The sequence below is a fragment of the Cryobacterium flavum genome (assembly GCF_900103805.1).
GTDB classification, from domain to species: Bacteria; Actinomycetota; Actinomycetes; order Actinomycetales; family Microbacteriaceae; genus Cryobacterium; species Cryobacterium flavum.
Map to the genome: position 1 here is coordinate 1 of NZ_FNIB01000013.1, position 56,650 is coordinate 56,650.

At 62.4% G+C, this 56,650-nt stretch carries 53 protein-coding genes, 3 tRNA genes and 4 pseudogenes (1 of these 60 cut by a window edge); 34 read left to right on the forward strand and 26 right to left on the reverse strand.

What is annotated here, in order from left to right; genetic code table 11:
* Positions 1–23 precede the first annotated feature (23 nt).
* Positions 24–1,229 carry an IS110 family RNA-guided transposase gene (locus tag BLS91_RS15845; RefSeq protein ID WP_092341732.1) on the reverse strand — a complete coding sequence of 402 codons (1,206 nt, stop codon included), beginning with the start codon at positions 1,227–1,229 and terminating at the stop codon, positions 24–26.
* Between the two features lie 145 nt (positions 1,230–1,374).
* Here BLS91_RS15845 and BLS91_RS15850 point away from each other — a divergent pair, with 145 nt between their 5' ends.
* The gene (locus BLS91_RS15850; protein ID WP_476728483.1) at positions 1,375–1,944 is read left to right on the forward strand and encodes an IS30 family transposase; all 570 of its coding nucleotides are present in this window, start codon (positions 1,375–1,377) and stop codon (positions 1,942–1,944) included.
* Positions 1,945–2,155: 211 nt separating this feature from the next.
* Positions 2,156–2,380: pseudogene (locus BLS91_RS15855) on the forward strand (recombinase family protein); the annotation flags it as partial.
* A gap of 6 nt (positions 2,381–2,386) precedes the next feature.
* Here the strand turns inward: BLS91_RS15855 and BLS91_RS15860 are convergent.
* The 8 genes from BLS91_RS15860 to BLS91_RS15895 form a co-directional block, all read right to left on the reverse strand.
* Entirely contained in the window at positions 2,387–3,775 is a 1,389-nt protein-coding gene (locus tag BLS91_RS15860) for an IS30 family transposase (protein ID WP_167552442.1), read from the reverse strand.
* A complete protein-coding gene (locus BLS91_RS15865; protein ID WP_092341736.1) occupies positions 3,772–4,470 on the reverse strand; it encodes a DDE-type integrase/transposase/recombinase in 699 nt (232 codons plus the stop codon). Before BLS91_RS15865 ends, BLS91_RS15860 begins: the two co-directional genes overlap by 4 nt.
* A gap of 17 nt (positions 4,471–4,487) precedes the next feature.
* Positions 4,488–4,802 (reverse strand): transposase, encoded by a 315-nt coding sequence (locus BLS91_RS15870; protein WP_092341737.1) that lies wholly within the window; start codon positions 4,800–4,802, stop codon positions 4,488–4,490.
* Between the two features lie 58 nt (positions 4,803–4,860).
* The gene (locus BLS91_RS15875) at positions 4,861–5,925 is read right to left on the reverse strand and encodes an IS110 family RNA-guided transposase (RefSeq protein WP_092341738.1); all 1,065 of its coding nucleotides are present in this window, start codon (positions 5,923–5,925) and stop codon (positions 4,861–4,863) included.
* Positions 5,926–6,429: 504 nt separating this feature from the next.
* Positions 6,430–7,173: a maleylpyruvate isomerase family mycothiol-dependent enzyme gene (locus BLS91_RS15880; RefSeq protein ID WP_092341739.1), complete on the reverse strand. Its 744-nt coding sequence runs from the start codon at positions 7,171–7,173 to the stop codon at positions 6,430–6,432.
* The gene (locus tag BLS91_RS15885; RefSeq protein WP_092341740.1) at positions 7,173–8,009 is read right to left on the reverse strand and encodes a fumarylacetoacetate hydrolase family protein; all 837 of its coding nucleotides are present in this window, start codon (positions 8,007–8,009) and stop codon (positions 7,173–7,175) included. The genes BLS91_RS15880 and BLS91_RS15885 overlap by 1 nt, the downstream gene beginning before the upstream one ends.
* Positions 8,006–9,085 carry a cupin domain-containing protein gene (locus BLS91_RS15890; RefSeq protein ID WP_092341741.1) on the reverse strand — a complete coding sequence of 360 codons (1,080 nt, stop codon included), beginning with the start codon at positions 9,083–9,085 and terminating at the stop codon, positions 8,006–8,008. The genes BLS91_RS15885 and BLS91_RS15890 overlap by 4 nt, the downstream gene beginning before the upstream one ends.
* 108 nt (positions 9,086–9,193) lie before the next feature.
* A complete protein-coding gene (locus BLS91_RS15895) occupies positions 9,194–9,991 on the reverse strand; it encodes an IclR family transcriptional regulator (protein WP_092341742.1) in 798 nt (265 codons plus the stop codon).
* 301 nt (positions 9,992–10,292) lie between these two features.
* Between BLS91_RS15895 and BLS91_RS15905 the strand changes: the two genes are divergently transcribed.
* A complete protein-coding gene (locus BLS91_RS15905; protein WP_092341743.1) occupies positions 10,293–11,546 on the forward strand; it encodes an FAD-dependent monooxygenase in 1,254 nt (417 codons plus the stop codon).
* 266 nt (positions 11,547–11,812) lie between these two features.
* On the opposite strand, the gene BLS91_RS15915 is transcribed toward BLS91_RS15905, so the two are convergent.
* Positions 11,813–12,442 (reverse strand): PadR family transcriptional regulator, encoded by a 630-nt coding sequence (locus BLS91_RS15915; protein ID WP_092341745.1) that lies wholly within the window; start codon positions 12,440–12,442, stop codon positions 11,813–11,815.
* 141 nt (positions 12,443–12,583) lie between these two features.
* Between BLS91_RS15915 and BLS91_RS15920 the strand changes: the two genes are divergently transcribed.
* Genes BLS91_RS15920 through BLS91_RS15950 form a run of 7 tightly spaced genes read left to right on the forward strand, consistent with a single transcriptional unit; the run spans position 12,584 to position 19,673 of the window.
* Positions 12,584–13,414: an ABC transporter permease gene (locus BLS91_RS15920; protein ID WP_241983055.1), complete on the forward strand. Its 831-nt coding sequence runs from the start codon at positions 12,584–12,586 to the stop codon at positions 13,412–13,414.
* Positions 13,411–14,241 carry an ABC transporter permease gene (locus BLS91_RS15925; RefSeq protein ID WP_241983056.1) on the forward strand — a complete coding sequence of 277 codons (831 nt, stop codon included), beginning with the start codon at positions 13,411–13,413 and terminating at the stop codon, positions 14,239–14,241. Before BLS91_RS15920 ends, BLS91_RS15925 begins: the two co-directional genes overlap by 4 nt.
* Positions 14,241–15,071, forward strand: a complete 831-nt coding sequence (locus BLS91_RS15930) for an ABC transporter ATP-binding protein (RefSeq protein ID WP_092341748.1) — start codon at positions 14,241–14,243, stop codon at positions 15,069–15,071. The genes BLS91_RS15925 and BLS91_RS15930 overlap by 1 nt, the downstream gene beginning before the upstream one ends.
* Before the next feature lie 32 nt (positions 15,072–15,103).
* A complete protein-coding gene (locus BLS91_RS15935) occupies positions 15,104–16,753 on the forward strand; it encodes a flavin-containing monooxygenase (RefSeq protein WP_198412746.1) in 1,650 nt (549 codons plus the stop codon).
* A complete protein-coding gene (locus tag BLS91_RS15940; RefSeq protein ID WP_092341750.1) occupies positions 16,750–17,739 on the forward strand; it encodes a substrate-binding domain-containing protein in 990 nt (329 codons plus the stop codon). The genes BLS91_RS15935 and BLS91_RS15940 overlap by 4 nt, the downstream gene beginning before the upstream one ends.
* A gap of 38 nt (positions 17,740–17,777) precedes the next feature.
* On the forward strand, positions 17,778–18,779 hold the full coding sequence (locus BLS91_RS15945) for an ABC transporter substrate-binding protein (protein ID WP_092341751.1): 1,002 nt from the start codon (positions 17,778–17,780) through the stop codon (positions 18,777–18,779).
* 3 nt (positions 18,780–18,782) lie between these two features.
* On the forward strand, positions 18,783–19,673 hold the full coding sequence (locus BLS91_RS15950) for an alpha/beta fold hydrolase (RefSeq protein WP_092341752.1): 891 nt from the start codon (positions 18,783–18,785) through the stop codon (positions 19,671–19,673).
* Between the two features lie 131 nt (positions 19,674–19,804).
* Here the strand turns inward: BLS91_RS15950 and BLS91_RS21205 are convergent.
* Positions 19,805–20,083, reverse strand: a pseudogene (locus tag BLS91_RS21205) (DUF4913 domain-containing protein); the annotation flags it as partial.
* Between BLS91_RS21205 and BLS91_RS20780 the strand changes: the two are divergent.
* Positions 20,064–20,686, forward strand: a pseudogene (locus BLS91_RS20780) (ISL3 family transposase); the annotation flags it as partial. The pseudogenes BLS91_RS21205 and BLS91_RS20780 overlap by 20 nt on opposite strands.
* A gap of 25 nt (positions 20,687–20,711) precedes the next feature.
* On the opposite strand, the pseudogene BLS91_RS15965 reads toward BLS91_RS20780, so the two are convergent.
* The 10 genes and pseudogenes from BLS91_RS15965 to BLS91_RS16010 all read right to left on the reverse strand — a co-directional run.
* Positions 20,712–21,143: pseudogene (locus tag BLS91_RS15965) on the reverse strand (helix-turn-helix domain-containing protein); the annotation flags it as partial.
* Between the two features lie 126 nt (positions 21,144–21,269).
* Positions 21,270–22,151 (reverse strand): alpha/beta fold hydrolase, encoded by an 882-nt coding sequence (locus BLS91_RS15970; RefSeq protein WP_092341754.1) that lies wholly within the window; start codon positions 22,149–22,151, stop codon positions 21,270–21,272.
* Positions 22,151–22,960: an SDR family NAD(P)-dependent oxidoreductase gene (locus BLS91_RS15975; RefSeq protein ID WP_092341755.1), complete on the reverse strand. Its 810-nt coding sequence runs from the start codon at positions 22,958–22,960 to the stop codon at positions 22,151–22,153. The genes BLS91_RS15970 and BLS91_RS15975 overlap by 1 nt, the downstream gene beginning before the upstream one ends.
* The gene (locus BLS91_RS15980; protein ID WP_092341756.1) at positions 22,957–23,661 is read right to left on the reverse strand and encodes an ABC transporter ATP-binding protein; all 705 of its coding nucleotides are present in this window, start codon (positions 23,659–23,661) and stop codon (positions 22,957–22,959) included. Before BLS91_RS15980 ends, BLS91_RS15975 begins: the two co-directional genes overlap by 4 nt.
* Positions 23,658–24,437: an ABC transporter ATP-binding protein gene (locus BLS91_RS15985; RefSeq protein ID WP_092341757.1), complete on the reverse strand. Its 780-nt coding sequence runs from the start codon at positions 24,435–24,437 to the stop codon at positions 23,658–23,660. The genes BLS91_RS15980 and BLS91_RS15985 overlap by 4 nt, the downstream gene beginning before the upstream one ends.
* Positions 24,434–25,435 (reverse strand): branched-chain amino acid ABC transporter permease, encoded by a 1,002-nt coding sequence (locus BLS91_RS15990; protein ID WP_092341758.1) that lies wholly within the window; start codon positions 25,433–25,435, stop codon positions 24,434–24,436. The genes BLS91_RS15985 and BLS91_RS15990 overlap by 4 nt, the downstream gene beginning before the upstream one ends.
* On the reverse strand, positions 25,432–26,289 hold the full coding sequence (locus BLS91_RS15995; protein ID WP_092341759.1) for a branched-chain amino acid ABC transporter permease: 858 nt from the start codon (positions 26,287–26,289) through the stop codon (positions 25,432–25,434). The genes BLS91_RS15990 and BLS91_RS15995 overlap by 4 nt, the downstream gene beginning before the upstream one ends.
* A gap of 60 nt (positions 26,290–26,349) precedes the next feature.
* A complete protein-coding gene (locus BLS91_RS16000) occupies positions 26,350–27,564 on the reverse strand; it encodes an ABC transporter substrate-binding protein (protein ID WP_092341760.1) in 1,215 nt (404 codons plus the stop codon).
* Between the two features lie 61 nt (positions 27,565–27,625).
* A complete protein-coding gene (locus BLS91_RS16005; RefSeq protein WP_092341761.1) occupies positions 27,626–28,405 on the reverse strand; it encodes an SDR family NAD(P)-dependent oxidoreductase in 780 nt (259 codons plus the stop codon).
* A gap of 2 nt (positions 28,406–28,407) precedes the next feature.
* Positions 28,408–30,168, reverse strand: a complete 1,761-nt coding sequence (locus BLS91_RS16010) for a flavin-containing monooxygenase (protein ID WP_092341762.1) — start codon at positions 30,166–30,168, stop codon at positions 28,408–28,410.
* 320 nt (positions 30,169–30,488) lie between these two features.
* Here BLS91_RS16010 and BLS91_RS21210 point away from each other — a divergent pair, with 320 nt between their 5' ends.
* Positions 30,489–31,295 (forward strand): IclR family transcriptional regulator, encoded by an 807-nt coding sequence (locus BLS91_RS21210; protein ID WP_092341763.1) that lies wholly within the window; start codon positions 30,489–30,491, stop codon positions 31,293–31,295.
* A 902-nt stretch (positions 31,296–32,197) separates the two neighbouring features.
* Here BLS91_RS21210 and BLS91_RS16025 read toward each other — a convergent pair.
* Positions 32,198–33,190, reverse strand: coding sequence for a DDE-type integrase/transposase/recombinase (locus BLS91_RS16025; protein WP_092341765.1), 993 nt, complete (start codon positions 33,188–33,190; stop codon positions 32,198–32,200).
* Between the two features lie 404 nt (positions 33,191–33,594).
* On the opposite strand from BLS91_RS16025, the gene BLS91_RS16030 reads away from it, so the two are divergent.
* Entirely contained in the window at positions 33,595–34,770 is a 1,176-nt protein-coding gene (locus BLS91_RS16030; RefSeq protein WP_092341766.1) for a site-specific integrase, read from the forward strand.
* Between the two features lie 10 nt (positions 34,771–34,780).
* Here the strand turns inward: BLS91_RS16030 and BLS91_RS16035 are convergent.
* The 3 genes from BLS91_RS16035 to BLS91_RS16045 form a co-directional block, all read right to left on the reverse strand.
* Positions 34,781–34,856: transfer RNA gene (locus BLS91_RS16035), tRNA-Phe, on the reverse strand.
* A gap of 70 nt (positions 34,857–34,926) precedes the next feature.
* Positions 34,927–35,000: transfer RNA gene (locus tag BLS91_RS16040), tRNA-Asp, on the reverse strand.
* A gap of 85 nt (positions 35,001–35,085) precedes the next feature.
* Positions 35,086–35,158, reverse strand: a tRNA-Glu gene (locus BLS91_RS16045).
* A 371-nt stretch (positions 35,159–35,529) separates the two neighbouring features.
* Between BLS91_RS16045 and BLS91_RS16050 the strand changes: the two genes are divergently transcribed.
* Positions 35,530–36,765, forward strand: a complete 1,236-nt coding sequence (locus BLS91_RS16050; RefSeq protein WP_158252769.1) for a M23 family metallopeptidase — start codon at positions 35,530–35,532, stop codon at positions 36,763–36,765.
* Positions 36,758–38,134 carry a C40 family peptidase gene (locus BLS91_RS16055; protein ID WP_241983058.1) on the forward strand — a complete coding sequence of 459 codons (1,377 nt, stop codon included), beginning with the start codon at positions 36,758–36,760 and terminating at the stop codon, positions 38,132–38,134. Before BLS91_RS16050 ends, BLS91_RS16055 begins: the two co-directional genes overlap by 8 nt.
* Positions 38,135–38,319: 185 nt before the next feature.
* On the opposite strand, the gene ppa is transcribed toward BLS91_RS16055, so the two are convergent.
* Positions 38,320–38,811 (reverse strand): inorganic diphosphatase, encoded by a 492-nt coding sequence (gene ppa, locus BLS91_RS16060; RefSeq protein ID WP_092341769.1) that lies wholly within the window; start codon positions 38,809–38,811, stop codon positions 38,320–38,322.
* 44 nt (positions 38,812–38,855) lie between these two features.
* On the opposite strand from ppa, the gene tilS reads away from it, so the two are divergent.
* The 19 genes from tilS to BLS91_RS16150 all read left to right on the forward strand — a co-directional run.
* Positions 38,856–39,827, forward strand: a complete 972-nt coding sequence (gene tilS, locus BLS91_RS16065) for a tRNA lysidine(34) synthetase TilS (RefSeq protein WP_092341770.1) — start codon at positions 38,856–38,858, stop codon at positions 39,825–39,827.
* A 31-nt stretch (positions 39,828–39,858) separates the two neighbouring features.
* Positions 39,859–40,431, forward strand: coding sequence for a hypoxanthine phosphoribosyltransferase (hpt, locus tag BLS91_RS16070; RefSeq protein WP_092341771.1), 573 nt, complete (start codon positions 39,859–39,861; stop codon positions 40,429–40,431).
* A gap of 83 nt (positions 40,432–40,514) precedes the next feature.
* A complete protein-coding gene (gene ftsH / locus BLS91_RS16075; protein WP_092341772.1) occupies positions 40,515–42,524 on the forward strand; it encodes an ATP-dependent zinc metalloprotease FtsH in 2,010 nt (669 codons plus the stop codon).
* Between the two features lie 6 nt (positions 42,525–42,530).
* Positions 42,531–43,100 (forward strand): GTP cyclohydrolase I FolE, encoded by a 570-nt coding sequence (gene folE / locus BLS91_RS16080; protein ID WP_092341773.1) that lies wholly within the window; start codon positions 42,531–42,533, stop codon positions 43,098–43,100.
* Entirely contained in the window at positions 43,097–43,954 is an 858-nt protein-coding gene (folP, locus tag BLS91_RS16085; protein ID WP_092341774.1) for a dihydropteroate synthase, read from the forward strand. Before folE ends, folP begins: the two co-directional genes overlap by 4 nt.
* Complete coding sequence (gene folB / locus BLS91_RS16090; RefSeq protein WP_092341775.1) at positions 43,947–44,309, forward strand: dihydroneopterin aldolase; 363 nt, start codon at positions 43,947–43,949, stop codon at positions 44,307–44,309. Before folP ends, folB begins: the two co-directional genes overlap by 8 nt.
* Entirely contained in the window at positions 44,306–44,839 is a 534-nt protein-coding gene (gene folK, locus BLS91_RS16095) for a 2-amino-4-hydroxy-6-hydroxymethyldihydropteridine diphosphokinase (protein ID WP_092341776.1), read from the forward strand. The genes folB and folK overlap by 4 nt, the downstream gene beginning before the upstream one ends.
* A complete protein-coding gene (locus BLS91_RS16100) occupies positions 44,836–45,318 on the forward strand; it encodes a DUF3180 domain-containing protein (RefSeq protein ID WP_092341777.1) in 483 nt (160 codons plus the stop codon). The genes folK and BLS91_RS16100 overlap by 4 nt, the downstream gene beginning before the upstream one ends.
* On the forward strand, positions 45,311–45,868 hold the full coding sequence (locus BLS91_RS16105) for a PH domain-containing protein (protein ID WP_241983059.1): 558 nt from the start codon (positions 45,311–45,313) through the stop codon (positions 45,866–45,868). The genes BLS91_RS16100 and BLS91_RS16105 overlap by 8 nt, the downstream gene beginning before the upstream one ends.
* The gene (locus BLS91_RS16110; protein ID WP_092341778.1) at positions 45,865–47,538 is read left to right on the forward strand and encodes a PH domain-containing protein; all 1,674 of its coding nucleotides are present in this window, start codon (positions 45,865–45,867) and stop codon (positions 47,536–47,538) included. Before BLS91_RS16105 ends, BLS91_RS16110 begins: the two co-directional genes overlap by 4 nt.
* On the forward strand, positions 47,535–48,296 hold the full coding sequence (locus tag BLS91_RS16115; RefSeq protein ID WP_092341779.1) for a Rossmann-like and DUF2520 domain-containing protein: 762 nt from the start codon (positions 47,535–47,537) through the stop codon (positions 48,294–48,296). The genes BLS91_RS16110 and BLS91_RS16115 overlap by 4 nt, the downstream gene beginning before the upstream one ends.
* Positions 48,293–49,165, forward strand: coding sequence for a pantoate--beta-alanine ligase (gene panC, locus BLS91_RS16120; protein ID WP_092341780.1), 873 nt, complete (start codon positions 48,293–48,295; stop codon positions 49,163–49,165). Before BLS91_RS16115 ends, panC begins: the two co-directional genes overlap by 4 nt.
* Before the next feature lie 50 nt (positions 49,166–49,215).
* Positions 49,216–50,742: a lysine--tRNA ligase gene (lysS, locus tag BLS91_RS16125; protein WP_092341781.1), complete on the forward strand. Its 1,527-nt coding sequence runs from the start codon at positions 49,216–49,218 to the stop codon at positions 50,740–50,742.
* Complete coding sequence (locus BLS91_RS20025) at positions 50,742–50,885, forward strand: hypothetical protein (RefSeq protein WP_158252770.1); 144 nt, start codon at positions 50,742–50,744, stop codon at positions 50,883–50,885. The genes lysS and BLS91_RS20025 overlap by 1 nt, the downstream gene beginning before the upstream one ends.
* Before the next feature lie 26 nt (positions 50,886–50,911).
* On the forward strand, positions 50,912–51,091 hold the full coding sequence (locus tag BLS91_RS16130) for a hypothetical protein (RefSeq protein WP_092341782.1): 180 nt from the start codon (positions 50,912–50,914) through the stop codon (positions 51,089–51,091).
* Positions 51,092–51,097: 6 nt separating this feature from the next.
* A complete protein-coding gene (gene cls / locus BLS91_RS16135) occupies positions 51,098–52,561 on the forward strand; it encodes a cardiolipin synthase (RefSeq protein WP_092341783.1) in 1,464 nt (487 codons plus the stop codon).
* Between the two features lie 167 nt (positions 52,562–52,728).
* Complete coding sequence (locus BLS91_RS16140) at positions 52,729–55,254, forward strand: ATP-dependent Clp protease ATP-binding subunit (RefSeq protein ID WP_092341784.1); 2,526 nt, start codon at positions 52,729–52,731, stop codon at positions 55,252–55,254.
* A gap of 111 nt (positions 55,255–55,365) precedes the next feature.
* Complete coding sequence (locus BLS91_RS16145) at positions 55,366–55,881, forward strand: amino-acid N-acetyltransferase (RefSeq protein ID WP_092341785.1); 516 nt, start codon at positions 55,366–55,368, stop codon at positions 55,879–55,881.
* Positions 55,882–56,078: 197 nt separating this feature from the next.
* Positions 56,079–56,650, forward strand: partial view of an ExeM/NucH family extracellular endonuclease gene (locus BLS91_RS16150; RefSeq protein WP_092341786.1) — the 5' end (the start) only. Its footprint extends 4,168 nt past the window's final position; only the first 572 of its 4,740 coding nucleotides appear in the window; its start codon is at positions 56,079–56,081; the stop codon falls past the right edge of the window.

Below are 56,650 nucleotides of genomic sequence, written 5' to 3' on the forward strand. Positions count from 1 at the left end.
CATTGGGAATCTCAATGTCTTTGTCAAGCGGTTTTGAGCATCGGGATCTCGGCTGGTTCCTGGTAGAGGGTGTGGTCGCGGAGCATTGCCCAGAGGACGTTGATGCGTCGCCGGGCGAGAGCGAGCAGCGCCTGTTTGTGGTTTTTCCCTTCGCGGCGCTTTCGGTCGTAGTAAGCCCTGGAGGCGGGGCTGTTCTTCAAGCTTGATAGTGCTGCGAGATAGCAAGTTCGTAACAGCCGTCGGTTGAATCGGCGGGGTCGGTGGTGGTTGCCGCTGATGCGGCCGGAGTCTCTGGGAGCTGGTGCGACGCCGGCAACGCTTGCAAGCCGGTCCGGGCTTTCGAAGCTGCGCAGGTCGCCTCCAGTGCTGGCAAGGAACGTGGCGGCGAGGATAGGCCCGAATCCTGGCATGCTTTCCAAGATCTCAGCGTTCTCGTGCTCGTTGAATCGGGCGGTGATGGTTTTGTCGAGGTCGACGAGGTCTGCGTCGATTGCGGTGATTACGGCGGCCAGGCGCGACACGAGGGTGGCGGCGACAATCTCGGTGCGCAACGTCGTTTCTTGCTCACGCGCGGCGTCGATTGCTTTCTGGGCGACGGTGGCGCTGTTGCGGCAGCCGCGGGCTTTCAACCATGCCGCCAGACGCGTTACTCCCATCCGGCGAAGCGCTCCGGGCGTCTGGTAGGTCGATAAGAGGGTGAGAGCGGCTTTGCTTTTGGAGTAGTCGAACGCGCGCTCCAGCGCGGGGAAGTACTCCAGCATGGTCGCGCGGAGCCGATTGATTGCGCGCACCCTGTCGTGGATGATGTCCAGGCGTCGAGCGGTCAGGAGTTTCAGGTCGACGCTGATCTGATCACTATCGCGAACGGGTTGGAGGTCGGTGCGCATCCGTGCCTGATCGGCGATGATTCGGGCATCTTTCGCGTCAGTCTTGCCCTCACCGCGGTAGGTCGCAGCCGCATGGTGAATGATTCTGCCCGGGATATAGAGCAGCTGCTGGCCGTGATCGACCAGCAGGGAAATCAGGAGAGCTGCGCCGCCTGAGTTCAGATCCGTCGCCCATACGACCTCGTGCCCATCGGCAATCTCGGTGACCGTGGCGATGATTTCGAGCAGCACGGTCTCGTCGTTATCTATCCGTTGGGAGAGAAGCATCTCCCCGGCCTGGTCGATCACGACGCAGTGATGCGCCCGCTTTCCTGAATCGATTCCCGCCCATACTGCTGGCATCTGAATGTTCCTTCCGTCTCGTTGATAGCAGTTTCCCTGTCGATAACCACGCCGGCACGTCCTTACCCAGCGATCAATGTCGCAATTCTCAATCAGCGGTCGAGTCATCTGCGGGCAGCGGGCGGCCATTCCCAGTGAGCCGTTTATGCGGCAAGGCGATCTCAGCCATACCCGCCACCCGAGGGTGATCGACACACTACGACAGTCCCGAAATCACCCACCACAACAACGTAAGGAAGGCGATCTGATCGTCGGATCCGCATCAGGATCGGCGATCGCGACTCTCGTTGAACGCACGACTCGGTTCGTCGTCCTGGTGCATCTGCCCAATGGCCACAGCTCAGCTGCACTCCATGACGGACTCATCGGCGCCCTGGACGCTTTGCCCGTGCTGCTACGGCGCTCATTGACGTGGGATCAGGGAACCGAGCTGGCCCGGCACGTGGACATCACCAAGGCCACCGGCGTTCCGATCTTCTTCTGTGATCCTGCCTCGCCCTGGCAGCGCGGCTCGAACGAGAACACCAACGGCCTCCTGCGCCAGTACTTCCCGAAAGGAACCGATCTGAACGCCCACAGCGCTCAGCGCCTCCTCGAAGTCGCTACTGAACTCAACGATCGGCCCCGCAGAATCCTCAAACGCAGCACCCCAGCCGACCTGCTCAGCGAGCTAGTCTCGAAGAAGGAATTAGCCCCTGTTGCTTCCACCGTTTGAAACCGCCCGTGGGCTGCGGGACATCGCGGCGAGACAGATCGATGATGCGCGATTGTGCAGCGCGACAAGAGCTGCATCCCTTATGTGGACGGGGATGAGGTCATAGTTACTTGAAGGCAGCAGACGAGGCAGCGTGTCTCGCGACGTGTGTTTTTACTCGTGGATAGGATTCACGTAGGTAAGGACGGTTGCGAGACATTAGGAGGCGTCATTGGCAAAGCTAATTGGGTACGCGAGGGTCTCCACCAAGAGCCCGGCAACGGATCGGCAACTCAGCGACTTACTCGCTGCGGGTGTTCGCCGCGATGACGTCTACCTTGACCACGGTGTCAGTGGCGGGCGGGCACAGCGACCGAGATTCGATGCAGCGCTGGATGCTCTGGAAGCGGGGGACACACTGGTCGTCACGACGCTTGACCGGTTGGGCCGGTCGACGGCGCATTCAACTGGTCGTCGCAACACCGGCCTGTTCGGTCAATAGTAGGTGCTCTGCCCACATCTCGGCGGGGGTTCTCCAGCCAAGGATTTTGCGTGGTCGGTTGTTGAGCGTTAGAGCAACGGCGTCGAGTTCATTAGCGCCCCATCGTGCGAGGTCGGTGCCTTTGGGGAAATACTGGCGCAGCAGTCCGTTCGTGTTTTCATTCAATGGTCGTTGCCACGGGCTGTGGGCGTCAGCGAAATAGACGGCAATCCCGGTCGCGTTGGTGAATTCCACGTGCTGGGCCAGTTCCTTGCCTCGATCCCAGGTCAATGATTTGCGCATCGCCGACGGCAGAGCACCCATCTGGATCACCAGAGCCTTCCTCGTGGCCTCGGCCCCATGCCCAGCCAACGCTGGGCCATTCTTGATCCGCGGCTGCACCCCGTAACCTTCCATCGCTGGCAGGTGGATGAGCATTGTGACTTTGGTCGTGCGTTCCACGAGAGTGCCGATCGCCGACCCATCCGTTCCGATAATGAGGTCACCCTCCCAATGCCCAGGGACCTCTCGTGCAGCGACTTCCTCCGGCCGTTTGTCGATCATCACGTCGGTGGTGACGTGGCCGCCCGGCCGGTGCCGCGCCCGGGAGCGCGGGACCCGCAACGACCGCCCTGTTCGCAGATTGGTGACGAGATCGCGGGTGAGTGCGCCCCGGGATTGGACATACAGTGCCTGGTAGATCGCCTCGTGGGAGATCCGCATCGACAGATCGTGGGGATAGTCGATGCGGAGGCGACCAGCGATCTGTTCCGGGCTCCACACCGTCGCCCAGCGTCGGTCTTGGCGGTGGGGCTTGTTGTGCCCCTTCCACATTTGTGTCGTCGGTCCGGAGATGGGGACACCGTTGGCGTCTTTGACTGCCCCCGAGAGGCGGTCCTGGACGTAATCGCGCAGCCGGTCATTGGCCAGAAGCTTCACCGTTTTCGGGCGTTGTGCCACAAGGTCCGACTTCCACTGCGCAACAGAAGCCCGATATTCTAGCTTTCCCCCGCGGGTGGCAGCGTTGCGGCGCAACTCGCGCGATATCGTCGACGCCGACCGGCCCATCGACTGGCCCATCGACCGGGCAACGCCACGCACACTCGTGCCCTGAACCCGCAACAACGCGATTTCCTCACGCTCAGCAAACCAAAGATAGCGACCAGCCAGAGGGGCGAGCGTGAAGGGAGACATACCACCACGATGTCGGAACCAGCGGGCACCGACTGCCTGCGACACGCCAACAGCCGTTGCCGCATTCTCGCTCGAGAGCCCGCGCGCGATCTCGACCCAGAACGCTCGCTCAATCTCCCGCCGATGCGACGGCGCCCCCGGCGACTTCATCGGGGACCTACCCGTTAACTCCTTCATCCAACCTGCGGGACGTCCCATCGAATACCTCCATGATCGGAGTGTTGCGACGACCAGTTGAATGCGCCTTGCGAGCCGGCATCGGAATGGTGGATGAGGCCGGGCTGGACGGTGTGTCCGGCGTTGTCTCGGCGCCAGAGCGCCATGTTCAAACACACCTCAACGAACAGGGTGTCCTTGACCGTGGATGCATGCCAGCCGACGATCGCTCGAGAATACAAGTCGATCGCGAAGGCTACATAGACGAACCCGCCCCACGTCGGCACATACGTGAAGTCCGTCACCCAGCTGTGGTTCGGGTGGGGCGCGCTGAAATTGCGTTTGAGTAGGTCAGGTGCGCGCGCCGAATCCTTCCCGGTCGAGACGGAGCTGCGTGGCTTACGGCCGCGAACGAGGCCGTTCATGCCTTCCAGCCGCATCAACCGGTCCACGGTGTGCTTGGACACACCGGCGAACTCGCCCCGGCTCAGCCAGGCCGTCATCTTCCGGCGGCCGTAGAGAATCTCCGGCTGCTGCCGGCCCTGCACGTCCCGCGCCTTCAACGCTTTGAGCCGATCCAAGAGGACAGCGTCGCTCCGGGTCCGAACGGCGGCAGCGCGAATCTTCCATGCACGATACGACCGTGAAGTGACCGCGACGCCCTGCTCACGCAGGACGCCACACGTCAGCTCGACTCCATGGCCGTTCGCCTTCATCCGAGCGATGAATGCGATTATGGACGGTTGCGAGGGTCGAGCTCCCTCGCGAAGAAAGATGCTGCAGCTTTCAGGATCTCGTTGGTCTCCCACAAGTCACGATTCTCACGCTTGAGGCGCTTGATCTCCTTTAGCTCCTCGCTGGTCGGGCCGGTCCGTTCTCCGGCGTCAGATTGCGCCTGCCTGATCCACTTACGCAACGCCTCCGGGCCGACGTTGAGCTTGGGTGCCAGTTCGCGGCACGCGGCCCACATCGACGGGTAATCCTTCACACGATCAAGCGTCATACGAACCGCTCGCTCACGAACCTCATCTGGGTATTTCTTGGGCATAACCGAATCCTTTCACCAGAAAGAAAGCGGCAGGAAATCAGGGATGCTTCTATGTTTGTCAAGCGGTTGGCGATGAGGCTGCTGCAGCCAGGGTGCGGTAAATCTGTCTCGTGATGTAGCGCTTGAGGCAGCGCATGATCTCTCTTTTCGTGCGTCCCTCCGCGAGGCGTTTCAGGACGTATTCGCGGGTGGCGGCGTCGGTGCGCATGCGGGTGAGTGCGATGGTGTTAATCGCTCTGTTGAGCTGGCGGTCGCCGCCGCGGTTGAGGCGGTGCCGGATCGTTTTCCCTGAGGACGCGGGGATCGGGCAGGTGCCCGCGATTTGCGCCAGAGCACCCTCGGATCTGATCCGGACGGGGTGGGACCACACTGTCATGATCATCGCTGCGGTGACGGCTCCGATACCTGGCATCGCGATGAGGGCTGGGGAATGTTCGTCGACGAGGTTGGTGAGTTGCAGCCTGTTGGTTTTGAGGTCGGTGTCGAGGGTGAGGATCCGTTTGGCCGAGCGGACGGCTTCGCTTCGGGCGATGGTCAAGCCGAGGGGTTCGTCCCGGTGCCGCCAGGAGGAGATCGTGACGATCTGTCCCGGCGTGAGGGCATGGCGAGCGTCGATGCCAAGGTCGTGGGCCCGAATCAGTGCGGTCAATGCGTTGAGGGTCCGGAGCCGGTCTGCGTTCATCTGCTCTCGGCCTACTGTCAGGAGCTTCAGTGCTGTCTGGACTTCGCCGGCGCGACGATCTCGGAGCCGTTCGATGTCCATGATCAGAGTTGAACGGGCAGCGGTGATGGCATCGAGGCTGTCGGTTTTACCCTTGCCGCGGAGACGTTTGGCGGAGGGCGTCGGGGCCTCGACGACCCGATAGCCCGCCTCGGTGAGGCGTCGTGCCATGACAGCTCCGTAGGAGCCCGTGCCCTCGGCTGAGATCAAGACTGTCTCTGCGTTGCCGTCTGCTCGGCGTCTGATCCACACGGTTGCCCGCGACAACCCGGCTGGCGTCGTCGGGAAAGTCTTTTGGTCGAGCAGCTTCCCCGAGGGTGACTCAACGACGGCGTAGGTATGGGTGGCTGCGTGGGTGTCGACTCCCACGACGGTTCTGTAGTGATCTGCGACGATGGACATGCGGTGCCTCCTGATGGTGGGTGGACGTCGTTGCCGGCGTCAGCCCGGGAGAAGATCACTGCGAGACATGCCTGTAAGGGGCCACGACGTGAACGTCGGGCAAGCTTCTAATCAAGTCATCGTAGTGGGCCAGAAAGACACCGGCCCTCCTAACCGAGTGGACAGATCCCTGGCAAGACACCCCGCGGGGGTCAGACGGTTCACGAGTCACGCCCGGTCAGTAGAACCAGCACCAATCTAGCCAGCCAGCCCCAGGCCAGCCACAAGAAAGACTTACAGACGGTTCAGTCGACATTTTCGCCTGCGGTTATCGGGGCGCTGTGGAGGTGGACCACCCGATGAGCAAACAGACAAGGCTCACGCCAAACTGACGGGTGCGGCCACGCGTGCAACCTCGCATTCCTCAGTGCCCGGGTAGGTAAGTAGTCAACCGGAAGAACCGGAGGAACGAAGGCCGCGATTCCTCATGCGACTTCTTCGTCAACGAACTACCGGCGTGGGTCACTAGATCCAGCGGGGGGCGGTCGGGACTGTGCCGTTGTTTGAGCTGATCCGCGTAGTGCCGCGGCCGGTCGCCCATTCGGCGATTCCGGCTAGGGTGCCGGAGACGATGGTGGGCGTGGTCGACTCGAGATCTCCCAGCTGCGACACGTGCTGCGCCTGGGTGATCTGGAGCACAAGATCTCTGTCGTCGCCGCGGGTTTTCCACGCCCCGGTCACGTCTCCGAGCAGACGCTCCAGGATCTCCGTGGGGATGTCCCGGAAAGAGGCCCCATTGTCCAGATCAACGGCGTGAAGCCAGATCTCCCGGCTGCGCATCCACACGGTTTCTGACGCCGGCACCTCCCGACCCTGAATTGTGCGGACCTGGCGCGACCAGGCTTCGTGTGGCAGGTCGCGCCATTCCACGCTCAGGTGCACGGCCGAGTGGTCGAAGAGATTGCGCAGCGCGATCGGGCTCAGGGTGGCGCCGTAGGAAATTTCGTGGGTACGAGCATCCATGGATTCATACATGGGTGTCTCAACCTCGGTATGTGCCCACTCCACCAAGCGGGCAATGGCCCGGGCGTTGTACCCAACGTGGGCGAGGATATGGCGGCGATTCCACCCTGGCAGCAACGAGGCGTCGTCGAGGGCGGCGTCGGAAAGCTCGTTGAGTTTCCGGGCGAAGAACGCGGTTCCACGGCGTGCTTGGAGTAGTTGCGTTTGCAGCAACGGATTGGTGGTCAGGTCGTGGCGGGCAACCATTAGTTCTCCGTAATGGCCTCGGCGACTACGCGGTTGTTCAGCTGGCCGAGCCCCTCTATCCGGGTAACTAGCAGTTGGCCTTCCTGGAGGTAGCGCTTCGGGTCGCGGGCGTGACCGACGCCGCCGGGCGTTCCGGTTGCGATTACGTCGCCCGGATTGAGCGTAATGATCGTCGAAATGTAGGCCACCAGGATTTCCGGCGTGAAGACGAGGTCCCCGGTGGGCGTCTGTTGCATGGTTTCGCCGTCAACGGCGGCGGTCATCAGTGGTCCGGCAGTGAATTCGTCCGCGGTCACCAGCGCGGGACCAAAGGGCGTGCTCTTTTCCCAGGTCTTGCCCTGCAACCACTGAATCGTCCGGAACTGGTAGTCGCGCATGCTGATGTCGTTGAGCACCGCGTATCCGGCGATGTGATCGGCAGCGTTCGCCTCGGTGATGCGTCGGCCGGTCTTGCCGATGATTATGGCCAATTCGGCTTCCCAGTCCACGGCGGAAGATTCCGGCGGCAGGGCGATGTCGTCGTTCGGACCAATCAGCGATTCTTGGTACTTTGCGAAGAGTGTCGGGTACTCGGGGATGTCCCGGCCCATTTCTTTGATGTGGTTACGGTAATTGTGGCCCACGCAAATGATTTTTCCCGGGCTCGGCACGACCGGGGCCAGATCGGCACCATCCAGTGCATGTACGGTGCCCGATGCCTTGGCCGCTAGCTCTGCCCAATCGGGGTTGTGAAGCAGGCTTCCAACATCGGTGAAGTCACCGATTTCGGTCAGGGTGTCGCCGTCCTGGCGTACCGCGCGGGTGCCGCCTTCGGTGCGAAGTGTAAGAAGTCTCACTCGTTAGGTCCTTCAATGTAGGTGCGGTTGAAATGCAGTCGTTCGAAAATGGGGGCGTCATTGAATCGGAACAGGTCAAATTCTGTTTCGGCCGCCAGGGACCAAGAGACCCATGAGGGAACAACAAAGAGATCGCCCTTCTCCACGATCTGAGTTTCGCCGTTGAGGACGACGCTGCCGCGGCCCTCAAAGACCTGCCAGACGCTGGAGCCGACTTCGCGCAGTGCCTCGGTGGTGACACCGGCACGCAGGCGGTGGAACTCGGCGCGGATGGTCGGCATGACGTCGCCGCCTGTGGTCGGGTTCGTGTAGCGTACGGCCGCGTGGCCCTGGCTGACCGTGGCCGGTTGGCCCTCGTCTTCGAGGAGAAGCTGTTCGCGGAGCGCAGCATCCGTGTACTCCCAGCGGTAGGCGGCGATGGGGGAGTTGACGGTGTCCTGCAGTCCGGAGAGCGGGCGAAGCCCGGGGTGAGCCCAGAGCCGTTCGGAGCGCGAGATGTGCGGCGTGGCTTCATCCGTGACCCGCTCCGTGCCGTACTCAAAGAACCCCGCATCGGCGTAGTGCACAAATGGGATGTCCAGGCCGTCGATCCAGGCCATCGGCTTGTCCGTGTCGTTGTGATGGCCGTGAAAATTCCAGCCCGGCGTCAACAGAAAATCACCCCGGCGCATGGCCACCGGGTCACCATTCACAACGGTCCACACGCCTTCACCTTCGACAACGAAGCGAAACGCGTTTTGAGAGTGGCGGTGCTCTGGTGCGGTTTCATGAGCACCCAGATACTGGATGGCCGCCCACAGGGTGGGGGTGGCATAGGGGACGTTGCCAAGGCCCGGATTGGCGAGGGCAATCGCACGGCGTTCCCCGCCGCGGCCAACCGGTACGAGATCACCTGCGCGCGCGGCCAAGGGATACAGGGTGCTCCAACGCCAGACGTGCGGGATCGCTTTCGGGCTGGGAGCCATGGGCATAAGGTCGGCGATCTCGGTCCACAGGGGGATCAGGTTCTCGGTATCGAAATCTCGATAGAGCTGCTCAAGTTGACTTTGTTCCGTGGTGGAATCGATATGTGTCATGGTGACCTCCTCGTCGCCCGGCTGTGAAACGGATTACTGCACAACATTATGTGCTGCTCGCTTCAGGCATACGTAATTTCTGACAAGCAGAATAAACTACTGGTGGGCTTAAGCCTCGTCGGCGGCATTGGCCGCGATATCCTGCTCCAGCTGACGCCGGGTCTCCAGTACCAGGGGAACCAGCCCCTCATCAAAGAGGCGACGAAAACGGGCCGCCGGTGTGGCTACGCTGAGCGCCCCGACCACCTGACCCGCTCCGCTGTGAAGCGCGACACCGAGGGCGTCGACGCCTTCTTCAGTGCCCTCGAAATTGGCCGCGAAGCCATTAGCACGTACCGCGTCCAGCTCACTCAGGAAGCCGGGGTAATCGGCGTCGGGAATCCTGTCACCGCCGATATCGGCACTAGTGCTTCGGAAAAGCTGCATGAGCATGACCGGATCCAACTCGGCCAGCATAGCCTTACCGCCGGAGGCCCGGTGGGCCGGCAGAACGGTTCCCCGCCTGTCACCGACGCGCAGGATATTGGAGCCCTCGACAGTGCTGAGAAAGCGCACCTTGGTGCCGACCCGGATCATGAGGTTGACCGTTTCGTTCAACCGGATGGAGAGCAGCTCCAGGTGCGGCTGCGCCAACGAACGCAGCTGCATGGTCCAGCTCATCTCCGCGGGTCCAACGCCCATGGCGGGGCCGGGCAGGTAGCGTTTGGATTCGTCTTGGACCGCAAAGCCCCGGTAAATCAGCATGGCCAGCAGCCGATGGGCGGTAGACGGGGCCACGTTAAGCTCCGCGGCGGCCTCTTTGAGGCGGATGCCACCTATGTCGCGCAGCAGCTGCACCAGTTGAAGCGCGTTGTCCACCGCGTTGATGGAATACGACGGTTTCTTCTGCAACGATGAATTCTGCATATCAGAATTATATTGTGGTCAAACCGTGAAATCAGCGACTATCGGAGGACGGATCCCATGCAATCCGTCGTCATAGCAGACACGGCTAACTACCTACGTGGTAGGCGGCGGGCTGGGCACTGGGCGGGGACGCCTCGGAGCCGTCGCCGCTCCCCCGGCTGGCGGGCCGCTCCTGGCGGCTGGCCTGGGAGTGAACTCGAACTTCCTGGCCTTTGCCGGGGCGCCGCCCTTGCGGCGCTGCTCCTCGTCGTCATCGGACCCAACTTGAAGTCAACAACCTCGAAAGCAGTAGGAGTGAGCAATGTCTGATCGCACAACATCCACAGACGTCCTCGTCATCGGCGGCGGTATGGCCGGACTGGCTGGCGCCCTAGCCATGCGAGAGAACGGTGCCAGCGTCACACTGGTAGAGAGGGCGTCCGAGTTCGGTGAAGTCGGTGCCGGGCTCCAGATGTCGCCCAACGCCGCGCGAGTCCTCAAACGCTGGGGTCTTCTGGACCAGGCGTTGGAGATTGGCGTGCGGCCCAAACACCTGGTGTTCCGAGATGCCCTAAGCGGAGAAGAGCTCACGCGGCAGACGCTGGGAAGCGAGTTCGAAGAACGGTACGGTGCGCCCTATCTCGTGATTCACCGAAGCGACCTGCACCGGATTCTTCTCAACGCCTGCGACAAAGCCGGCGTGACCCTAATCAACGACGTGATGATTGACCGGGTTGAAACGGTCGACGGCCGCGGCCGCGCGTATGCCCACAACGGTGATGTCTACCAGGCGGATGTCATCCTCGGTGCCGACGGATTGAAGTCGACCCTACGGTCGGCAGTTTCAGATGATGGACCTGTGCCGTCGGCTTTCGTCGCCTATCGCGGAACAGTCCCGATCACCGACGCCATTCCCCAAGACGACCTGGAGGACGTCATCGTCTATCTTGGACCGAACTGCCACCTGGTGCAGTATCCGCTGCGCAAGGGCGAACTGCTCAACACCGTGGCCGTCTTCAAATCCCCATCATTCGAGCGCGGCGAAGAACAATACGGGGGCGTAGACGAGCTGGAAAAGGCCTACAAGGACTGCGTTCCGGAGGTTCGAAACGCGCTGAAGAACCTGGGTACGTCCATGCGCTGGCCCATGTATGACCGTGAACCCATCGACAACTGGGTAGCGGGGCGGATGGTACTCATTGGCGACGCCGCCCACCCCATGCTTCAGTATTTGGCCCAGGGGGCCTGTCAGGCACTGGAAGACGCTGCGGTTCTGCAAGACCTAAGTAAGGGCACCGTGTTCACTGACCTAGGTCGCACAAGTGAGGCCTGGGACGAGGTTCTACGGACGTTCAACGCGGCGCGGTTTCCGCGCACCGCCCAGGTGCAGCGCACAGCACGGATCTGGGGCGAATCCTGGCACGTTTCCGGAACCGGCCGAGTCCTGCGAAACATGTTGTTCAAGAGCCGTGGCGATGGCAACTATCAGTACAACGACTGGCTGTATGGTCAGTCGCCTGCACTGGTGTTTGCCTCTGCCGATGATGTCAGTAATGAAACTGTCTCAGCTATATAGTAACTTTCGGGCGGTGTCAGCGACGCTGGGCGCGTCGCAGACTAAGCCCTTAGCGGCGCCGAGGACCCGAACTATGGCCTCGTCAGTGCGGTCCTTGTGGAGAACGCGAGCCGACGACTGGTCGCCCAGCTGCGGGTTCATTCCCTGGAACCAGGTCGCCGCGACTCCATCACCTTCGCTCCGGTCGATAAGCGTTGCCACCTGAAACGAAAAACTCGCTTTCACCTACTGCGGCGGAGCTGTTCTCAGAGCCATCACACTTTGGCTCAAACGGTTAGGGGACACGGCCCAGGCCCGAGGGCAGCATTCTCTTGCGTGGCAGCGAGTTCTTCTACGAGCGTGAGGCCCTTCACTGCCCATTCAATTTCGAGGTCGGCGCGCGCAATGAGACCGTCGTAGACGTGTACCTTGTAGGCGACGATAGCGTCGTGCGCGTATTCTGGCTTCGCCGCGAGGCGCAGTCGCATCAGGTTGGTATCCCGGTTGCGCAATGCCTCGGAATGCTGCAGCCATCCGAGTCGCTTCGCCGCATAGTGATCGCGGTGTTCTCTGAACTGACGTCGTGCCGTGTCAAATGACGCGTATTCCAGATACATCGCGTGTAGGTGAGCCACTGAGCGTTCCGCCGGTATTGCGAAGGGCTCTTCAGCCCAACGGGCGAGCTCTTCTCGACCGCGATCGGTGATCGTGTACTCGCGCTTCGTAGCGTGTACGCCACGTTCGACGGCTGTCGCCACGATGAGGCCTTCGGTCTCCATGATGCGGAGTCCCGGATAAATCTGCGAGTGATTCGCTCGCCAGGCGTGTTCGATGGTGTCGCCGAAGATGCGCGCGAGGTCGTAGCCAGTCATCGGGCCAACGTCCAACAGGGCGAGCAGCGCGTGCCGCAGTGACATGGAACCCCTTCTATGTATTGAGAGAACTAACCCGAGTGTAACAGGCCATGTATGTAATTATTTACCTAAATGTTGACGTAAATACCAACAGGTAGTAACGTCGCTAAAAAGTTGTCCAACCAACGGTGGTGGGAGTCGTTCTTGAGTAACAACGTCGCAACGCGTCGGAGCTGGTTGTGGTTCCTTTGGACACCGCTCAACGCAGTTCAGAGAGCGTGGGCAGGCGTCGCGGGCGTTGTCGTTTTCCTCGTGTGTCTGCAGGTTTTGCCTCTTACGGGCGCCGTCGACCCAAAGCACACGCCGCCGCTGTCAGAGGTCATCTCAGCTCTCGTCAGCCGCCTAGCCACACCTCAATTTTGGGAAGCACTGCTTAACACGCTGACAACGTGGGGCATCGGCCTCGGCATTTCGGTAGCGATCGGTGTAGTGGCTGGATTGTTGATCGGTGGAATTCCGGTGGTGCGCGAGTTCACCGCGTCAACGATCGAGTTCCTGCGTCCGATCCCATCTGTCGCGTTCATCCCGCTTGCTGTGTTGCTCTACGGCACCGGGCGTGATGCGACGCTGCTGCTCATCATTTACGCGGCTGTGTGGCAAATGCTTATTCAGGTCTCTTACGGGGCGCAAGACGTCGACCCTGTCGCCCGTGACACAGCCCGCAGTTACCGCTTCCCGAAGGGGTTCACGTTGATCAATGTCGTCGTGCCGACGGTGTTGCCCTACGCGGTCACAGGTTTCCGACTTTCAGCATCTGTTGCCCTCATTCTTGCCATTACCGGTGAGCTGATAATCGGCACCCCTGGGCTCGGCAAGTTGATCGTGATTGCGCAGGAGTCGGGTGCCGTCGCGAGCATGTACGCACTTGTGCTCGTCACGGGTTTCTTGGGCCTCGCAGTGAACGTGATTGTTCGGATGATGGAGCGCCGGGTCCTGCACTGGCACGCCTCTGTGCGACGGGAGGGCATGAAATGAGCGCCACTGAGTTGGTTCGTACGGCACGTATGAAGCGTGACTCCGGAATCGGCAAGCAGGTGCGAAAAGTGCTCGCCGTCGTCGCGTTGCCGATCGTATTGATCGTGACGTGGTGGTTTTCCTCTGCGGGTTCGCAGAACTTCTTCTTCCCCCCGCTCGAGCAGATTGTCACGGCGTTCCAGCCGACCTGGTTCACGGGGGCCATTGAGACCGAGGTCTTGCCGTCTGTTTGGCGGCTGCTGGGGGGCTACCTCGTTGCCGGCGTGATCGGCATCGGGCTCGGAGCGCTACTCGGCAGTTCTCCGGTATTGCGGGCATTTACTGAGCCGGCGCTCGAGTTCTTGCGTGCGATTCCGCCGACGGTCATGATTCCGATCCTGATCCTGTTTCTCGGTATCGGCGCAGAGATGCGCGTCGTGGTCATCGCCATCGGTGCGCTCTGGCCGATCTTGCTGAACACTATCGAAGGTGTGCGCGCCATCGACGAGGTACTGCGGGACACCGCGCGTGTCTACCGACTAACTCCCATGATGCGCTTCAGCACACTGATCCTGCGCGGCGCGAGCCCGCAGATCGTTACGGGTGCTCGCCAGGGACTGTCGGTCGCGATCATCCTCATGGTCATCTCTGAGATGTTCGCCGCACAAGACGGCATCGGCTTCACGATCATTCGATTCCAGAAGAGTTACGCGATGCCCGAGATGTGGAGCGGCATTCTGCTACTCGGCGTTCTCGGCATCGTGCTGTCTCTCATCTTCAAGCTCTTCGAATCAATCTCACTGAAGTGGTACTTCGGACTTCGCCAGTCACAACGAGGAGGCAACTAATGACCATCAGCGATTCCGTAAGCGTCCAATCGCCAGACGTCCTGCTGCAAGTGAGGGGGCTCCGCAAGACCTACGAGGTCCGCAATGACCCCATCGAGGCGATCCGTAGGCTGACCTTCGACATTCACGCGGGTGACCTGGTCTGCATCGTAGGCCCGTCTGGTGCCGGGAAGACCACGCTGCTGCGTTCGTTGGCTGGCCTGCTGACACCCTCGGGCGGCAGTGCAAAGCTCGATGGTGAAGAGATCGTTGAGCCGCCGAAGGGCATGGCTGTGGTCTTTCAGGAATACGCTCGCTCGCTCTTTCCGTGGCTCACGATCGCGCAGAACGTTGCCCTGCCGCTGAAGGCTCAGGGGGTCGATCGTGCGACGCGCGCCGAGAAGACTGCAAAGGCACTTGAGGCCGTTGGCCTCGCTGACGTTGCGAAGCGCTACCCATGGCAGCTGTCTGGCGGTATGCAGCAGCGTGTGGCGCTTGCCCGTGCCGTGGCATACGAGCCGCGCATTCTGCTCATGGACGAGCCTTTCGCGGCCGTCGACGCACAGACACGCGCCGACCTCGAAGACCTGGTTCGTAACCTTTGGCACCGACTGGGCTTGACCGTGTTGTTCGTGACGCACGACATCGATGAGTCGATCTACCTGGGCCAGCGAGTGCTCGTCCTCTCGAACCGCCCCACCGAGATCCTTGACGATATCGCCATAAACCTTCCCGATGAGCGCGACCAGCTCACCACGAGAAACGAACCCGAGTTTGCCCGCCTTCGCGCTGAGGTCTATGAGCGAGTTCAGCAGGCGAAGGCCGGTCGTCGACCGGGCGACGCCGCCTAATGCCAGTACGCCTAAAGAGAAAGAAGGACAATGTGAATACATCCAGCAACGGTATTCTCGACGTTGCCATCATCGGCGCCGGACTCACCGGCATGTATGCGCTCCACAAGCTGCGCGAAGAAGGCCACGCGGTGCGCGTCTTCGACCGTGCTGATGGAGTTGGTGGCACGTGGTGGTGGAACCGGTATCCTGGCGCTCGCGTTGACTCGCCTGGCGCACCGTTCTACTGTTACACCTTTTCTGAAGACCTCGTGGCGGAGTGGGAGTGGCTCGAAACGCAGCCTGACCAGCCCGCTATCCTTTCGTATCTGAACCATGTCGCAGACCGCTTTGACCTTCGTCGCGACATTCAGTTGGCGACGAGTATTACGGATGCCGCATACGAGGAAGACTCCGGCCTGTGGGTCTTAGCCACGAGCAAAGGTGAAGAGGTTCGTGCTCGCTACCTCATCTCGGCCGTCGGCACGCTGTCTGACGCGTACAAGCCGGCCTTCGACGGGCTCGCCTCGTTCAGAGGAGAGGTCTATCACACGGGCCATTGGCCGCAGGATCACGATGTGGACTTTACGGGCAAGCGTGTCGGTATCATCGGCACCGGCTCATCTGGGGTGCAGCTCATTCCGATCATCGCCGAGTCGGCAGCTGCTCTGACGGTCTTCCAGCGGACCCCGCAATACGTGCTTCCGGCGCGTAACCGCCCGCTGGCTGAAGAGCTGAAAACCCTTGCGAAAGAGAATTGGCCCGAGCTGCGCGAGCGAGCGGTTGCAACGGGTCGTCCACTGCCGAAGGCGCAGGAGTTGGCCGTCGAAGCATCTCAAGAAGAGCGAAACGCGGTTTACGAACAAGCATGGCTCACCGGAGGCATGTCACTTCGCGACTGCTACGGCGACCACATGTCGGATCCCGAGGCGAACGAGCTTGTTGCCGAGTTCGTGCGCAAGAAGATTCGCGAGGCGATTACCGACCCTGATGTTGCAGAGCAGCTGCTGCCGTACTACATCTTCGGTGCGAAGCGTTTGATCCTAGGCACGGGCTACTACGAGGCCTTCAATCGGGACAACGTCTCGATCGTTGACGTGAAGAAGGCACCGATCGTATGCATCACCGACAGTGGTGTCGAGACCTCCGACGGGTTCTACGAGCTGGACGTATTGATTCTCGCGACTGGGTACGATGCGATCACCGGCGGGCTGACGAGCCTAAACCCTCGTGGTCGCGATGGCGTGCGACTGCGTGACGTGTGGTCTAAGGGAGTGCAGAGCTACCTGGGGCTGGCGGTCAGCGGCTTCCCGAACATGTTCATCATGCACGGTCCGCAGACCCCGGCGGTGAAGTACCCGATGCATCTCGGTGCAGAACTCCAGGGCGACTGGATCGCGGGCATCATCAGGCATGCGAAAAACGGCGGTTTCGACACCGTCGAGGCGCAGGCTGCGATGCAACCCGCCTGGGGTAAAGAGGTCGCCGCAATCGCTGACCGTAGCCTGTACTCGAAGGCTGAGTCGTGGTACATGGGCTCAAACATTCCCGGCAAGCCGCGCCAGTTCATGGTGCATCTCGACGGTCCTGGCTACCATCGCCGCATTCATGAGGTGGCAGAAAGCGGGTATGAGGGCTTCGAGTTTTCGAAGGCCGATGTGGCTGCCGAGTCCGATGCTTACGCAGCGGCGGTGCTGTCATGAGTTCTACCCTGTTGACGTTGGCCTGCGGACACTACGACCGCACCGAGGCGCTGCGCACGGGCGAGGTTTCGCCGCGCGGCATTAAACTGAACTACCTCACGAACCGTGTGGAAGAGACCTTCTATCGCATGGCACGCTACCGCGAGTTTGATGTCGCCGAAATGTCGCTGTCGACGTATGTTATGACGCTCTCTCAGGGGCGTCCTTTCGTGGCTATCCCGGTTTTTCCGTCGCGGATGTTCCGACACAGCGGTATTTATGTGAACGTCAACTCGGGAATCAACGAACCGAAAGACCTTGCTGGCAAAATCATCGGTATCCCCGAGTGGCAGGTCACCGCAGCGGTGTGGATTCGCGGATTCCTCGAGGAAGAGTATGGCGTCAAGATCGCGGGTTCGACGTATCGCACCGGCGGTTTGCATGACGCGGGCCGCCAAGAGAAGATCGTGCCGAACATCCCTGACGGCGTTGAGACGATGCCGATTCCGAGCGATCGCACACTGTCAGAAATGCTCGTAAGCGGTGAGATCGACGCGCTCTACACGCCGCGAACTCCGATGCCATTCACTGAAGGGCACCCGAATGTCAGGCGCCTCTTCCCCGACTATCGCGCCGTCGAGGAGGACTACTACGGGCGCACCGGCATCTTCCCGATCATGCACGTCGTGGCCATCCGTCGCGAGGTGTACGAAAAGAATCGCTGGATCGCGCGCGAACTGTTCACCGCCTTCGAAGAGGCCAAGGCGGTGAGCGAGCGCTGGTACCAAGAGACTTCAGCGCTGCCCACGGTGCACCCGTGGCTCTTCGATGACATCACCAAGACCCGAGAGGTCATGGGCGACGATTACTGGCGCTACGGATTGCACGACGATGACAAGACCCTGTCGACGTTCCTTCGTTACTCCCACGAGCAAGGCCTCGCAGACAAGCTCTGGGATGAATCCGAACTCTTCGCTCCCGAAGCGATCGACGAAATCAAGATCTAACCGCCGTACACGATGGCGAACCAACCTCAAGGAGAAAAATGATGAAACGTAAGCTCAGTGCAGCGCTTATCGTCGGACTTGCCAGCACCACGATGCTTGCTGGCTGCAGCGCAACCGCAACCGCGACCGGACCTTCCGCGGGTGGTGGCAGCTCCGCAAAGTGTGACGCCGAGAACGTCACTGTGGGCGTCGGGCCCTATGTCGACGTTGCGCCGCTCTATCTCGGCATCGAGAACGGCATCTTCGAACGGCACGGGCTCGCGGTTGAGGCCGAGATCATCTCTGGTGGTGGCGCCGCGCTGCTGCCTAGCGTGATTAACGGTGCTCTGACCTTCGCATACGGCAACGTCGGCTCGTTGCTGGTGGCCCGTGAGAAGACCCTTGATGTCGTGGTGGTGACGCACGGCAGTTCGTCGCCGGGCACCGGTTCTGAGCAGGGTGGTCTCTCGGTCGCTGAGGGTTCTGACATCAGGGATGCCTCGGACCTTGAAGGCAAGGTCGTTGCGGTCAACTCGGTCGAAAGCCTCACCGAGGTCATGGTACGTGACGCCGTAGCGCGGGACGGCGGCGACCCCGATGCGGTCAAGGTCGTTGAGATGAAGCTCGGCGACATGCCGGCTGCGCTCTCGGCGGGCGAGGTCGACGCGATCGCAACCTTCGAGCCCTTCACCACGATCGGCAGGCAATCAGGTGCACGCCTGATCTCGCACTTGTTCGACGTCACTGATGACGGTGAGACGTTGATCGGTGCCTACTTCACCAGCGGTGCATACGCCGAGGAGTGTGCTGATGTAGCGGCCAAATTTGCCGCAGCTATGGGCGAATCCCTTGACTACGCAGAGGAAAACCCTGGCGAGGTGCGCACGATCACTGACACGTACCTTGAACTTGACCCGGCTGTTCGCGACGAGATGGCAATCCCGAAGTTCGGTTCGGAACTCGCCGAAGATGATGTGCAAGACATCATCGACATGTCGCTGGAGTACGGCCTGATCAAAGACGAGGTTCCGATCGACGAACTGCTCTGGAAGGCGGAATAATTCGTGGGCGTTGCTCGTGAGTTCGTGCAGGTAGGCGGCTTCAACACCGCCTACCTGAGCGCGGGTGATCCCTCCCTACCGCCGCTGCTGCTGCTGCACGACGGCGCGTGGGGTGGCAGCGCCGAGGTGACGTGGGGCAATGCGATCGATAAGCTCGCCACGTCGTTCCATGTCATGGCGCCCGACCTGCTCGGTTTTGGTGAATCCGACAAGGTCACCTTCTTTGACCGTTCTTCATATGACTTCCGTGGTCCGCACGTGCGAGCATTTGCCTGCGAGATGTTCGGCGATCGCCCTGTTAACGTGGTTGGCAATTCCTACGGTGGGTCGCTGATACTTCGGATGCTAGCCGCCGGTGATACAGATTGGATTCGAACCGCAATCAGTATTGCGGGAAGCGGCGGCCCGTGGAAGTCTGAGCTGTCGTCCAGGGAGCTTTCCCATTGGGACGGCAGTCGGGACGATCTGGCGCGCGTCGTCGCGCTGCTGGTCGACAAAGAGAACGATGGCTTCGACGAGTGGATTGATGTCCGATTTGTTTCGGCATCACAACCCGGCCATTTCAGGGCTGTGGCATCGGCGGCCATGCCGATGCCACAGGTGCTGAAGCGAGCCATCAGCGACCCATGGCCGCAGCAACTGGCCAACGTCGAAACGCCCCTTATGGTTGTGGCGGGTGTGCGCGATGTGTTGCTCGAACCCGACTGGGTCGATCGTATCAAGGCCGTTGTGCCGAGCGCTCGCGTCGAGAAGCTCGACACGAGGCATGAGCCCAACATTGACCATCCTGAGGAAGTCATCGCCTTGATTCGAGACTTCTGCGGAGAAGGCCAACCTCCCAGTCCAGTTGTAGGAGACGTGTGGACTTCGGCGCTTTTTGGCGGCGTTCTGTGATCGGGGTCAGAGCAGTAATGGAACGAAACCGACCGCTGAGGGCTCGGTCGTTCAGTTCTCGCGCACATCGGGGAGAAACCTTCCGGCGGTGCGGTGTAGGGCAGCGGATCACCGGGTTTGTTCGTGTCTTCTGATTTCGCGAACGGTCCTTCTGTGCCCATGAGGATTGGCATGTGGTGGTCGGCGTGTTCGATCCACCAGGTGCTTGACCTGGTGGCGCCGTCGAGTCGGAGATGTTCCCAGGCGCGCCAGAGGGCATCGATGCGGGCGAGAGCTTCCGGATATTCCCACCACTTCGCCGCCCATCGGAAGCTCGCGTTTCCGGGGCCGACGCGGCGGGAGTACATGTGCCGGAGTCGGTCACGTACGAACTCGTCCGAAGAACCGTAGAAGAAATGCCCGAACGCTATCCGCTGCGCCGATCCATTTCACGTCGTTAAGTGGGCATCAGCCGCCCTCGACGGAGTACGCCGCACCGCATGGAACGACGCCCGGAAAGCCGCCCGCACCGACGAGCCGAAACGGCCCGCTGGTCGGCCTGCAAGGACGCCCCGGCACGCCCCACAGTGCTCGTGATGCCGGCATCAAGAACTGTCGTTACGCGCTCTGGAAGAACCCAGAAAACTTCACCGAAAAGCAGCAGCTGAAGCTCGCCTGGATCGTGCAAACCGACCCACGCCTCGGCCGTGCGTATTACCTGAAAAAAAGGACTCCGACTCGTCTTCAAGCTGCCCCTCGCAGAAGCGACCGAAGCCCACGACAAATGGGTGATCGGGGCTCGCCGCTGCCGGATCCCCGAGTTCGTGAAACTCCAAAAAAGCATCGTCAAACACCACGCCCAGATCCTCGTATCCATCGAGCACGGGCTCTCCAACGGCCGGGTCGAATCCATGAATACCAAGATCCGACTCATGACCCGCGTCGCGTTCGGCTTCACATCACCCGACGCCCTCATCGCCCTCGCGATGCTCAGCCTCGGCGGGCACAAACCGGTGCTCCCGGGCCGGCTTTAACCCACGGTTACGTCAGGAGAGCCAGTTTCTTGACGTCGACGTGGATCAACGACCCCGGCGTGGCGTGCTCGTAGCGGCGGACGACTTCCCCGGTGCGCACGTCAACGTGATGGAGCTTATTCAGATGACACCGCGTCAACACCGCATGCACGGTGGAGGAGGTCATGCCTAGCCTTGCGCCGATCGCGACCGGTCCGAGGCGTTTCTTCCAACGCAGGTGCACAACTTTCCGGACCTGCTCCTGCGGCGTCTTGGCCGGCATACGGTGCGGGCGGGAGGACCGATCGTCCATCCCGTCCGGGCCCATCGTGGCATAGCGGTCAGCCCACCGCTTCGCGGTCGGCCACGACACGTTGAACATGCGGGCGGCGGACACGATCGAATAGTCTTGCTCGACGATCAGACGCGCCAGCCGAAGACGGTGACGCGGAGTCAAAGCAGCATTAGCGTGGGACACGAGGACCTCCTGGTCTGAAGTGGTTGGCCTTTGACAGCTCCACTCCACGACCGGAGGTCCTCACCTACGTCTAAGAACTACAGCGTGTCCTCACATTTACTCAACCGACCTGCCTGGGCAGTACAGCTAGCGGCCGGGTCCCACCGAACTATCGGGTGGTGACCCGGCGTGCTGCTCCTGTCTGCGCAGGAATGTCAGCACCACAGATACAAGTAGATCTGGGCGGTCGATGTTGGGCTCGTGCATCGAGTCGATGCGCTCGACAGCACTATTGCTCAGCACCTCCACAAGGTGATTAGTCCAATCCTTTTCTAAAAGCACGTCGCGATCTCCGCTTACCAGCAGCACGGGAATGTCGCATTCGGCCAATTGCTTCGGCCATGGATCCAACGGCCGTCGGCTTGGAATCGCGGGTGGGATCGGGATCGACAACGCCATTACGCTTCGGTAGTGCCCCGGCTCGATTGCCCACCGATACCGTTCATCGAGTTGGTCCTCAAAATAGCCACTCTCGCGATCAATAAGCACAGATACGACTCGCTCGAGGCCGTTCCGAGTGCCATCCCAATAGGATAAATTCTCGTGGGCTAGCGGAGTGCGCCAAGGCCCCCCGGTTCCGCTGATACTTACTGCTGACCGCACGCGACCCTCGAGCGGCGTACAGAGGATTCGGAGCGCGAGTGAACCCCCGAAAGAGTTGCCTACGAGGTGAACCGTTGGGATTCTGAGGGCATCCAGAAATTCAGTGATGTGCGCGATGCGACCGTCGTAAGGCGAACGGTCAAGATGCACTAATTTGTCCGTTCCGCCGAAGCCGAGTTGGTCAGGTGCAAGCACATGATACGCGGTCGCCAGCAGCGAAATCGCATTCCCCCAAGTGGTCGAACTCGAGCCGCCCCAGGCGCCGTCGTGGAGCAACAGCACCGTGGGCCGCGCTGGGTCACCCGCCTCAAGATATCGGGTGCGCACACCCGCTGCATTGATCCACTGTTCCCGAACCATGCCCATCACTTCATTCCCCCATCGATTGTGAATACGCCGCCAGTAACGTAGCTCGACGCGTCCGACGCTAAGAACAGCGCCAGCCCCTCGATCTCCGACGCATCAGCGACCCGGCCAAGAAAGCTTCGGTCAGAAAACGCCTTCGCTACCGCCGGGTCGCCTAATCTTCCACCTCCGATGCCTGTTGCAAATGCTCCCGGAGCAATCGCGTTGACCAGAATCCGCCGTTCGGCTAGTTCGATAGCCGCCTGGCGGACCAGCCCGACGACGGCAGCTTTCGAGATGGCGTATGCGTATCCCACCATGGGCTCAGGCCGGATACCGGCCACGGAGGATACGACGATCACGCGGCCGCTGCCCTTGTCGTCGACGTGGTGCGCTGCAGCCGCAACCGTGTTCCGGACGCCCGTCAAGTTGGTGGCAACCACGCGACTCCAGAGTGCTTCGTCTATCCTTGAGAGCTTCCCTTCCGGCTGACGCGGCCCAGGACCTCCCGAGATACCGGCGTTGGCCACGACGATTGAGAGCCCGCTACGCGCACTCGCCGCCACGGCCTTTTCAACCGCACCGCTTGCAGTCACGTCAAGCACGTCATAGTCCACGTCAATACCTGCGCGGGCCAACACCTCTGCAGCCGTCGCTACCTCCTTTTCGCGTATATCTGTGATCGTGACCGTAGCGCCTGCGAGCCCGAGCGCCCGGGCAATAGCAAATCCCAACCCGCCGGCGGCACCAGTGATGAAGGCGCTCCGACCATCGAGTGAGAACAGCCGGTCCAGCTCCGCATGCCGGGTCGACACTCCTGTCGCAGTCATATGACGCCAAGATACCGGCGCGCGATATCAGGGCTGCGGCGAAACTCAGTGACGGTGCTCTCGTGCACGATCTTGCCCACATCCATGATCGCGACATGGTCACTCATCGTGAGCCCGAGCTTGAGATTCTGCTCCACGATCAGAACGGTGAGTCCGTCGGCGCGCAGAGTGCGAAGCACGCCGGCGAGTTCAGCGATGATCCGGGGAGCCAAACCTTCCGACGGCTCGTCTAAGAGGAGCACGCTGGGGTTTCGCAGCAGTGCGCGACCGATCGCCACCATCTGCTGCTCGCCACCTGAAAGCAGTCCCGCCGGTTGCGCTGTTCGCTCCGCGAGCCGTGGCAGCAATTCATAGAGAGTATCGAGGGTCCAGCCTTTCGGAGTCTGACGGATACCCAACATCAAGTTCTCCTGCACTGTCAGATCGGGAAAGAGCCGTCTGCCTTGGGGGACGATAGCGAGCCCCGCCTTAGCGATCTCATGCGCGGGCCTGCCCGCAAGCTGCTTGCCGGCGAGCAGCACTTGCCCGCTCGAAGGAGTGACCATGCCCATGAGCGCCTGCATGAAGGTCGACTTGCCTACGCCATTTCTGCCGAAGAGCACGATTCCGGCACCCTCCTCAACGGAGAGCGATACCCCTCTCACAATGCGACTTGCACCGTATCCAGCGTGAAGATCTTTTACCTCGAGTAGTGCGCTCATCTGAACAGATCTTCTCCCATCGAGCTACCCAAATAGGCGAGCTGCACCTCTTCAGACTTCGATACCGTCTCGGGGTCTCCCGATGCAATAATCCGCCCGGCGTCGAGCACGGAGATCGAGCTCGCCACCCGCATGACAACGTCAATGTTGTGTTCGATGAGGATGAACGTAAGTTCATCCATTCCCGAAAGAAATTCCAGGAAATCTTCGATCTCACCCGGCGACATTCCCGCCGCGGGCTCGTCGAGGAGGAGAAGTTGCGGCTCAGTGGCATAGGCGAGGGCTATCTCCACCCGACGTCGCTGACCGTGCGCCAGGTCCCCCGCGAGGCGCAACGACTCGGAATCGAGTCGGAGTCGCTCGATCACCTCGGCGACTCTTTGAGTGACATCGCGGTGCTTTCGCATGCTCGTGAACCAACTGCCGTTGTGCTCAAGCGTTCGCTGCACTGCCAAGACTAGATTGTCGTGTACTGACATGTCGTCGAGCAGACTGCTGTGCTGGAACGTCATCGCCATCCCACGGCGAACCCGCTCATGCGATGGCACCCTTGTGATGTCATTCCCGAGGAACCGGATCGTTCCCGAGGTCGGCACGAGGTGCCCATTTATGAGCTTAACGAGTGTGCTCTTGCCTGCCCCGTTCGGGCCGATGAGGGCGCGCCTCTCACCGCGACGTACGACGGTCGAAACATCGTCCGTTGCTTGCAAAGCGCCGAACGTTTTGGAGACATGGTCGAGTTCGAGTATGACCTCGGTTACGTTCGTTTCGGTCATCGAGATACCACGCTTTCATCGGTTCCGAGTGGAGTCGCCCGCGGCTCTCGACGTTTCTTGAACGGTGCCGCTATCCTCTCCACGATGCTTGCGACACCACCGGGGAGGAAATATATGACGAGGACCAAAATTAGGCCTAATCCGAGTTCCCAGCTATCAAAACGTGATGACAGCTCGTCCCTTGCCACGACCAGAATTGCGGCCCCCGCAAGGGCGCCATGCAGCCGCTTTACGCCGCCGAGAATCACCATTACAAGCAGGAACGCCGACGTCATGAATCCGAAGTTCTCGGGCGCGACAAAGCGGGCATTTTGCACGTTCAAGGCCCCCGCCACCGCCCCCACAACTCCGGCGACAGAATACGCGACTCGCCGATAATGACTGACGTTGTAACCGAGGGCATCCATTCGCAGGGCGTTCGAATTGATGCCACTCAGCGCGTGCCCGAAGGGTGAGTCAACGAAACGTCGCACCATGATGTACACGACGACGACGACCGCGGCGATGTAATAGTACCGCGAGGGCACAGTAGAAAGTTCGATGCCGGGAAGGAGTACGGGGTTCCTGATGCCGGCAAGCCCGTCGGACCCTCCCGTAAGCCACCGGAGTGACTGGCTCAGGCTGAAGAGAAGCTCGGCAAACGCCAGGCTGAGCATGAGGAACACAATTCCAGTCGTGCGAACTGAAAGCCAACCGGCCGGAATTGCGAAGATTATGCCGACGACCGCGGCCACAAGGAGACCGAGAATCGCCGAATCTGTCGCATGGACCGAGAGGAGCCCCGCTGCGTAGCCTCCCAGTCCGTAGAACGCGGCGTGGCCGAGGGACGGCAAGCCAGTTACCCCGACGAGTACGCTGAGGCTAACTGCAGCGAGCCCGAGGATGAGAATCTCGGACAATAGGCTCAGCCGAAACGTGTTCAGCAGGAAGGGGGCGAGAGCCAACGCCACGATGATGACGATGCGGATGGCCCACCGTACATACATGTTGGGATTCATCGATTGACCTTTCCAAATAGGCCCGTTGGCTTCACAAGCAGAACCAGTGCCATGACGCCGAAGACAAGGAATGAGGACAGCTCCGGCAGAAGAGCCACTCCGAGTGTCTGGATTTGCCCAATCAAAAGCGCGCCCACCAGAGCCCCTCGTAGCGAGCCGAGTCCTCCAACAACGACTACCACGAGAGCCAAGATGAGCATCTCGGTGTCCAGACCGGGGCGAACCCCGATTACCGGTGCACCGATTACTCCACCGATCGCCGCGAGTGCGGCCGCACCGGCAAAAACGCCGCCCATGATGAAAGAAATCCTGTAGCCGAGTGCAGCAACCATTTGCTTGTCTGCGACCGCGGCGCGCACGATAGCACCGAGGCGAGTTCGCTCGACGACAACGAATATTACGAGCGCAATTGCCGCCGCAGCAACGATGACAAAGAGTCGATAGACGGGATACTGCATACCTAGAACCCCGACGGAGCCTCGCAGAATCTCAGGCGGCGCGGGAAGATAGACGTCGTTCCCCCAAAAGTGCTTGGCAACGTCTGCAAAGATGAACGCGATGCCCAGCGTGAGTAGTCCCTGGTCCAGGTGTCCTCTGTTCATAACTGGTTTGACAGCGAAGTACAATACCGCGCCGAAGGCAGCCCCCGCGATTAGTGCGACCGGTAGAGCAGCGGCCAGACCCGCTCCGCTGGCCAGCATCACTGCAATGTAGCCACCGAGCAGTAAGAGCGAACCATGGGCAAGGTTAAGCACACTCATGAGGCCGAACACAAGGGAGAGTCCCGCCGCCATAGTGAATAGCAACAGTCCTCGTCCCAGCCCATTTAGGAACGTGAAGAGGATCTCGATCATTGTTAGCCTTTCAAGGCAGGTCCTGAGGTGGAGCGCACGTCGCCCCACCCGAGATTTCAACTACGGCTGCTCGCCAAACTCACCGAGGTCGCCGACGATGACTGGCGCAAGCTCTCCGTCCAGGTTCTCGATCCGGGCAAGGTACATCGTTTGCACCGTGCCGTGAGTCTCCTTGTCAATCAGAAGGCGACCACGGGGGCTGTCGATCTCAGTGCCCTCCATCGCGGCTGCAAGCGCAGCTCCGTCGCTGGTGTCGCCCGCGAGCTCCTGAACCGCTTGCGCGATCAGTTGTGCCGCGTCGTAGGAGAAGAGCGAAAAGTATGACGGTGCGCGATCGGTCTTCTGCCTGTAGTCCGTGACGAAGGCGGCATTGATCTCATTGTCGAGCGTCCATGCGTAAGGAAGCACACTGTAGGCGCCCTCGGCCGACTCTCCCTGAGCGGAGAGCACGTCAGGCGTCGTGAGCGAACCTGGTCCGATTAGGGGGATCTGGTTTTTGTACCCGAACTCGTCGTACTGCTTCACGAAGTTGACTGCCTCGCCTCCCGCGAAGAAAGCATAGGTGGCTTCGGCACCCGACGAGCCGATCTGGCTGATGTAGGGCTGGTAGTCTTGGGTCTTCTGAAACGGTGGAAATGCCTCACCAGCGATGCTTCCGCCCGCGTCGATATATCCCTCTCTTACACCGTCGACGAGTTCATGTCCGGCGGCATAGTCCGATGCAGTGAGAAAGAGCGGGACCCCGTTAAGTTCTTCATGGATCCATTCGCCGACCGGGTAGCTCAGCTGATGACTCGACTGCGCCGTGCGAAACACGAAGTCTGAGCGCGCATCGCCTGTCACCGCGTTGGCCACAGCGTTCGAGACGACGAGAGGGACTTCCGCCGCCTCAAAGGCACCAGCAACTTGAAGCGCGACAGCGGAGCTCACGATGCCCGAGCCGAAATCAACCTCATCCTCTTGAAGGAGCTTGTTCGCCTTGCGAAGCCCGGTCTCCGGCGTCGCCTCAGTGTCCTCGATGATGAGAACGACCTCTCGGCCGCCCATCTTGTTGTCGTTCTGCTCCAAATAAAGCTCAAATCCAGCGATCATGTCGTCTGAGATCGGAGCATAGACACCGGACGTGGGCAGGAGCAGACCGATCTTGATAGGGCCTTCGCTATCGCTGGTCGCGCCACCTCCGAGAGCACCACCTGAACATGCGGCTGTCAGCAGAACGGTCGCTGCCGCTGCGGAAGCGAACACTGCTCTAGACATCTTTGTCTTGATTTTCATATTTTCCTCTCGTGCAGCTGGGCTGCATCACCTTGAACTAAATAGTGCGTGCCTGGCTCGATCAGGCGAAAACCTGCCCCCCGTCAACGACGAGTACCTGGCCCGTGACAAAACTCGAGGCGGATGAGGCAAGCCACTGCACAGCACCCACCAGGTCTTCGGGAATGAGCTCACCCGGGATCGACCGCGCCGAGACTGCGCGGGCTATGTAGCTTTCGTCGTTGTGAAACCGAGTCGCCTCGTCGCTTATGAGCCCAGGCGACACCGCGTTCACTCGGATGCGATCTACTCCGAACTCACGAGCTGCCGCGCGTGTCAATGCTTCGACGGCACCCTTCGAAGCGACATAATGCGGAAATCCCGTGATGCCCAAGCGTGCCGTGGTCGACGCGAAGTTGATGATTGATCCACCCCCACGCACCACCATGGCCCGTGTTACGGCGGCTGTTGCTTGCCAGACACCGCGCACGTTTACCTTCATCACCCGATCGAATTCATCGGGATCGACATCCGCCCAAGCGCTTCGCCCGGAGAGCGTTCGGTAAATCGCTGCATTGTTGACGAGAATGTCGACACCACCAAAGTCTCGCTCGGCCATCGCGACAGCTGCCGTCATGCTCACGGAATCCGTCACGTCGCCCGCGAAGAAGCGGATGTGCCCTTTTGCGGAGTTGTTCACCTTCTCTGCGAGGCTCTGTCCCTGCCCCTCGAGTGCCGGAAGATCGATCGCAACGACGTCGGCACCGAGGTCCGCGAAGGAGCGGGCCAGGACCGCGCCGATTCCTGCAGCGGCACCGGTGACCACGACGACGCTGTCACTCAGTTCTCTTTCTGCGCTCATGCTTATGCCTCTCGCTCAACTCGAAGGGGAACGCTGTCGTACGCTTCACGATCGACGGAGCTCGTTGCGCTCCAGTAATCGATGAGAGGGAACGGCCAGTTCTGCGAGACGCGACCGAATTTGTTCTTATACCAGCTGCTAACTTCTGACGCGCCCCATGCCATGAGTCCGTTGCCCTCGTCAATCTGCCGGTTGTATGCGTCGTAGATATCCTGTCTGCAGTCGATAGCGGCCTCATCGCGACGCAGAAGCCCGCTGATGGCGTCGAGGACGTAATTCACCGCCAGTTCCGAGAAGAGCACGATGCTGCCATTGACGACGAGGTTTGTGTTGGGACCATAAAGGCAGAACAGATTAGGAAATCCTGGGATTGATATGCCGAGATACGCCCGAGCGTCATCCGCCCAGTACTCATGGAGATCACGCCCTGCAACCCCGGTCACCGACACAGAAGACAAGAAGTCCGACGCGGTGAATCCTGTGCCATAGATGATGACATCCACTTCGTGCTCGACGCCATCAGCGGTACGAATACCGTGCTCGTAGAATTCGGCAATCGCCTCAGTTTCAAGGGCTACGTTCGGACGCTTCAACGTGCGTGCCCAAGTACCGTCATCACGTAGCAGCCTCTTGGCTCCCGGCGGGTAGGTCGGGATCACCTTGGTGAGTAGATCTGGGCGTTCCGCGAACTGCTCCTCGAGGTATGAGGTCAGGTTCTTACGCATGTGCTCGTTCTGCGCTGAGACTGATCCCGCCTTACTCCACTCGGGATCGACAGTGACGAATCGACGGCGACCCTCCACCGCCGTCCAGAACTGGAAGAACCGGAACCACCGTGCATAGAACGGAATCACGTCGAATAGCCATGACAACTCGAGGGGAATGGCCTCCAGGTAGTTCGGCGTCGGATACATCCACGGCGCATTTCTCTGAAAGACCGTGAGGTGATCGACTTCGGATGCGATCGCCGGTATCACTTGAAATGCACTCGCGCCAGCACCGATGACAGCGACGCGCTTACCTTTCAGGTCGACGTCATGACGCCATGCCGCAGTATGCCATGCCTCCCCTGTGAACTTGTTCGCCCCAACAAAGTCTGGAATCATGGGGTTATTGAGCTGTCCGACGGCACTTATGACCGCATTAAAGTACTCCAGTACCTCTCCATCAGCGGTCCGGTAGCGAAGAGCCCAGAGGGAGTCAGTCGCCCGGTATGCGGCCGAAAGGACCGTCGTCTCAAAGCGAATTGAATCGAGCAGCCCCTTCTTTTCAGCGACGCTACTGAAGTATCCGAAGATATCGTCGCGCTGCGAGTAGTGGTAAGGCCAATCGCGCTTCTGGGCGAAAGAGTAGCTGTAGGCGAAGTTATGCGTGTCAAGTCGGCAGCCAGGGTAGCTGTTTTCGTACCACGTGCCCCCCACTGAGGGGTTCTTCTCGAACACGACAAAGTCCACGCCGGCCTGTTTCAGTCGGAAAGCGGCGGCGACGCCGGACATGCCCGCGCCGATTACTGCAACCCTAAATTGTCGACCCGGTGCGAGCTCAGCAAGGTTCCAATCGGGATCGCTCACACCCTCAGGGATGTTCAGTTCATGAGACAGGAGCGGTAAGTATGTGTCGTCTGCTTCTGCAGCGATGAAACTCATCAGACGCTGCAGCAATTCTTGGTCCGGCTCGGCTGCGACTGAAAACCCATTGTCGCGGTAGCGTCGAAGCGCACAGAATGAGATCTCACGCGCTTTCAGCTGCTGCTCAGCTGTCATTCCGCCTTGAGGAGGGATCGCACCAGCTGATGGAACTATGTCCGGACGAAGCGCCGGGTCAATGAGGCTGGTATCTCCTGTGAGCTGACAAAGAGCTACTAGCAGAGAAGGGAGTTCGGCCTGTTCGAGGGCACGAAGCAGCGCGTCGTCGGACCACGGATTTGTACTCTGAGGTGTCACTTCTTTAGATCCCTCTTTCGTCTTCGGGCCTCGTTGCCTTCGATGTCTCGACGATAGATGCGGTGGACTGAGGTGCCTAATGGATTCTGTCGACCAGAATTGCTGAGAATTACCTAGATATTGGAGATTAGGATTCGGATATGTATGCGGATCCAGACCGACAGCCACCAACTTATGCAGTGGCCTCTGTTGACACTTCACTCCGTCTCCTAGAGATGCTCCGCGATGGGGGAAGCCTCCGGCTTAAAGATGCAGCGGCTGAAGTTGGAGTCGCTGCTTCGACAGCGCACCGTCTATTTGCGATGCTCATTTACCATGGGTTTGCGATGCAAGACGAGAACCGTTTGTATTGGCCGGGGCCTTCGCTCGGTGCCGTTGCCGCAGGTATAACGTGGACAAATCAAGTGCGCGATGCTGTCGAACCCCACCTAGAAACGCTCGTTAGGCGCACCGGTGAGACTGCCAACCTCATGATCCGCGTTGGCGCAAACGTCCGTATTATCATGACTGTCGAGAGTTCAAACGTTCTTCGAGTCACCGATAGGCGTGGCGTGGTCTTGCCCGCGCGCCATGCCTCAGGGGGGAAAGCGCTTTTCGCCGAGCTTTCACTTGTTGCGCTCAAGCGTCTGTATCTCAGTAGTATGGCCGAAGTCTCCGGCGACGCGCTTGACCCTATCGAATTCGGCGAGTTTTTGCGTGAACTTGACCAGTGCAGGCTCAAAGGTTATGCATCGAATACTGGTGCGACCGAAGAGGGGGTCGGAGCTATTGGTGTAACACTTCACGATGCCGAGGGCAACGCTTTCTCGGCGATTTCCCTAGCCACCCCACTGCGAAAATTACGAGGACTCATCCAGCAGGGAACCGTAAGAGAGATAATGTCAGCGCGCTCTGCGATCGAGGCTGACCTGACAAGTGCCGGTTTCACGCATCCTAGTTCCACATAAATGGGACGTGGAAAACTTCGTCGATTCCTCCGCTAAGACTTGACGGTCCGCGGTCTGGATGCGGCCATGTTGCAATGCCTCAACGAGGTGCTGTTGGCGCGGTGCATGGCGGTGGCCGCGGCCATGAATATTGCAAGTGCCTGCCCGACAGTAAGCTCTTCGCCCACAACGGCGCCGTGTCTATGGCATGGTCCGGAGTTTGATTCGTCACGTTACCATCCCCACATCGCTGACGAGGCCGGGCAGGTACTCGATGATCGGACTGCCAAGGAAGTCACGGTCACCAATCGAAGACGCACTCGGCGCCGGCGGCGTGCTGATAGAGCGCGGCGGCGCCCTGAACATTGCCGCGTTGGGCATGCTCGTCCTAAGGAACGGCAACGGGACCAGTCCGGCGGCGGAGAACGCGGACCTGAGCGTCTAAGGCATCTTCACCGCTAACACCTTCACAACCGTCGACACTCTGACCGAAGAGGTCGCATGACCCGTCTCCCAATCGATACTGAGGGTGCCCGGCCCAAGTCAGACAGCAACGAAGAAAAAACTTGATCATCATCACAAACCAGGACTTCTGCAAGCCGCATATGTTCAAGTTGCCGTATGCGAGTCGATACCTAATCTTCATTGGTTGAAGCGAAGACTTCTTCCTCGCGGTCGATCGTATCGAAGACGTAATGCAATGCGCCGTCGGCTTGATGCCTAATGCGGCGGCGACCAGTCGTGGGTCGTGGGAATGAGCGAGGTCGGCGAGACGGGTTTGACGCGGTAAGGCCGGCGTGACGCTGGCCGGATCGACAATATGTGTCATGAAGTACGGCGCGGCTGTGTTAACGCCGACCGAAAATAGGGCCACCAGCCGCTATGGAGGGTGTGGGGCCCGGGGCTTCCCTGACACGTCGTGGTCAGGACATGCCTGACAGTTTACCTTCCGGTGTTCCAGCCCGTGCCTGCGGGACCTTCCGCGGCCGGCCGCGCTTGTTGCCCTTGCCGTGATAGGTGCCGACGGGGCCGAGGTCGACGATCTCCCGGAGTAGTCGTCCGTCTTCGACGAGGTGCACGGTGACGAAGTCTTTCGCTTCGGTGACGCGGACTTTCTGACCCGACAGTGGCATCCCGACGTTGATCCGCCGCCTGCGGTACTTGATCGAACCGCTTGCGGAAACAATCAGCACGCGCGGTCCGGTGTTTCCTCCGCGGCGCACGTCGTCGGGGGTCATCTTCCGCGATGTGTCGGAGACGACTGCGGGCGTCTGTTGGTTGAGGGCGCGGTGCGGCCGTTCGTGGTTGTAGTACCAGCGGCATCGGTCACACAGTGCTTGCAAGTCCTCGATCGTGGCGGCGGGGCCGTTGTCGGCATAGAACTCTTTGAAGGTGCGGTGATACCGCTCGAGCTTTCCGCAGGTCTGCGTGTGCCGGGGCCGGGAGTTGAGTTGGTGAATGTTCAGCGCGGCCAGGCGCTCCTGGAAGAACACGGGCTTCTGTCCTTTGCGGGATTTGAATTGCAGCCCGTCGTCACTGATCAGCTGCCGCGGCACGCCGTGCTCGGTGATTGCGGTGTCCATCGCCTTCCACGCTGCGTGCACCGTGAAGCGCCGGATGGCGGTTGCGCCGATCGCGTAGCGGGCATGGTCATCGAGCAGGTCGACGATCCATGCTTTCGACCCGTCGGCCAAGGCAACTATGGTGCCATCGATCTGCCACAGAGCGTTCGGTGCGTGACGTTCGAATCGCTTCCACTCCTTCGGCGCCCGGTGTTCCTGCGCCACGACGAGGCCGTGCCGTTGCAACACCCGGTGCATCGTGGACACGACCGGCGGGCGGGCCAGACCCGCCTGCACCAGTTTCGTGTGCAGGGTTCGCGCGCCCCACCGCGGATTATCGACACGCAGCTTCACGATGAACGATTCAACCTCCGACGCCGTACGCGACGGTGAGGTTGTCGGCCGCGTTGACCGCGGCTGCAGTGCAGGGACTCCTTCGGACCAGAGTCATCGCCGGTATTCGTAAAACGACTGCCGGGATATGCCGTACCGGCGACAAGCAGCAGCGACGCTGATTCCATCGCGTTGCGGGGTCAACAGGATTTCAAGCCAACGCTCGTTCACACTCATCACTCTCATTCGGAAAGAGTGTCAGGGATGTCCCGCGTACAACCTGTCAGCGATGTGTCCGGGCCCTACACCTGCTGCACGGGGCGAGTGGACAAAGTTTCGACACGAATCAAACTCCGCAAGCATCGAAATCTAGGAAAGAATAATGGCAGTAAACGGAATGTTATTCTTCGACGTGGAGGATCGCGATGGCGACAATCGAGTCGTATTCAACCGCAAGCGGCAAACTGTACCGCGTACGCTATCGCATGCCCGATCGTCGCCAGACGAGTAAACGCGGATTCAGCACGAAGCGAGACGCAGAAAGATTTCTTGCTGGTGTCGAAGTGTCGAAGGATCGCGGCGAATGGGTCGATCCCACCAAGTCACGAATCACAGTATTGGAATGGGCAGAGAAGTGGTTCAGCGCCCAGGTGCAGCTGAAGCCAACGACTCGTTCTGGATACCGGCATAGCCTCGACAAGCACGTACTTCCGCGATGGGGGAAAACTCGTTTGGGCGATGTCAGTCACGGAGATGTGCAGGAATGGGTGAACAGCCTCTCAGTGAATCTCGCGCCGTCAACGGTCCGGCAGATTCATCTCGTGCTGTCTAGCATTATGAAGTTCGCAATTGCGGACAGGCGAATCTCTACGAATCCATCGGATGACATTCGTCTGCCTCGAATCGGCAAGAAGTCCCGTGGGTACTTGAGCCACAACCAGGTGGACCGTCTTGCGGGCGAGTGCGGGAAAGACGCTGATGTCGTGCTGCTTCTCGCTTACACAGGGCTGCGGTGGGGCGAGCTCGCGGGCCTTAAGGTTGGGCGAGTCGACCGTCATCGGCGCCGCATTGAAGTTGCCGAAGCCGTGTCGGACCCGCGGGGTCAAGTCATTTGGGGCACGCCAAAGTCACACGAACGGCGCTCGGTTCCTTTCCCCGAGTTCCTGGATGAATCGCTGAAGTCGCGGTGCCAGGATCGCCGAGAAGATGATCTTGTCTTCACTGCACCGGACGGAGGAGTCCTTCGCAATGGAAACTTCCGCACTCGAACGTTCAACCCAGCCCTAGCGAGAGTTCAAGTTGATGATCCGGACTTTCCCAAGGTGACCCCGCACGACCTGCGACACACGGCCGCGAGCCTTGCGGTCTCCGTGGGTGCGAATGTCAAAGCCGTTCAGCGCATGCTCGGCCACGCATCAGCCGCGATGACGTTAGACGTCTACGCGGACCTCTTCGATGACGACTTGGATGCCGTTGCAACAGCCCTCAATCAGAACAAAATGATTTCAATTGTGTCCAAAATGTGGCCACAGGGAGAAAATGAGGCTGATGTGGAGCCCGAAAATGGGCATAAAAAAAGGCCACTCCCCAGTGTTTCCTAGGGAGTGGCGGTGGTGGCCCCGACCGGCGTCGATCCGGTGACCTTTCGATTTTCAGTCGAACGCTCTACCAACTGAGCTACAGGGCCCCAAAGCTGCGTTGAAAAACGCCTCTTCTAAGGAAAAAAGCCCTTCCTTTCGAAAGGGCTATTACCTTTGCGACCCTGACCGGACTTGAACCGGCGACCTCCGCCGTGACAGGGCGGCGCGCTAACCAACTGCGCTACAGGGCCTCGATGTAAAAATGTGAATCTGTGTGCGAGGCACTTGGTAAGACTATTCTATTTCGAGTAATGCTTCGTGCACGTGCAGTTTGCGTAGCCCCAACGGGATTCGAACCCGTGTTAACGCCGTGAAAGGGCGCCGTCCTAGGCCGCTAAACGATGGGGCCGTGAGCCACAAAGTTCATGGCTGCCGAAGAGTAAGCATACGGTCTTGTGGAGAGAAGGCCAAATCGGCGCGCGCAGCATCCGCTCGATTGGTTAATTGTTTTCGACGCCGGTTCGCACCGCGCCAGCAAATGAGCGGGCCAGCGGGCATTTCGCGGGTTAGATTCACCGGTAAGACTGGGTGAATCGTGCCCAGCTTGTTACTCTGAAGAGTCTGCTTCGGCGCACGTGGCGACTGCTATAAGCCTGTTGGGAAACAATGATTCGTACCAGAACCGTGACCGGCCTTAGGACTGACCCGCCCGCCCGCCGCTTGCGTGTAACCAATCGCTGGCCCAGGCACACCCTGGCGCTGACCAGCATCATGGCTGCCATGACTCTACTGATCACCCTGGTGAGCCCCGTCGCGCCCGCCCGCGCCGTCGATTACCCCTCCTGGCAGGACCTGCAAAACGCCAAGGCGAACACCGCCTCGGCGGCCGCGCAGGTCACCGCTATCGAGAATCTCATTGCCGGCCTACAGGTGCAGGTACAAGAGACGCAGGCTGCAGCCGAAAAGAGTGCCAATGAACTCGAGGTGGCTCAGCAGGAATTCGACGACGCCACCCGACGTGCCGAAGATATCCAGACCCAGGCCGACGCGAGCAAGGCCACAGCGGATGCCGCGACCAAGCAAGCCGGCCAGCTCGCCGCCCAGCTCTACCGCACCGGTGGCACCGATCTCAGCGTGAACCTGTTCTTGGAGGGCCAGGGAGACGGTGCCGACGCCGACCTGCTGTTGGCCAAACTCGGCAACATGAGCAAGCTCGTTGAGCGCAGCTCCGACGTCTACGAATCGGCGCAGTCGGCCACGAACAACGCCCAGTCGCTCGGAGACCAGGCCAAAGTCGCGCAGTCCGAACGCGAGACTCTGCGCGTCGCCGCCGAGGCCGCGCTCGCCGCAGCCCAGGCTGCCGCCGAAGCAGCAGCGAACGCGCTGGCCGAGTCCGAGGCCAAGAGCGTGGAACTGGAGCAGCAGCTGCAGTTCATGCGCGACGCCCAAGCCACTACGACAGCCGGGTATGAAGCCGGAGTTGCCGAACGCGCCCGGCTTGAAGCCATCCGGGTTGCGGCTGAAGCGGCGGCAAAGGCCGCCGCTGCCGCAGCGGCGCGTGCCAACAGCGGAGGCTCCGGTGGTTCCGTGAGCATGACCGGCTGGGCCGTTCCGGCCAGCGGTCGCATCACCGGCGGCTTCGGCCCTCGGTCGGTCATCTGTAACGGTGGCCAGTGCAGCGGCAGCTTCCACTACGCCACCGACCTCGGCACCGGCTGCGGTTCGCCCATCTACGCCGCCCACGCCGGCGTCGTCACCTGGGCTGGCGTTCTCGGCACGTACGGCAACTTCGTGAAGATCAGCCACGGCGACAACGTCTCAACCGGCTACGCCCACATTCAAAACGGCGGCTATAACGTTCGTTCCGGCCAGTCAGTGTCCGCCGGGCAGATCATCGCCTATTCCGGGGATACCGGCGCCGCCAACGGCTGCCACCTGCACTTCGAAGTGTGGATTGGTGGAAACCGCATCAATCCCGTTCCATTCATGGCCGACCGGGGAGCATCACTTGGCTAAGAGCACTACAACCGCACCGAGCACCACCGCACGCGCACGGGTTCGCACCAAGTCGAAGCGGCTGCTGTCGGCGGTGGCGATGGGCGCGGTCTCGGCGGTCACAGCATCCGTTGCCGCTGCCGGCGGGGCAGCCTTCGCTGCCCCCGACTATCCGAGCTGGAATGACGTCGAAAAGGCCAAGCAGAACGAATCGACCAAGCAGGCCGAGATCGCGACTCTCGGCGAGCTGCTGAACGGGCTGGCCAGCCAGGCCGCGAGGGCCGTCACGACCGCGCAGATTGCGGCCGAGGCCTACCGAGTGACGCAGGATGCCCTGGACGCCGCTACCCTGCGCGAAACCAGCCTCAGTGAGCAGGCTGCAACGGCCGAAGCCACCGCGGCAACATCGAAGATGCGGGCCGGCCTCATCGCCGCGCACCTCGCCAAGTCTGGTGCCAGCGGTCTGTCACTCAACCTGTTCCTGAACGGCAACAGCGCGGATGACCTGCTCAGCCAGCTCGGAACGGCCAGCAAGCTGAGTGAGCAGTCGGAGCAGATCTACACCGAGGCCGTGCAGGACAAGAACGCGGCCGAGTCCCTCGGCGAGCAGGCCGCATCGGCGACAGAGGAACGCGAACGTCTCACCGAAGAGTCCAAGACCACCTTTGATGCCGCCACGGCGAGCTCGACCGCAGCCGAGGCCGCTTACAACACTCAGCAACGCAAGTCGAGCGAACTGTTCGAACAACTCGCCTTGCTCAAAGACACCACGGCCGAGGCCGAACGCAGCTTCCATGCCGGCGAAGACGCGGCCGCTGCGGCCAGCGCGCTCGCGCAGGCGCAGGCTTCCGCTGCTGCCATAGCGGATGCCGCGGCCGCGCAGGCCGTGCGGGATACCGCAGCAGCCGCCGGCTCTGGTTCAGGTGCCGGTTCTGGATCAGGTTCGGGTTCTGGGTCGGTTGCGCCGTCCGTGCCGGCAACGCCGTCCCCACCCGTCGCCCTGCCCAATGCGAGCATCGTCGACACCGCGCTGGCGTTCGCCAACGCCCAGCTCGGCGACCGCTACGTCTTCGGCGGCTCCGGTCCAGACGCCTGGGACTGCTCCGGCCTGACAAAGGCCGCCTACGCAGCGGCTGGTGTCTACATCGGAACCCACTCAGCCACGAACCAGTACAACACCATGGCCAGCCAAGGCAAGCTGGTCTCCTTCGCCCAGGTGCAGGTGGGCGACCTGGTGTTCTGGGGCAGCCCCGGCAACTATTACCACGTGGCGATTTACGCGGGGAACGGCCAGGTTCTCGAAGCGCCAAACCCCTCGTCGCGGGTGCGCGTGCACAGCATCTGGTCGTCTTGGGCTGTGGCGCCCTACGTGGGTCGCCCGGCCGCCTAACACCGCGCCGGATAGGCCGCCCGTTGGCTAATTCAGGAGATCCTCGCGGCATCGCACGATGGCTGGCGGACCAGTGCGCGCGCTGCGGCCCTTCCCGGCCGATTTCCTGAATTAGCCCCCGCGAGCAGGCCCACAGACAAAACGAAGGCCCCCTGGTCAGTCAGGGGGCCTTCGTCGGTACCGGGCTAGTGGCCCTCTGCGGCCAGCTTCGCAATGCCGTCGACCACGATCTGGTTGGCCTCTTCGGCGTCGCCCCAGCCCTCCGTCTTGACCCACTTATTCGGCTCGAGGTCCTTGTAGTGCTCGAAGAAGTGCTCGATTTCCTTGCGGGTGTACTCCGGAATGTCGAGGACATCCTGGATGTGATTCCAGCGCGGGTCGCCGGCCGGAACGGCGATGACCTTGGCGTCGCTTCCGCCGTCATCGGTCATGTTGAACACGCCGACCGGGCGCACTGAGACGCCAACGCCCGGGAACAGCGGGTAATCGAGCAGCACGAGAACGTCGACGGGGTCGCCGTCGAGGCCGAGCGTGTTCTCGAAGTAGCCGTAGTCGGTGGGGTACATGAAGCTCGTGTAGAGCACGCGGTCGAGGTACACGCGACCGGTTTCGTGGTCCACCTCATACTTGTTGCGGCTCCCGCGAGGGATTTCGATGACTGCGTCGTATTCGGCCATGGCTGGTTTCTCCCTTGATCAAAGTCTGCCGCTAACGTTACTGGATGGAATCTCCCCGCCGCCCGCGCTTGACCCCGGCCGTCGCCGACATTCGCCGGGCCGTGCGCGAGCTGCTGCCGCCGGAGGGCCTCGTCCTGGTCGGCCTGAGCGGCGGCGCCGATTCGCTCGCGCTCGCCGCCGCGACCGCTTTCGAAGCCGGGCGGTTGGGCATCCGTGCCGGCGCGGTCATCGTCGATCACAACCTGCAAACCGGGTCAGCGGATGTCGCGGCGCGGGCCGCCGAGGCCGCCAGCCGGCTGGGCCTCGACCCTGTACTGGTGCTGAGCGTGACTGTCGAGCGTGACGGGACCGGCCCGGAGGCCGCGGCACGCGTTCAACGGTACGCGGCGTTCGATACTGCCCTGGCCAAGACCGGCGCGAGCGGCGTACTGCTCGGCCACACCCTCGACGACCAGGCCGAAACCGTGCTCCTCGGCCTCGCCCGCGGCTCCGGATCGACCAGCCTGCGAGGCATGGCGGCGCGAACCGGGCCGATTCTCAGGCCGTTGCTGGGCATTCGTCGTGCCCAAACCTGGCAATTCTGCACCGATGCCGGCCTCGAGCCGTGGAGCGACCCGCAGAACTTCGACCCGCGCTACGCCCGGGTGCGGGTGCGAGAAACGGTGCTGCCGCTGCTGGAAACCGAACTCGGCCCCGGGGTCGCCGGGGCGCTCGCCCGCACCGCCGAGACCCTGCGGGAAGACTCGGACGCCCTCGACGAGCTGGCGCGCACGATGCTGCGGGAAAACTGGGCCAATGGGAAGATCGCCACGGACCTGCTGGACGCGCAGTCGGCCGCCGTGCGGCAGCGCGTGATTCGGTTCGGAGTCGAGGCGATGTGCGGCGTGTGGCTGACTCGAGTGCAGACCCTGGCCGTGGCGGCGCTGGTGACCGACTGGCACGGACAGGGAGCGCTCAGCCTGCCAGGTATTAGAGTTGTACGGCAGGACGGAATGTTGATTTTTTCCGTTCTTTGACACATCTAAAGAAAAGGACTGCACCTTTCACATGGAACCTCGCGACATTGACGGCGACCTCACCGAGATCCTGATCAGCGAGGAGCAGATTCGGGCTCGCCTGGCCGAAATGTCACGCCAGATCGAAGTCGACTACGCCGGCACCGACCTGCTGCTGGTCGGCGTGCTGAAGGGCGCGGTCATGGTCATGGCCGATCTGGCCCGCGAACTGCATCACCCGGTGACCATGGACTGGATGGCGGTCAGTTCCTACGGCTCCGGAACGCAGTCCAGCGGCGTCGTACGCATTTTGAAGGACCTCGATACCGACCTCTCCGGTCGCAACGTGCTCATCGTTGAGGACATCATCGACTCCGGCCTGACCCTCTCGTGGCTGTTGGCGAACCTGAAAACGCGCGGTCCGGCATCCATTGAGATCTGCGCTTTGCTGCGGAAGCCTGATGCCGCGCGCGTCGACATCGACGTGAAATACGTGGGTTTCAACATTCCGAACAAGTTCGTGGTGGGCTACGGCCTCGACTACGACGAGAAGTACCGCAACCTGCGCTCCGTCGGCATTCTCGCCCCGCACGTCTACTCCACCGCCGCCGCAGCCGCGCTCTAGCCACAGCCTGCACCAAGCCCCAAGTTTTCCTTTGGGCGAACACACGGCATTCCCTTGCAATCGAGCGCTAGCCTGAGGTCACCATGAACGTCAAGAAGCTACTCCGCGGCCCGATTCTCTACATTGTGCTCGCCGTCATCGCCGTCTGGGTGGGGTCAAGCCTCATCACCATGAGCGGATTCCGCGAGGTCAGCACGCAAGAGGGCCTCGGCTACCTCAAGTCGGGCAACGTCGCCGAAGCCACCATCGTCGACGGTGAACAGCGCGTCGACCTCACGCTGACCAAGGCCAGCGGTGACCTCGGCACCCAGGTGCAGTTCTACTACGTCGCCCCGCGTGGCGAAGAGATCATCACCGCGGTCACCGCCGCGAACCCCAAGGACGGCTTCACCGACGAGGTACCCCAGCCCAACTGGGTGCTCTCGGTTCTGAGCTTCCTGCTCCCCGTGCTGCTGATCGGTGCCTTCTTCTGGCTCATGATCTCGATGCAGGGCGGTGGCAGCAAGGTCATGAAGTTTGGCAAGTCCAAGGCCAAGCTCGTCTCGAAGGAAAGCCCGCAGGTCACCTTCGCCGACGTCGCCGGCGCAGACGAAGCCATCGAAGAACTCGAAGAGATCAAAGACTTTCTCAAGGAACCGGCCAAATTCCAGGCGGTCGGCGCCCGCATCCCGAAGGGCGTGCTGCTCTACGGCCCTCCCGGAACCGGTAAAACGCTGCTCGCCCGCGCGGTCGCCGGCGAGGCCAACGTGCCGTTCTACGCCATCAGCGGCTCGGACTTCGTCGAAATGTTCGTCGGTGTCGGCGCCAGCCGGGTGCGCGACCTGTTCAGCCAAGCCAAAGAGAACGCTCCCGCCATTATCTTCATCGACGAGATCGACGCTGTCGGCCGTCACCGCGGCGCCGGCATGGGCGGCGGCCACGACGAACGCGAGCAGACCCTCAACCAGCTGCTGGTCGAGATGGACGGCTTCGACGTGAAGGCGAACGTCATCCTCATCGCCGCCACCAACCGCCCCGACATCCTCGACCCCGCGCTGCTGCGCCCGGGCCGGTTCGACCGGCAGATCGGCGTCGACGCACCCGACATGCTCGGCCGCAAGCGCATCCTCGAGGTGCACTCCAAGGGCAAGCCGATGGCCGAAGGCGTCGACCTTGAAGTGCTCGCCCGCAAGACACCCGGCTTTACCGGAGCCGACCTGGCCAACGTGCTCAACGAAGCCGCGCTGCTCACCGCCCGGTCCAACGCCCAGCTCATCGACAACCGTGCGCTCGACGAAGCCGTCGACCGGGTCATGGCCGGACCGCAGCGCCGCACCCGCGTCATGCGCGACAAAGAGAAGCTCATCACCGCGTACCACGAGGGCGGCCACGCCCTCGTCGCCACCGCGATGAACTTCACCGACCCGGTGACCAAGATCACCATTTTGCCGCGCGGCCGGGCCCTCGGCTACACGATGGTGATGCCGCTCGAAGACCGCTACTCGGTCACCCGAAACGAACTGCTCGACCAGCTGGCCTACGCCATGGGCGGCCGCGTCGCCGAAGAGATCATCTTTCACGACCCGACCAGCGGCGCCTCCAATGACATCGAGAAGGCCACGGCGACCGCACGCAAGATGGTCACCGAATTCGGCATGAGCAGTGTCGTCGGCCCGCTCAAGCTCGGCCAGGGCTCCGGTGAGGTCTTCCTCGGCCGCGACATGGGCCACCAGCGCGACTACTCGGAGCGCGTCGCCGAGAGCGTCGACCGCGAGGTGCGCCAGCTGCTCGAAGACGCCCACGACGAGGCCTACGAAGTTCTGATCAAGAACCGTGTCATTCTCGACAACCTCGCCGCGCACCTGCTCGAACATGAGACTCTCGACCAGACCGCCCTGGCCGAGATCTTCGCCAACGTCGAGAAGCTGCCGCCGCGCCCGCAGTGGCTCTCCAGCGACAAGCGTCCCGTTTCCGACGTGCCGCCCATCGCCATGCCGGCCCCGAAGGCTCCCATCGACGGCGCTGCCGTTGACGGAGGCATCTCCAGCGGCGACGCCGTTCCCGCCAAACCAAAGCGCGCGCCGGCCCGCAACCCCCGCCCCGCAACCGCCTAGGCGCCCGTGGCAGTGGATAGGGCGCGCATCCAGGCGGCCGTCTCGGAGATCCTCGCTGCAATCGGCGAGGATCCGGAGCGAGTGGGCCTGGAAAGCACCCCGCGACGGGTAGCGGATGCCTACGCCGAGTTCTTCGCCGGCCTCGACCAGAACCCGCAGGACCTGCTTGCGGACTCCGTTCCGGTCGGGGAAAGCACGGGCGAACTCGTGCTGCTGCGCGACATCGCCTTTCGTTCGATCTGCGAACACCACTTGCTGCCCTTCCTCGGCATCGCGCACGTGGCCTACCTGCCAGGGGACCGCGTCGTTGGGCTCGGCCGACTACCAGCCGTGGTCGAAACCATCGCAGCCAGGCCCCAGCTGCAGGAGCGGCTCACCGAAGAGATCGCCGATGCGCTGCAGACCGGCCTTGACCCGCTCGGCGTTCTCGTCGTGCTCGACGCCGTGCACGGCTGCGTCGGCACCCGCGGCCCGCGGCAGAGCGCGAGCTCGACCGTGACCATGGCCTCCCGCGGCGCCCTGACCGATCCGACGGCTCGCGCCGAGATCATCGCGCTGATTGCGGCCGGCGGATGACGCTCATCATGGGCGTGCTCAACGTCACCCCCGATTCGTTCAGCGATGGCGGCCAGTGGGCGTCAACGGATGCCGCCATCGAGCACGGCCTGCTACTGCACGCCCAGGGCGCTGACCTGATCGACGTGGGCGGCGAGTCCACCCGGCCCGGCGCCACCCGGGTGTCGCCCGAGCAGGAACAGCGCCGGGTCATTCCCGTCGTCGCAGAGCTCGCCCGGCAGGGCCTCAAACTCAGCATCGACACGCTCAACGCCTCGACCGCCCGCGCAGCAGCGCAAGCCGGTGCGAGCGTCATCAACGACGTTTCCGGCGGACTCGCCGACCCCGGCATGGCCGCCGTCGCCGCCGACACCGGCCTCACCTATATCGCCATGCACTGGCGTGCCCACGCTCAGCAGATGGACACCCTCGCCGACTACGGCGACGTCGTCACCGACGTTGTCGCGGAACTGAGCGCCCGCGTCGACGCGCTCACCGCCGCCGGAGTGGCCCGGGATCGAATCGTGCTCGACCCGGGCCTCGGATTCTCCAAGAAGACCGAACACAACTGGCAGCTCCTCCACCGGCTCGACGCCTTCGCCGCACTCGACCTCCCGGTCATGGTCGGGGCGTCCCGCAAACGCTTTCTCGCCAGCGTGCTGCCGGTCGGTGCCCCCGTCATCGAGCGAGACCTGGCCACCGCGGTGGTCAGCGTGTTGGCCGCCCAGGCCGGCGCCTGGGCGGTGCGGGTGCACGACGTCGCGGCGACCCGCACGGCCCTGAACGTACTGGCCAGTGTTCGGCGGTCGACGCCCTGCGTCACGGAGGAATTGCCGGGACCCGCGTCGAGTCCGTCACAATGGACCCATGACTGATTCGATCACCCTCACCGGCCTGCGGGTGAACGCCCACCACGGCGTCTACGACTTCGAGAAGGAAAACGGCCAGGACTTCGTCATCGACGTCACCGTCTGGCTCGATCTGGTGCGCGCAGCGGCGAGCGACGACGTGACCCAGACCATCCACTATGGCGAACTCGCCGAGGAGGTCACGGCCGCGGCCGCGCACAACCCGGTCGACCTCATCGAAACCGTCGCCGAGCGCATCGCGGGCATCGTGCTGGCCCACCCGCCAGCCTTGCGCGTGCAGGTCACGGTGCACAAGCCGCAGGCCCCGATCTCCGTGCCGTTCACCGATGTGGCCGTGCAAATCACCCGGTCGCGGTCATGACCGGGTCAACGGAACGCGTCGTGCTCGCCCTCGGCAGTAATCTGGGCGACCGCGCGGCCACTCTGTCCGAGGCCGTGCGCGATCTGGCCGCCCTGCCCGGTGCCGCGCTCATGGCCGTCTCGCCCGTCTACGAATCGGCCGCGGTGAAACCGGGCGGCGTCGACGAGAGCGCGCCGCGCTACCTCAACGCGGTGCTGACCATCGACTACGCGGGCGACCCACATGGCCTGCTCGACGCCGTCAACGCCATCGAGGCGGAGCACGGCCGGGTACGCGCCGAACGCTGGGGCGACCGCACACTGGACATCGACCTCATCGTGTTCGGCGATCTGAGCGTCGAAGACGACCGCCTGACCCTTCCGCATCCGCGTGCAGCGGAACGAGACTTCGTCCTCGCTCCCTGGCTCGACGTCGACTCCGCAGCCGTTATCCCGGGCCGCGGTCTGGTGCGCGACCTCCTGGCCGCGACCGGCAATACGGTGCACCGGGCAGCGGATGCCGCAGACCTCGCGCTGGGTGCCGGGCAATGAAGCGCTCCCACGCGACCGGGCTGCTCGTCGTTCTGCTGATCGGCCTCGTGATCGGCTTTCTGCTCGAGATCGCCTTCGCGGCCTCCGGTGCCCCGATCGTCGTTCCGCCGGTCACCCTGCCGCTGACTCTGATCCTGCTGGGTGCGGTGGTCGTCAGCCTGGCCTGGCAGGTGCGCCAGGGCAGCCATCGCAAGGCGCTGCGCCGCATCGACCCGTTCTGGGCGATGCGCGTGGCCGTGCTGTCGAAGGCGACCTCGCTGTCGGCGTCGCTGCTGCTCGGTGCCGCCCTCGGCATCGTGCTGTACATTCTCACCCGATCGGTCGTTCCGGCGGTCACGTCCTTGTGGCTCGCGATCGGTACGGCCATCGGGGCGGCCCTCATGCTCACGGCCGGCCTGGTGGCCGAACACTTCTGCACCCTGCCGCCCGACAATGACAGGAACGGCGACACCGACGAGTCTGGAGGTACCCGTGCCTGATCCTGACCTGACCGACGTGAACCTGCCGGCAGCGCTGCCTCCGACGGCTGACCTGCCCGAGCCGTCGAAACGCCTCGAACTGGCCGACGTGGGGGAGTGGAAGCGCGTCTCCCCGAAGTACGTGCTGGTCGAGATCGTCGGCACCATCGTGAACGCCGTCGTCGTCTGCGGCGGAGCGAGCCTGCTCTGGCTGCTGCTCGATGCGACCTGGGCAATGTGGGTCGGTATCGTGGTGCTCGTCCTGTCGATCATCAACCTCATCTTCGAACCCCGGCGCGTGCGCTCCATCGGCTACCTGCTGCGTGCGGATGACCTGCTCTTTCGCCGCGGCATCCTCTTTCAACGCTTCGTCGCGGTGCCCTACGGGCGTATGCAGCTCATTGACATCACCCGCGGCCCGGTCGCCCGCTGGCTCGGCCTGGCCGATCTCAAGTTCGTGACCGCCGCGGCGACCGCCGGGGTATCTATTCCCGGCCTGGCCGAGGCCGACGCTGAAAGCCTGCGCGACCGGCTGGTGGAACTCGCGGAGAGCCGCCGGGCGGGACTGTGACCGAGCCCGCCGCTGCGGTTCCGGCGCCCCTCGCAGCACCGCGCACCGACCTCACCGACGGTGAATGGCACCGCCTGCACCCGGCGACCCCGCTGCTGCGCGGCGGAATCTTCATGGTGGCCATCATCGGCTTCATCGTGGCCAACCTGCGCGAACGCCTCATCGATCTGTTCATCGGCGAAGAGAATTACGGCGGCGATCCGATCGACGAGATCTACCAGCGCGGGGCCACCGGCTGGGCGTTGCTCATCATCGCCGGCATTCTGCTGGTCATCCTCGTAGCCTTTTATTTGTCCTGGCGCATGCACACCTTTCGTGTGAACGGCGAAGTCGTCGAAGTGCGCAGCGGCCTCGTTTTTCGCAGTCACCGCAAGGCCCGCCTCGACCGGGTGCAGGGCGTCAACCTCGCCCGGCCGTTGATTCCCCGCCTGTTCGGTGCCGCCCGACTCGAAATCACCGTCGCCGGGCAAGATGGCAACGTGCAGCTCGCCTACCTCGGCTCGAAACTAGCGGATGACCTGCGCCGCGACATCCTGCACCTCGCCTCGGGCCTGCGCCAGGCCAGGCAGCCCGGCACGGCACCCGACGCACCCGGCGCCCTCGCGGCCGCCGCACAGCCCCTGCCCGGTGACAGCGCCGCGCCACCGCTGATCGGCCCGCCCACCGCCCACTCCGCCCTCGGCGACTTCGCAACCGCGCGCTTCAACGAGTTTCGGGCGCCGGAACTGGACCCGGATGCCGCCCCACCGGAGTCGATCGTGCGCATTCCGCCGGGGCGGCTGATCGGGTCGGTCGTGCTGAGCGGCTTCACCGTCTTTCTCCTGCTGGCCGGTGTCGGCCTCATCATCAGCGTGATCGCCGGCAGCAGCGGCTGGGTGCTCGTAGCCGTGCTGCCCGGCCTCATCGGCAGCGCTGGATACTACTTCTCCCGCATCACCAAGACGTTGCGATTCAGCATCGCGGGCACCACCGACGGAGTGCGCGTCGGCTACGGGCTGCTCTCGACCAGCAGCCAGACCCTGCCGCCCGGGCGCATCCACGCCATCAAGGTGTCACAGCCCATTCTCTGGCGCCGTTTCGGATGGTGGCAGATCAGCATCAACACCGCCGGGCAGACGTCCGGCCGCAGCAGTGGCGCGGTGACGAGCACCACCCTGCTGCCGGTCGGCACCCTCGCCGACGTCGAAAAAGTACTGCAACTGGCGCTTCCCGGGTTCGACACCGACGCCCACCGTGCCCTGGTCGAAAACGGCATGCTCGGCGGCCGCAAACGTGACGCCGGCCTCGCCGATTTTTACAGCAACGCCCCAGCGCGGGCCGTCTGGCTGCGCCCGTTCTCGTGGTGGCGCACCGGCTGGGCCGTCTCTGGCCCGGTGGCCCTGATACGTCGCGGCGTGCTGTCGCGCGACCTCATTCTGGTGCCCCTCGCACGCATGCAGGGAGTGCGCATCAGCCAGGGCGCCGTTCGGCGCCGACTGCGCCTCGCTTCGGCCGACCTGCACACGGTCGCCGGACCGGTCAGTGCGTCGCTCAGCGTCATCGACGTTGAAGAAGCCCTCGTCTTGTTCGAGTGGATGTCGACGGGCGCGGTGCGATCGGCCCTCGCCGATACCAGTCACCACTGGAGTCGGACTGCGACTCCAGTGCCAGCCACGGAGGCCACCGAATGAACGCCAAACCGGGACGCCTCGGCGTCGGAATCATCGGCGCCGGCCACGTCGGCCCCATTCTCGGAGCAGCCCTCGCTGGCGCCGGCCACGCCATCGTCGGCATCTCCGCGATCTCGCAGGCCAGTCGAGACCGCGCCGAAGCCATTCTGCCGCTCGTGCCGATTCTGCCCGTGCCCGAGGTCGTCGAACGCAGCGAACTGGTCATCATCGCCGTGCCCGACGCCCAGCTGGAAAGCCTCGTGCAGGGCCTCGCCGCGACCAACACCTGGCAGCCCGGCCAACTCGTGCTCCACACCTCCGCCCGCTACGGCACCGCGGTGCTCGCGCCCGCGCAGGCCGCCGGCGCGATTCCGCTCGCCATCCACCCAGCCATGGCCTTCACCGGAACGAGTCTCGACCTGGCCCGCCTCGCCGACAGCTACTTCGCCGTGACCGCGCCAGGCCCGGTGCTGCCGATCGGGCAGGCGCTCGTCGTGGAGATGGGCGGCGAACCGCTCATCGTCGCCGAGGCGGACCGCACCAGCTACGCCGAAGCCATCCAGATCGCCACCGCCTTCTCTAGCTCGATCGTCGAGCAGGCCACCCGGCTGCTCGACGGAATCGGCCTCGAGCATCCGGGGGCTATTCTTGGTCCGCTGTTGCGCTCCGCGATGGAAAACGCCCTCGGGCGCACGAGCCCCGAACGACTGGACCTGGCCGGGTTCGACCAGATCGAGCAGCGACAGCATCCGTTTGATGACGACCGGGAGGTCGAATGAGTACCATCGAAGTTCTCAGTACCATTGCCGAACTGCACGACCGTCTGGGGCAGGCCCGCGACCGTGCGGCGCTGACCGGCGGAGACACGCGCATCGTGCTGGTGCCGACCATGGGGGCGCTGCACGCCGGACACCTCGCGCTGGTGCGGCGGGCACGCGCGCTCGCCGACATCGTGGTGGTGTCGATCTTCGTGAACCCGCTGCAGTTCGGCGCTGGCGAAGACCTCGACAGCTACCCGCGCACCCTCGACGCCGACCTCGCTGCGCTGGCGGCCGAGAACGTCTCGTTCGTGTTCGCGCCGAGCGCCCGCGAGATGTATCCGGGCGGTGCCAGCGACACCCGGGTGACCACCGGCCCGGTCGGCTCGCTCTACGAGGGTGCCGCGCGCCCCGGCCACTTCGACGGCATGCTCACCGTCGTGGCAAAACTACTGAACATCGTCACACCGGATGCCGCGGTGTTCGGCCAAAAAGACGGCCAGCAGGCGTTTTTGGTGCAGCGGATGGTTGCCGATCTCAACGTGCGCACGGTCATCGAGGTCGTCGAGACCGTACGCGAACCGAGTGGTCTGGCCCTGTCGAGCCGCAACCGCTATCTCGACGACGCCGGGCACACGGCGGCGCAGGCCCTGTTCGCTGGGCTCAGCGCGGCGGTGGAGGCGGCGCCGGCCGGCCCGACTGCTGCCCTCGCGGCTGCGAATGCGCGCATTGGCTCCCAGTCGCTTGTTAAACTGGACTATCTCGTGATCGTGCACCCACTGACGCTGTTGACGGTGCCGGGCGACTATCGCGGGCCGGCCCGGATGCTCGTGGCCGCGCGGGTGGGCGCGACCCGGCTGATCGACAACGTGTCGCTCACCCTGGGGTGAGGGGCAGCATCCGCTTTATTGTGAACAGACAGCACCAACGAAAGAAGTATATGAGCCAGAATCCCACGCCCGCCGCGACCGACGACGAGGGCTTCTCCGACGCGGAGATGAACGAGCAGAAGGCCGTGCGCCTCGGCAAACGCGACCGCCTGAACGCTGCCGCCGCGAGCCCGGCCGGCGGCGCGTACCCGGTTTCGGTTCCGGTTACCCACACAATTCCGGCCGTGCGCGCCGAATTCGGCGACCTCGAAGCGGATGCCGTCACCGGCGTCACCGTGGGACTGGCCGGCCGCATCGTGCACCTGCGCAACACCGGCAAGCTATGCTTCGCGAGCCTGCAGTCGGGTGACGGCACCCGGATCCAGGCCATGGTCTCCCTCGCCGCCGTCGGCGACGAGTCCCTCGCTGCCTGGAAGGAGCTGGTCGACCTCGGCGACCACCTGTTCGTTACCGGAGAGGTCATCTCGAGCCGCCGCGGCGAGCTGTCGATCATGGTGACCGACTGGCGGGTCGCTTCGAAGGCGCTGCTGCCGCTGCCCAACCTGCACAGTGAGCTCAGCGAAGAGACCCGGGTGCGCAGTCGCTACCTCGACCTGATCAGCCGCGAGCAGGCCCGTACCAACGTGCTCTCGCGCTCCAAAGCTGTCGCAAGCCTGCGTCGCACCTTCACCGACCGAGGCTTCATCGAGATCGAAACCCCGATGCTGCAGACGATGCATGGCGGGGCATCCGCTCGCCCGTTCCAAACCCACAGCAACGCCTTCGACACCGAGCTGTTCCTGCGTATCGCACCCGAGCTGTTCCTGAAGCGGGCTGTGGTTGGCGGCATCGACCGCGTCTACGAGATCAACCGCAACTTTCGCAACGAGGGCGCGGACTCGACCCACTCACCCGAGTTCGCGATGCTCGAGGCCTATGAGGCCTACGGCGACTACAACTCCATCGCCGACCTCACCCAGAAGCTTATTCAGGATGCCGCGTTTGCTATCGCCGGATCATACGTGGTGACCTGGGCCGACGGTACCCTGTTCGACCTCGGCGGCGACTGGGACCGCATCGGCATGTACGACAGCCTGTCGGTGGCCGCAGGAATCACTATCACGCCAGCGACACCGCTCGCCGACCTCGTTGCGCTCGCCGCGCGCGAGGGCATCGAGATCGACCACCCCATCCACGGCAAGTACGTCGAGGAACTGTGGGAGCACTTCGTCAAGGGTTCACTCGTGCGCCCCACCTTCGTTATGGACTTTCCGATCGACACCAGCCCCCTTGTGCGTGGACATCGTTCGGTGGCCGGCGTCGTCGAGAAGTGGGACCTCTACGTGCGCGGCTTCGAACTGGCCACCGGCTACTCCGAGCTCGTCGACCCGGTCGTGCAGCGCGAACGCTTCATCGAACAGGCCAGCCTCGCCGCCGGCGGCGACCCGGAGGCTATGCGCCTTGACGAAGAATTTCTGCGCGCACTCGAATACGGCATGCCGCCGACCGGTGGCATGGGCATGGGCATCGACCGTATGCTGATGGCCCTGACCGGGCTCGGCATTCGCGAAACAATTCTCTTTCCACTGGTGAAGTAATGAACTATCTGCCCGACGACGAGTTGAAGCCGGACAAGGGTGGGCGCAAGCTGTCGATGAACCGCATCGCGCTCTGGGTGATCGTCGGCGGTGTCGGGGTGTATTACCTGGGCACCGGCATGTTCGGCCTGCTCAGCAAGTAGGGCGCCTTTGCGCGTAGTCTGGGGGTGTGATTGAGAACTTCTGGGGTAACGCGCTCTTTTCGGTCGTACCCACCATTGCGCTCGGCCTGGTCTTCTGGATGCTGATGCGCTCGATCCTGCGCGCCGACCGTACCGAACGCAAGGTGTACGCCCAAATCGAAGCCGAAGAACGCGCCAGGCTCGGTCTCGACAAACCGGCCACCTAAGTACCAATGTTCGGCATCGACGGCCTGACCATCACCGTTCTGCTGGCCCTGATCGCCGACTTCTCCGTTCGCGTGGTGGCCATCATCGTGGTCCCGCGCAATCGCCGCCCGATGTCGGGCATGGCCTGGCTGCTGACCATCTTCTTCATTCCGTACCTCGGTGTGCTGCTCTTTCTGATGATCGGCTACCGCACCCTGCCGAAGAAGCGCCGCCTGATGCAGGATGAAATCAACAAGTTCATCCTCGACAGCACCGAGGGTATGGAACTGGTGAGCCGCGAGCATCCGTGGCCGAGCTGGCTCGAATCGGTCGTCGAACTCAACCGCAACCTCGGGGCGATGCCGCTCGTCGGCGACAACACGGCCAGCCTGATCAACGAATACCAGGTGGCCTTCGACACCATGATCGCCGACATCAACCTGGCCAAGAAATATGTGCACGTCGAGTTTTATATCCTCTCGCTCGATCACACCACCGCGCCCTTCTTCGACGCCCTCGAAAACGCGCACAAACGCGGCGTCAGCGTGCGGGTGCTCCTGGACCACATTCAGTCGATGCGTAAGCCCGGCTTTCGCCAGACCAAGAAACGGCTGACGGATGCCGGTATTCCGTGGCAGTTGATGCTGCCGGTGCAGCCGTTCAAGGGCAAATGGCAGCGGCCCGACCTGCGCAACCATCGCAAGCTGCTCATCGTCGACGGCCTGGTCGGATTCATGGGGTCGCAGAACATCATCGACCGCACCTACAACATGCGCAAAAACATTCGTCGCGGATTGATGTGGAAAGACTTCATGACGCGGCTGGAGGGCCCGATCGTGTCGGGACTCAACGCCATCTTCATCACCGACTGGTACAGCGAAACCAACGAACTGCTCACCCGCGACATCGAGCCGGTGCATCCGAGACCGGTAACGGATGCTCTCGACTGCCAGGTCGTGCCGAGCGGCCCCGGGTTCAAGGGCGAAAACAATCTGCGCCTGTTCCTCGCGCTGCTCTATTACGCGCAGGATCGCATCATCATCACGAGCCCGTATTTCGTGCCAGACGAATCCATCATGTATGCCATCACGACCGCCGTGCAGCGGGGGCTGCACGTGGAACTGTTCGTGTCGGAGATCGGCGACCAGGCCGTGGTGTATCACGCACAGCGCTCCTACTACGAGGAGCTATTGACCGCTGGCGTGCACATCTACATGTACAAGGCGCCGTATATTCTGCACGCGAAGCACTTCACGATCGATGACGAGGTGGCGGTCGTCGGCTCCAGCAACATGGACCAGCGCTCGTTCAGCCTCAACATGGAGGTGTCGCTCATGGTGCGCGGCCGGTCGTTCGTGCGCAACCTGCGAGCCATGGAAGACGAGAACCGGCGCAACAGCCGCGAGCTCACCCTCGAGGAATGGCTCAAGCAGCCGCTGCGCTCCACCATCCTCGACAACCTCGCCCGCCTCACGTCCGCGGTGCAATAGGCGGCCGCGCCCAGCATCCGTCACGCTGTTCCTATAAAAACAAGGCGTGACTAATGATGCTCCGCAGCATTAGTCACGCCTACGGCGAACAAACGCCCGCGAGGCGCGCAGGCTGGTTACTCTCGATGTAACGGCACCAACTGCCCTGGCGCCAAGGGAGCGATCATATGTTTGAGAGATTTACCGACCGAGCTCGTCGCGTCGTCGTTTTGGCCCAGGAAGAGGCCAAGATGCTCAACCACAACTACATCGGTACCGAGCACATTTTGCTCGGGCTGATTCACGAGGGTGAAGGCGTCGCCGCGAAGGCCCTCGAGAGCCTCGGCATCTCGCTGGATGCCGTGCGCGAGCAGGTTCAGGACATCATCGGCCAGGGGCAGCAGCAGCCCACCGGCCACATCCCCTTCACGCCCCGTGCGAAGAAGGTTCTCGAGCTGAGCCTGCGCGAAGCGCTGCAGCTCGGCCACAACTACATCGGAACCGAGCACATTCTGCTCGGCCTCATTCGCGAGGGCGAGGGCGTCGCGGCCCAGGTTCTCGTGAAGCTCGGTGCCGACCTCAATCGAGTGCGCCAGCAGGTCATCCAGCTCCTCTCCGGTTACCAGGGCAAGGAGCAGGTCGCGGTCGGTGCCAACGAGCAGGCGGCCAACACGGCCGGCAGCCAGGTGCTCGACCAGTTCGGTCGCAACCTCACCCAGATGGCCCGCGATAACAAACTCGACCCGGTCATCGGGCGCGAGAAAGAGATCGAGCGGGTCATGCAGATCCTCTCGCGTCGCACCAAGAACAACCCTGTGCTGATCGGTGAGCCCGGCGTTGGCAAGACCGCGGTCGTCGAGGGCCTCGCCCAGGCCATCGTCAAGGGTGATGTGCCCGAGACCCTGAAGGACAAGCAGCTCTACTCGCTCGACCTCGGTTCGCTCATCGCCGGCAGCCGTTACCGCGGTGACTTCGAAGAGCGCCTGAAGAAGGTCACCAAGGAGATCCGCACCCGCGGCGACATCATCGTCTTCATCGACGAGATCCACACCCTGGTGGGTGCGGGAGCCGCCGAGGGCGCCATCGACGCAGCATCCATTTTGAAGCCGTTGCTCGCTCGCGGTGAGCTGCAGACCATCGGTGCGACCACCCTCGACGAGTACCGCAAGCACTTCGAGAAGGATGCCGCCCTCGAGCGCCGCTTCCAGCCGATCCAGGTGAACGAGCCGTCGCTGGCGCACACCATCAACATCCTCAAGGGACTGCGTGACCGCTACGAAGCGCACCACAAGGTGTCAATCACCGACGGTGCCCTCGTGGCCGCGGCGAACCTCGCCGACCGCTACGTCTCCGACCGGTTCCTGCCCGACAAGGCCATCGACCTGATCGATGAGGCCGGCGCCCGACTGCGCCTGTCGATCCTGTCGTCGCCGCCGGAGCTGCGCGAATTCGACGAGAAGATCGCCGTGGTGCGTGCCGCCAAGGAGCTCGCCATCGAAGAGCAGGACTTCGAGAAGGCCGCCGGCCTGCGCGACGAGGAGAAGAACCTCCTCGGCGAGCGTCTGCGCCTCGAGAAGAAGTGGAAGTCCGGCGACGTCAAGACCACCGCGGTCGTCGACGAAGGCCTGATCGCCGAAGTGCTCGCTCAGGCCACCGGCATCCCGGTGTTCAAGCTCACCGAGGAAGAGTCCTCGCGGCTCGTCTTCATGGAGAAGGCACTGCACCAGCGCGTCATCGGTCAGGAAGAGGCCATCTCGGCCCTCGCCAAGACCATCCGACGCACCCGTGCCGGCCTGAAGGACCCGAAGCGTCCCTCCGGTTCCTTCGTCTTCGCCGGCCCCACCGGCGTCGGCAAGACCGAGCTGGCCAAGGCGCTCGCCGAGTTTTTGTTCGACGACGAGGCCGCCATGATCTCGCTCGACATGAGTGAGTACGGCGAGAAGCACACCGTGTCGCGCCTGTTCGGTGCTCCTCCCGGATTCGTCGGCTTCGAAGAGGGCGGCCAGCTCACCGAGAAGGTGCGGCGCAAGCCGTTCTCCGTGGTGCTGTTCGACGAGATCGAGAAGGCCCACCCCGACATCTTCAACTCCCTGCTCCAGATTCTGGAAGAGGGCCGGTTGACGGATGGTCAGGGTCGCGTCGTCGACTTCAAGAACACCGTCATCATCATGACCACCAACCTTGGTACCAAGGACATCTCGGGCGGACCGGTCGGCTTCCAGCTGGAAGGGGACAGCACGACCGGGTACGAGCGCATGGCCGGCAAGGTGAAAGACGAGCTGAAGAAGCACTTCAAGCCCGAGTTCCTCAACCGCGTGGACGAGATCATCGTGTTCCCGCAGCTGACCAAGCCCGAGCTGCTGCAGATCGTCGACCTGTTCATCAAGCGCCTCGGCGTGCGTCTGCTCGACAGGGACATGACCGTCGAGGTCACCGTTCCGGCGAAGGAACACCTGATCGAGGTCGGTTTCGACCCGACGCTCGGTGCTCGCCCGCTGCGTCGCGCGATTCAGCGCGAGGTGGAGGACCGCCTGTCGGAGAAAATTCTGCAGGGCGAGCTCAACGCTGGCGATCACGTGCACGTGGACTACGTCAACGGCGAGTACATCTTCACCACAACGACCCGGGTTGACCCGGTCGGCGTCGGAGTGAACACGGCCGCCGCAGTGGGGACCGGTCCGGCCACTCCCGACCTGGCCATCACGAGCGACTAGTTCTACCTGCTCGCGAGAGCGCAAAAAGTGCCCCAATGGACGTCCATTAGGGCACTTTTTGCGCTCTCGCGGGAGAAACGGGGGTGGTGGGGCGGTCAATAGACTAGGGGAGTGAAATTGGAAACGAGATACACGGTGCGCCGTGCTCGCACCAGCGACGTGCCCGGCATCGAAGCGCTTGTCGAACCGCTCGTGCAGCAGCGCATTCTGCTCGGCAAGGACCGAGTCGTGTTCTATGAGGCCGTGCAGGAATTTCGGGTGGCCGTTGACTCGTCCGGCACACTGATCGGCTGCGGCGCACTGCACGTCATGTGGGAGGACCTCGGCGAAGTGCGCACTCTCGCCGTCGACGCCGAGTGGCTCGGAGCCGGGGTCGGCTACACCATGATGCAGCGCCTCGAAGCGGATGCCCGCGACCTCGGCCTCAGCCGCCTGTTCTGCCTCACCTTCGAGGTGGGTTTCTTTACCCGCAACGGGTTCAGTGACATGGGCACCGAGACCGTCGATCCGGCCGTCTATGCCGAGCTCGTGCGCTCGCCCGATGAGGGCGTCGCGGAGTTTCTCGACCTGGCCCGAGTGAAGCCGAACACGCTCGGCAACACCCGCATGGTGAAGCGCTTGAACTAGCGAATGTCGGCGCGATCGGCCCGATCACGGCTTAAAGCGCTGCTCATAGGAGCAAAATACGCGGAGTTCACCCCCCGGACACGGGCCGTCGCTAGGCTGCGAACTATTGCACCTGCCAACCGTGGGCTGGGGGAACTTCCGATAAGCACGACCCCGGGCGCAATGACACACGCATCATTCTATGAATGAGGAGATCCATGTCATCCGCCGATCATCGCCGTACCAGGCTGGTTTTCGCCACACTACTTGGGGTGAGCCTTGCGGCCGCTCCGCTCATCGCTATGCCGGCCAGCGCCAACACCGCCGGCACCGGAGTCGTCATCAACGAGGCGTACCTGAACGGCGGCAGCTCGGGCGCGACCTACCTGAATAAGTTCGTCGAGCTCTACAACCCCAGCGACGCCGACGTGTCGCTCGACGGCACCTCCATTCAGTACCGCTCGGCCAGCGGCACGTCGAACCCCACCGGGGTCGTCGCCCTGACCGGCACTATTGCTGCCGGTGGCTATTACCTCGTGCAGGGCAGCTCGAATGCGGCAAACGGCGCAACCCTGCCCACAGCGGATGCCGCCTTCGGCACCTCCTTTGCCGCCGGCTCTGGCACGATCTTCTTCGCCAACCAGTCGACGGCACTGACGGCTCCGGCCACCGGCTCACTGACCGGCCAGACCGAGATCCTCGACCTGATCGGCTACGGCAGCTCGAACACTTTTGAAGGAACGACCGCCACCGCGGCATCCGTCACCACATCGGTGAACCGCACTGGATC

What these genes read in the sequence shown, in the direction of transcription:
- BLS91_RS15895 (WP_092341742.1), bottom strand. Translation starts at nt 9,991, where the DNA reads ATGCAGAATTCATCGTTGCAGAAGAAACCGTCGTATTCCATCAACGCG.
- BLS91_RS15870 (WP_092341737.1), bottom strand. Translation starts at nt 4,802, where the DNA reads ATGCCCAAGAAATACCCAGATGAGGTTCGTGAGCGAGCGGTTCGTATG.
- BLS91_RS15905 (WP_092341743.1), top strand. Translation starts at nt 10,293, where the DNA reads ATGTCTGATCGCACAACATCCACAGACGTCCTCGTCATCGGCGGCGGT.
- folP (WP_092341774.1), top strand. Translation starts at nt 43,097, where the DNA reads ATGACGCTCATCATGGGCGTGCTCAACGTCACCCCCGATTCGTTCAGC.
- BLS91_RS16030 (WP_092341766.1), top strand. Translation starts at nt 33,595, where the DNA reads ATGGCGACAATCGAGTCGTATTCAACCGCAAGCGGCAAACTGTACCGC.
- BLS91_RS15860 (WP_167552442.1), bottom strand. Translation starts at nt 3,775, where the DNA reads ATGAAGGAGTTAACGGGTAGGTCCCCGATGAAGTCGCCGGGGGCGCCG.
- BLS91_RS15975 (WP_092341755.1), bottom strand. Translation starts at nt 22,960, where the DNA reads ATGACTGCGACAGGAGTGTCGACCCGGCATGCGGAGCTGGACCGGCTG.
- BLS91_RS15880 (WP_092341739.1), bottom strand. Translation starts at nt 7,173, where the DNA reads ATGGTTGCCCGCCACGACCTGACCACCAATCCGTTGCTGCAAACGCAA.
- BLS91_RS15985 (WP_092341757.1), bottom strand. Translation starts at nt 24,437, where the DNA reads ATGACCGAAACGAACGTAACCGAGGTCATACTCGAACTCGACCATGTC.
- BLS91_RS15865 (WP_092341736.1), bottom strand. Translation starts at nt 4,470, where the DNA reads ATGAAGGCGAACGGCCATGGAGTCGAGCTGACGTGTGGCGTCCTGCGT.
- BLS91_RS15945 (WP_092341751.1), top strand. Translation starts at nt 17,778, where the DNA reads ATGATGAAACGTAAGCTCAGTGCAGCGCTTATCGTCGGACTTGCCAGC.
- ppa (WP_092341769.1), bottom strand. Translation starts at nt 38,811, where the DNA reads ATGGCCGAATACGACGCAGTCATCGAAATCCCTCGCGGGAGCCGCAAC.
- folK (WP_092341776.1), top strand. Translation starts at nt 44,306, where the DNA reads ATGACCGGGTCAACGGAACGCGTCGTGCTCGCCCTCGGCAGTAATCTG.
- folB (WP_092341775.1), top strand. Translation starts at nt 43,947, where the DNA reads ATGACTGATTCGATCACCCTCACCGGCCTGCGGGTGAACGCCCACCAC.
- BLS91_RS16115 (WP_092341779.1), top strand. Translation starts at nt 47,535, where the DNA reads ATGAACGCCAAACCGGGACGCCTCGGCGTCGGAATCATCGGCGCCGGC.
- BLS91_RS15925 (WP_241983056.1), top strand. Translation starts at nt 13,411, where the DNA reads ATGAGCGCCACTGAGTTGGTTCGTACGGCACGTATGAAGCGTGACTCC.
- BLS91_RS15970 (WP_092341754.1), bottom strand. Translation starts at nt 22,151, where the DNA reads ATGGGCATGGTTCGGGAACAGTGGATCAATGCAGCGGGTGTGCGCACC.
- BLS91_RS15875 (WP_092341738.1), bottom strand. Translation starts at nt 5,925, where the DNA reads ATGTCCATCGTCGCAGATCACTACAGAACCGTCGTGGGAGTCGACACC.
- BLS91_RS21210 (WP_092341763.1), top strand. Translation starts at nt 30,489, where the DNA reads ATGTATGCGGATCCAGACCGACAGCCACCAACTTATGCAGTGGCCTCT.
- BLS91_RS15995 (WP_092341759.1), bottom strand. Translation starts at nt 26,289, where the DNA reads ATGATCGAGATCCTCTTCACGTTCCTAAATGGGCTGGGACGAGGACTG.
- BLS91_RS16000 (WP_092341760.1), bottom strand. Translation starts at nt 27,564, where the DNA reads ATGAAAATCAAGACAAAGATGTCTAGAGCAGTGTTCGCTTCCGCAGCG.
- BLS91_RS15845 (WP_092341732.1), bottom strand. Translation starts at nt 1,229, where the DNA reads ATGCCAGCAGTATGGGCGGGAATCGATTCAGGAAAGCGGGCGCATCAC.
- BLS91_RS15890 (WP_092341741.1), bottom strand. Translation starts at nt 9,085, where the DNA reads ATGACACATATCGATTCCACCACGGAACAAAGTCAACTTGAGCAGCTC.
- BLS91_RS15940 (WP_092341750.1), top strand. Translation starts at nt 16,750, where the DNA reads ATGAGTTCTACCCTGTTGACGTTGGCCTGCGGACACTACGACCGCACC.
- BLS91_RS16140 (WP_092341784.1), top strand. Translation starts at nt 52,729, where the DNA reads ATGTTTGAGAGATTTACCGACCGAGCTCGTCGCGTCGTCGTTTTGGCC.
- lysS (WP_092341781.1), top strand. Translation starts at nt 49,216, where the DNA reads ATGAGCCAGAATCCCACGCCCGCCGCGACCGACGACGAGGGCTTCTCC.
- BLS91_RS16100 (WP_092341777.1), top strand. Translation starts at nt 44,836, where the DNA reads ATGAAGCGCTCCCACGCGACCGGGCTGCTCGTCGTTCTGCTGATCGGC.
- BLS91_RS15850 (WP_476728483.1), top strand. Translation starts at nt 1,375, where the DNA reads ATGCGGCAAGGCGATCTCAGCCATACCCGCCACCCGAGGGTGATCGAC.
- BLS91_RS20025 (WP_158252770.1), top strand. Translation starts at nt 50,742, where the DNA reads ATGAACTATCTGCCCGACGACGAGTTGAAGCCGGACAAGGGTGGGCGC.
- tilS (WP_092341770.1), top strand. Translation starts at nt 38,856, where the DNA reads ATGGAATCTCCCCGCCGCCCGCGCTTGACCCCGGCCGTCGCCGACATT.
- BLS91_RS15980 (WP_092341756.1), bottom strand. Translation starts at nt 23,661, where the DNA reads ATGAGCGCACTACTCGAGGTAAAAGATCTTCACGCTGGATACGGTGCA.
- ftsH (WP_092341772.1), top strand. Translation starts at nt 40,515, where the DNA reads ATGAACGTCAAGAAGCTACTCCGCGGCCCGATTCTCTACATTGTGCTC.
- BLS91_RS15930 (WP_092341748.1), top strand. Translation starts at nt 14,241, where the DNA reads ATGACCATCAGCGATTCCGTAAGCGTCCAATCGCCAGACGTCCTGCTG.
- BLS91_RS15990 (WP_092341758.1), bottom strand. Translation starts at nt 25,435, where the DNA reads ATGAATCCCAACATGTATGTACGGTGGGCCATCCGCATCGTCATCATC.
- BLS91_RS16010 (WP_092341762.1), bottom strand. Translation starts at nt 30,168, where the DNA reads ATGACAGCTGAGCAGCAGCTGAAAGCGCGTGAGATCTCATTCTGTGCG.
- hpt (WP_092341771.1), top strand. Translation starts at nt 39,859, where the DNA reads ATGGAACCTCGCGACATTGACGGCGACCTCACCGAGATCCTGATCAGC.
- panC (WP_092341780.1), top strand. Translation starts at nt 48,293, where the DNA reads ATGAGTACCATCGAAGTTCTCAGTACCATTGCCGAACTGCACGACCGT.
- BLS91_RS16050 (WP_158252769.1), top strand. Translation starts at nt 35,530, where the DNA reads ATGACTCTACTGATCACCCTGGTGAGCCCCGTCGCGCCCGCCCGCGCC.
- BLS91_RS15915 (WP_092341745.1), bottom strand. Translation starts at nt 12,442, where the DNA reads ATGTCACTGCGGCACGCGCTGCTCGCCCTGTTGGACGTTGGCCCGATG.
- cls (WP_092341783.1), top strand. Translation starts at nt 51,098, where the DNA reads ATGTTCGGCATCGACGGCCTGACCATCACCGTTCTGCTGGCCCTGATC.
- BLS91_RS16005 (WP_092341761.1), bottom strand. Translation starts at nt 28,405, where the DNA reads ATGAGCGCAGAAAGAGAACTGAGTGACAGCGTCGTCGTGGTCACCGGT.